Origin of the sequence: Stenotrophomonas sp. AS012628 (assembly GCF_010608305.1) — a bacterium.
GTDB lineage: Bacteria > Pseudomonadota > Gammaproteobacteria > Xanthomonadales > Xanthomonadaceae > Stenotrophomonas > Stenotrophomonas geniculata.
Window position 1 is genome coordinate 57,051 of record NZ_VMBJ01000006.1, and the last position, 57,671, is coordinate 114,721.

Here is a 57,671-nt window from a genome sequence, read left to right on the forward strand (position 1 = left end):
CGTCATCACCCGGGCCCCGGCCTCGGCCAGGGTCCTGACCACCGCAGCCCCCACACCCAACGTGCCGCCGGTTACCACGGCCCGCAGGCCACCGAGTTGAAGATCGAAGCTCATGCAGTGATCTCCAGCGCTGCAATCAGGCCTCGTTGCAGTTCGAAACGGTAGGTCAGCAGGATCGGGCTGCCTGGAAAATTGCCGCTGACAGTGGCGCGGACAACGTGACAGTGTTCCTGCCGCGCGATGGCGCATGGCACGCTGGTAGCACGGTACTTGGCCGATGCCTCGGCCAGGAAGGCCTTGATCGCGTTGACGCCGGTGAGCGTGTGCCCGTCGTCCTTGAGGATCGCCTGGGTGGTGAAGCAACGCCCGAGGGCTTCGGGGTCATGCTCGGCCGCGAAGTACGCGGCAATGGGCTCTGGGAGGGTCAGTGCATTCATTGCTGGGCTCCTGCAGTGGTGAGGCGCTCAGGATGTGCACGCAGGCCAGTTAAGTGAATGCCCTATAATCCGAATGGGTTATGTCGAAAAGTCTACCTAATGCGCGGATCCGAGTTCACTGAACTGAAGGCTTTCGTGGCGGTGGTGGAACGCCAGAGCTTCGCGCGGGCTGCGGAACATCTGGGGGTATCGCCCTCGGCGCTGAGCCAGACCATCCGCCAACTGGAAGGCCGCCTCGGCACCCGCCTGCTCAATCGCACGACCCGAAGCGTCGCGCCATCAGCAAGTGGCGGGCGACTGTACGCGCGCATAGCGCCGCTGTTCGAGGAGTTGGCCGTAGCGGTCGCTGAAACCCGCGAGGCGACCGGGCGGGTGAATGGGACGCTGCGCATCAATACGCTGGGCATCGCCGCGAGAACACTGATTGCCCCGCGGCTTGCCCGCTTCCACCAGGCCTACCCTGATGTCGTTGTCGACATCGTGGTCGACGACGCGCTCAGCGACATCGTCAGTGGGCGGTTTGATGCAGGCATCCGCGTGGGCGGGCAGCTCGAGAAGGACATGGTGGCCATCCGCCTCACTCCCGACCTGAACATGGTCGCCGTGGCGTCACCGGATTACGTCGCACGCCGTGGAACGCCGCGATCTCCAACGGAACTGCAGGACCATGCCTGCATCAACTGGCGGCTGCAGAGTGACGGCAGGCAGTACCGATGGGAGTTCAAGAAGCGAGGCCGCCACCTGGAGGTCGCCGTGGACGGTCCTGTCGTCACCAATCACGCTGACGTCGGGATTGCGGCGGCACTGGCCGGCCTTGGAATCGCCTATCACTTCGAGCAGGATCGCGTGGGGGAACTGCTGGCCCAGGGATTGCTGGTGCGGGTACTGGCGGATTGGTCGGTCTCGCGCCCCGGGCTTTTTCTCTACTACCCGAACAGGCGGCATCGCCCCGCCCTGCTGGGGGCGTTCATTGATTGCCTGCTGGACCAGGGCGTGTTCGGCAATCGGTGACAACATCGAGGAACGTCCGCATCGGCGGCCGTCGGACAACAGGATCCCGGCAGGGCCTCAAAAACGACAAGGGCCCCAGGCAGGCATGCCAGGAGCCCTTGTCGGGATGCACCGAAGGTGCGCTTAGAACGGAATATCGTCGTCAGCGAAGTCGTCCATCGGCGGAGCCTGCTGCGGCTGCGGGCGCTGGTTGCCACCCTGGTTGCCGTAACCGCCGCCCTGGTTGCCGCCCTGGTTGCCATAGCCACCGCCCTGGCCGCCACGCTGGCCACCACCACCGCCGCCGTACTCCTGGCGCGGCGCCTGCTGACGCTGCGGGCGATCGCCGCCGTAGTTGCCACCACCGCCACCGCCGCCGCCTTCACCGCGGCCGCCCAACATCTGCATTTCATCGGCAACGATGTCGGTGGAGTACTTCTCCACGCCGTCCTGGCCGGTGTACTTGTCGTAGCGCAGGCTGCCTTCGACGTAGACCGAGCTGCCCTTGCGCAGGTACTCGCCGGCGATCTCGCCGAGCTTGCCGAAGAACACCACGCGGTGCCATTCGGTGCGCTCCTGCTGATTGCCATCCTTGTCCTTGCGGACGCTGGTGGTGGCCAGGCTGATGCGGGTGATCGCCATGCCGCTCTGGGTGTACTTCACGTCCGGGTCGTTGCCGAGATTGCCGACCAGGATGACTTTGTTGATGCCGCGCGCCATAGATGGATTCTTCCGTTGTCCGGGGCTGGACCAGTGATAGCACACCCGACGGGGTGCCGATACGCTGGACCTCCCACGGTTGCGAATGGGGGATATCGGAACGAGGCATCTTACCATTCCCTTCGCCCCCGGCCCGTCGGGAATCCGGCCGATCCGGGTCGGAACCGACCTCAACGAAGCAGGGGGCGATCCAGCAGCAAGCCGGTGACCCGTGTGACCTCCCCCACCGCCACCACCCTGGGCCCTTCATGGCAGTGGAAGCGCACGCCGGGCCGGATACGCTCCCGGTGCAGCCCCGCCCTGAGCACCTCATTGACCACGGTCAGGCCGGCCAACAGGGGCTCGCCCACCGGCAGCGGCAGCTCGGTCGCCCAGCTGTCGCCCTCGGCGTGCCGGAAGTCGGGCCAGATCATGAACAGCTCTGGCGCCCCGGCGTCAGCGGCGTAGGCGAAGTCCCAGCGGATACCGTTCCGGGCCGGGCTGCGTCGCCCGCCCTCCTCCGGCGCGAGGATACGGATCCGCGCCTCGAAATCATCCGGAACATCCGGGTACAGGCGAAAAGACACCGCTTGGCTCCATCAGGCCGTGGCACTGACCGTCGCATGCCTGCGACCTTGACCACAAGCAGCATCGGGCGGGACTGCCTGCAGCCCCCCCATGGCATCATGCCCAGGCACCTTTTCCCCAGCCCCTTCCGCGCGCCCATGACGATCAAAGGCAAAGCCACCTCCCTGGACATCGCCCACCTGGCCGGGGTCTCCCAGCCGACCGTGTCGCGGGCCCTGCGGGGCAGCCCGATGGTCAATGCCGAGACCCGCGAGCGCATCCTGCGCATCGCCCGCGAGCTGAACTACAAGGTCGACAAGAACGCCTCCAGCCTGCGCCTGCGCAACGCCGGCACCCTGGCCTTGCTGTTCTTCGAGGACCCGACCAACGACGATTCGCTGATCAACCCGTTCTTCCATTCGATGCTGGGCTCGATCACCCGCGCCTGCGCGCTGCACGGGCAGGACCTGCTGGTCTCGTTCCAGCAACTGTCCACCGACTGGCAGGCCGATTACGAGGACAGCAACAAGGCCGACGGCATCATCCTGCTCGGCTACGGCGACTACCACGAATCGCGCGACCGCCTGCAGCGGCTGGTCGAACAGGGCACGCACTTCGTGCGCTGGGGCGCCGCCCTGCCCGGCCAGCCTGGTGTCTCGATCGGCAGCGACAACTTCCAGGGCGGGCACGACATCACCACCCACCTGCTGCAGCAGGGCTGCCGCCGCATCGCCTTCCTCGGCCATGCCTCCAGCCATTACCCCGAATTCCAGGAGCGCTACCGCGGCCATGTCGCGGCCCTGCAGGACCACGGCCTGGCCGCCGAACCGGCGTTGCAGCACGATGCGATCACCACCGAGGCTTCCGGCCAGGAGGCCTGCCAGGCGCTGCTGGCGCGCGGCGAACCGATCGATGCGATCTGCGCCGCCAGCGACCTGATCGCCATCGGTGCGATGCGCGCCCTGCGCGAGGCCGGGCTACGGGTGCCGCAGGACGTGGCGGTGACCGGCTTCGACGACATCCCGCTGGCGGCCTCGGTATCCCCGGCGCTGACCACGGTCCAGCAGGACACCAAGCAGGCCGGCCAGCTGCTGGTGGAGCGCCTGCTGACGCTGATCGGCCGGCAACCGGTGGAGGGCCAGAGCATCCCGGTGAAGCTGGTGGTGCGGGAATCGTCGCTGCGCCGGTAAGCGCCACCAGACCTCCCGCCACGCCTCAACGTGCGACGGCGGAATTCTCCCCCCATGACCAACGGCGGATGCGCACGGAAGCCGATGCGCGGATAACGCGCAGACATCGCCAATGGAAAGGTGTACGTCGCATGCTGAAGATCGATTCGCTGTCCAAGACGTACGCCAACGGCGTGCATGCCCTCAACAACGTCACCCTGGATATCCCGCGCGGCATGTTCGGCCTGCTCGGTCCGAACGGCGCCGGCAAGTCGTCGCTGATGCGCACGCTGTCCACCCTGCAGGAAGCCGACAGCGGCACGGCCACCCTCACCATTCCCGGCGAGGCGCCGATCGACGTACTGCGCGACAAGGACGCGGTGCGCCGCCGGCTGGGCTACCTGCCGCAGGATTTCGGCGTGTACCCGAAAGTCAGCGCGCTGGACCTGCTGGAACATTTCGCGGTGCTCAAGGGCCTGACCCAGCGCGCGCAGCGCCGCGAGGTGGTCGATGGACTGCTGCAACAGGTGAACCTGTGGGACGCGCGCAAGCGCAAGCTCGGCACCTACTCCGGCGGCATGCGCCAGCGCTTCGGCATCGCCCAGGCGCTGCTGGGAGACCCGCGGCTGGTGATCGTCGATGAGCCCACCGCCGGCCTCGACCCGGAGGAACGCAACCGCTTCCTCAACCTGCTGGCGGCCATCGGCGAGAACGTGGCGGTGATCCTGTCCACCCACATCGTCGAAGACGTGACCGATCTGTGCCCGACGATGGCGATCATGAACAAGGGCCAGGTGCTGCTGACCGGCCGCCCCAGCGAAGCGATCGACGCCCTGCAGCACCAGGTCTGGCGCAAGCAGGTCGATCCTTCGGAACTGGCCGACCACGAGGCACGCTACGTGGTGCTGTCCACCCGCCTGGTCGGTGGTCGCCCGGTGATTCACGTACACAGCGCCAATGACCCCGGCGACGGCTTCGCCGCCGTAGCCCCCGACCTCGAGGACGTGTACTTCCAGCGCCTGCGCCTGCAGGCCCGTGCCCGCGCGGCAGCCTGAGCGGAGCACGCCATGATCCTCAACTTCTTCCGCTTCGAGCTGCGCGAGCAGCTGCGCTCCCCGCTGCTGTGGCTGCTGGCCGGGCTGTTCGCCCTGCTTGCCTTCGCCGCCGCGTCCAGCGACGCGGTGCAGATCGGCGGTGGCGCCGGCAACGTGCACAGCAACGCGCCCACCGTGATCGCACAGATGCTGGGCATCTTCACCCTGCTCGGCATGCTGGTCACCGCGCTGTTCGTCAGCAACGCGCTCTTGCGTGACTTCGAACTCGGTACCGCTGAACTGATCTTCGCCAGCCCGGTGAAACGCCGCGACTATCTGGCCGGGCGCATCGCCGCCGCCCTGGCGGCAGGCCTGCTGGTCTACGTGCTGATCGCGTTCGGCCTATGGCTGGCACCATTCATGCCGTGGGTCGATCCCGAACGCATGGGCCCGATCAGCTGGCAGGGCTATGCGTGGACGTTCGCAGTCATCGTCATTCCGAACCTGTTGTTCACCACCGCGCTGCTGTCGCTGCTGGCGGCGCTGACCCGCTCGATCCTGTGGGTCTACATCGGCCTGGTGGCCTACCTGGTGCTGTATGGCGCCAGCGCGGCCCTGCTGCGCGACATCGACAACACGTGGATCGCGGTGCTGAGCGAACCGCTGGGCATGCGCGCACTGGGCCGCACGATCCGCTACTGGTCCACCGCCGAGCGCAACAACGGGATTCCCGAGCTGGCCGGTTACCTGCTGGCCAACCGCGCCCTGTGGTTGGGTGTGGCTGCCGTACTGTTCGCCGCCACCTTCGCGCTGTTCCGCACCGAACGCAGCGGCAGTGGCCGTCGGCGCTGGGGCCGCAGGCCGGCGCAGCCGATTGCCGATGCCGCCGGCATCCGCCCCAGCCGCGCGACACTGCCGCGCGTGGTACCGGCGTTCACTGCCACCACCGCGTGGCAGCAGTTCCTGCGCCAGGTCCGCTTCGATACACGCGGCGTCCTGCGCAGCGTGCCGTTCATCGTGCTGCTGGTACTGGGCCTGGCCAACTTCCTGCCCAGCGCGCTGTTCCGGCAGACCCTGTACGGCACCTCGATCTGGCCGGTCACCTCGCAGATGATCATGGGGCTGCAGGGCGCCTTCAGCTGGCTGCTGGTGATCATCGTGTTGTTCTTCGCCGGTGAGCTGGTCTGGAAGGAACGCAGCGCGCGCATCAATGAAGTGACCGATGCCATGCCGGTGCCGAACTGGGTGCCGCTGCTGGCCAAGTTCTCCGCACTGCTGGCCGTGATCGTCTGTTTCCAGGCCGCCGGCGCGCTGGCGGCGATGGGCGTGCAGCTGGCCAAGGGCTACACGCATCTGGAGCCGCTGCTGTACCTGCGCAGCCTGGCGCTGGATTCGGTGGTCTACATCCTCATGGGGGGCCTGGCGCTGGTGCTGCAGGTGCTCACCAACAACAAGTTCGTCGGTTACGCATTGCTGATCGTGGTGATGATCGGTCAGGGTGTGCTGGGCATGCTCGACTACACGCAGAACCTGTACAACTTCGGCAGCTGGCCCAACGCACCCTATTCGGACATGAACGGCTACGGCCACTTCCTGACCGGGCAGCTGGCATTCCAGGGCTACTGGGCCCTGTTCCTGCTGACCTTGATGTGCCTGGCGTCGGCCTTCTGGGTACGGGGTGTCAGCCAGGGCCTGCGCCAGCGCCTGGCCCTGGCCGGCCGCCGCCTGCGCGGTCCGACCGGTGCCTTTGCGGCGCTGGCAGCAGTGGCGTTCGTCGGCGTGGGCGGCTGGCTGTACTGGAGCACCAACATCCGCAACGAGTTCATCTCGCCCGACCAGCAGCTGGACCTGCAGGCCCGCTACGAGCGCGAGCTGTCGAAGTACCGCAACCTGCCGCAACCCCGCATTGTCGCCGTGGACAACCGCGTGGACCTGTTCCCGGAATCGCAGTCGATGGTGATCGATGCGAACTGGACGGTGCGCAACACCCACGCCACGCCGATCCAGGACGTGCACGTCTCGATGGGTGATGACAAGCAGCTGGTTGCGGTCGATCTGGGCGGACAGACCCTGTCAATGCACGACGCCGATCTCGGCTACCGCATCTACCGCCTGCAGAAACCGCTGCAACCGGGTGAAACCCGCAGCGTGCATTTCCGGGTGGTGCAGAAGCCCAACGGCATCACCGCCGGCCAGGCACCAAGCAACATCGTCGACAACGGCACGTTCTTCAACAGCCGCGTACTGCCGTCGTTCGGCTACAACGAGGGCGCGGAGATCACCGACCGCAACGAGCGGCGCAAGCGCGACCTGGGTGAGCCGCGGCGCATGCCCAAGCTGGAAGACGAAGCCGCGCGTGCCAATACGTACATCTCCAACGACGCCGACTGGCTCGACTTCCGCACCACGATCTGCACGGCACCAGACCAGGTGGCGCTGGCCCCTGGCTATCTGCAGCATGAGAGCACGGTCAATGGCCGGCGCTGCTTCAGCTATGCCATGGACCGGCCGATGCTGAACTTCTACGCCTATCTGTCGGCGCGCTGGGAGGTGCGCAAGGCAAAGTACAAGGACATCCCGATCGAGGTCTACTTCGACCCGGCGCACGGCTACAACGTGGACCGGATGATCGAGGCGGTGCAGAAGTCGCTGGCCTACTACGAAGCGAACTTCACCCCGTACCAGCACCGCCAGGTACGCATCATCGAGTTCCCGGGCTATGCGCGCTTCGCGCAGTCGTTCGCCAACACCATCCCCTACTCCGAGGCCATCGGTTTCATCGCCGACCTGCGTGACCCGGACAAGGTGGACTACGTGTTCTATGTGACCGCGCACGAGATCGCACACCAGTGGTGGGCGCATCAGGTAATCGGTGCCAACGTGCAGGGCGCGACGGTGCTGTCCGAATCGCTGTCGCAGTATTCGGCACTGATGGTGATGGAGCAGGAGTACGGCCGCCAGCACATGCGCCAGTTCCTCAAGCGCGAACTGGACGGCTACCTGTCCGGGCGTGGTGGCGAGGCCATCGAGGAACAGCCGCTGGAACGTGTGGAGAACCAGCAGTACATCCACTACCAGAAGGGTTCGCTGGCGTTCTACCGGCTGCGCGAGGAGATCGGCGAGCAGGCGCTTAACCGGGCATTGAAGCGTTTCCTGCAGGACAAGGGTTACCAGCAACCGCCCTACACCACCTCGCGCGAATTGCTGGCCTACATCCGCGCCGAGACCCCGGCCGACCGCCAGCCGCTGGTTACCGACCTGTTCGAGAAGATCAGTTTCTACGACAACCGGGTGATGGCCGCCAGCGCCCGCCAGCGCGATGACGGCCGCTACGACGTGACCCTGGACCTGCATGCTGCCAAGCAATATGCCAACGGCAAGGGCCAGGAAAGCGACGGGAAGATGGATGACTGGATCGAGATCGGCGTGTTCGCCAACGGGCCTTCAGGCAAGGAACGCGACCAGAGAGTGCTGTACCTGCAGCGTCATCACATCACCAGCGCCGATCCGAAGATCACGGTGACCGTGGATGAAAAGCCGGATGAAGCGGGCTTCGATCCGTATAACAAGTTGATCGACCGGGTGAGCGACGACAACCGGCGCAAGGTGACGATGTGAGGCAACGGGGCGCCGGCCTGTGCGCCGGCGCTCCACGCAACACGTGCGGGCTTGGCTCGGCCTTTCTGTTTGGCTTGGCCCTGCTGTTGTGCCGAGCCATGCTCGGCACATTGTCCACGGCAGCCGCGAAAACTCAGTGCACCGCGGCCTTCGGCCCCAACAATGCCAGCAGCACATAGACCACGATCGAGGCGACGGTGCCGAACGCTGCCGGCAACCCGAACGCCCACGCCGAACGGCCCTGCTGGCGCGCCCACTGGGCCAGATGCCAGGCCGCGCCCAGGTTAATCAGCCAGGCAATGACGAACACCGGCCACAGCACCATGCCTACCGCGCGCAGCAGGGGCATGGACACCAGCGCGGCAACGATCGCTGAGATCAGGAAGATCAGTGCGGAGCGGGAATGGCGTGATCGTGCTGGTGAGCCGGCAGGTAGTTCCCTCAATTCCATGGCAGAGCCTCGATCCTGGTGTCAACCAAAGGGGATCACGTACGGCACCCGAAGGGAAGCGTTCTGTAGGGTCGGGCCGTGCTCGACTGATCCGGCATTGCGCGAACGGCAGCCGAGCATGGGCTCGGCTCTACAGGACAATCAGCCTTGGGCGAAGTCCTTCAGGATCTCGCCGACGCCGCTGGGCGAGATCTCGAAGCCCAGCGGAGTGCCTGGGTTGATCACCACGCCGTAGCCCCCCGGCACGCGGCGCAGAACGTCCAGCATCAACCAGCGGATCTGGTGTTGGGCCTGCTGGCTGTAGATGCCCACCCGCGATGGATCGGTGAACACGGCCACGTGCAGGATGCCCTGCTTGTCGAACAGCAGCGGGTCGAAGCCGCTGCCGTCGGGCGTGACCAGGCTGCCGGTCAGCAGCACTACCTCGGAAGCGACGAAGGCCTCCATGAAGGCGCGGATCGGCACCGCCCCGTCCATCGCCGCCTTCAGCAGGGTTTCGATCGGGGTCTGCGGGGCGAGGTCGGTCATGGCGGTACGGCAGGGCGTGAGGGGGGCCTATTGTAGGGTCGAGCCTGCTCGACTGCTCGAAGAGCGTGCCAACCGAGGTTGGCACCCACCAGAGCGGTAGCGCCGGGCCATGCCCGGCGGCGCCCTCACCGTCCCAGACGCTGGTCCCGAGCCTTCTGGTCGGTCATCGCCTTGTCCAGCTCGGCCTGCAGCGCTGGCTGCTGCACGGCGGCATCCAGCACGTACACCTTCACGCCATGCGCGGGCACTTCGGCCTTCAGGGAGGCATCCACCTGCAACGAACCGCCGTCCAGCGCATCACGCCAGCGGCCAGCCTGGACGTAACGCGCCACGGTGAAGCTCCTGGCCTGGTCGCCCTTGTTCAGCAGCACCAGCGCGGTCTGCGCCACCTCGCCCTGCTGCAGCACACGGAAGAACACCGCCTCATCACCCTGCAGGCGCTCGTTCACCTGCAGGCCGCGCTGCAGCGCCGGGGTGGCTTCACGCAGTCGCGCGATACGCTGCAGCGGCGCGAAGATGGGGCTCTTCGGCGCCGCATCCACACGCGGCTGGCCGAAGTAGGCGCGGTTGCCGGCGTGCTCGGCGCGGCCACGCATGAAACCGGTCTCCGAGCCGTAATAGACCACCGGAATGCCGCGCGCGGTGAACAGCCAGTTGTGCGCATCGATGAAACCGCTGTCGCTGGCCTGCAGGCGCGGCATGTCGTGGTTGTCGTAGAAGCTCATCAGCTCGTACGGGTTGGCGTACGGCCCCCCGCTCAGGTGCAGCGGCTCGGCCAGCGTTTCAAAGCCCTTGCCGGCGGTGCCGAAGGTCTGCTCCAGTGCACCGCGCAGCGGGAAGTCGAGCACGCTGACATTGGCGTTGGCCGGCCAGGTGTGCTCGGCAATGGTCGCCGCGTTGTAGTCGAAGGCTTCGCCAAACATGAACATGCCCGGATGCTCGGCGCGGATGCGCTTGACGAATTCATGCCACCACGGGTGCGGCAGCCAGCCGATGGTGTCGATGCGCAGCGCGTCCACGCCCTGCGCGGTCCATTGCAGGTAGGCACCCACCAGGTAGTCCATTACCGCCGGATTGTCCTGGTTGAAGTCGGACAGCTCGGCCAGATTGCCGTCGAAGATCGAGCCGTCCTTGCTGTCGACCGGACCGATGTTGTTGTAGAACGCGTGCAGCGGGTTGTGCTTCGGGTCCAGCTTCTGCGGCGGCAGGTTCTGGTGGTCGGCGATCAACTTTCCATCCTTGTCGAAGATCTGACCGAACTGCGGTTGCCGTGTCGGCATGGTCCAGGCCGGCGAACCGTGGTTGCCGACGATGTCCAGCACCACCTTCAAGCCGGCACCGTGTAGGCCCTTGGTCAGTCCGGCGAAGTCCAGGTCCCTGCTGGGCAGGTGCTCATCGAGTCTGTAGAAGTTGATGCCCCAGTAGCCGTGGTAGCCGGTCTTGCCACGGTCGGTCAGCGTGCTGGTGCAGCTGATCGGCTTGCTGCCGGTAAAGGCTTCGTCCGGGTTGTCCACGATCGGCGTGATCCACACCGCGCCGAAGCCCAGGTTGCGGATGTACTGCGCGTTGTCCAGCACGCCGCGGAAGTCACCGCCCAGGTAGCCGATGTTGCCATCCACCTTGTCCGGGCACGGCACCGGGATATCGAAGGTGCGGTGCTTGCCGCCCTGGTCGCGGTGATCGTTGGACGGATCGCCGTTGACGAAGCGGTCGGTGACCACGAAATACACCGCATCACTGGCGAACGGTTCGGTGGTACCGACGTAGTCCGGACGCGGCGCGGCCACCGCCTGGCCAGCCAGCACCAGGGAAACAGCAACAGACAGCGCACCACGCATCACACCACCTCCGGACGGGACGGAACCCGCAGCACGCACAGGCCGGCGACGAACAGGCTGCAGCCGCCCAGCACCAGCACATGCATCGGTTGACCACCCAGCCAGGCGCGCAGGGCAAAGCCGAGCGCGCTGGCCGCGACCAGCTGCGGGATCACGATGAAGAAATTGAAGATGCCCATGTACACGCCCATCTTCGACGCCGGCACGCTGTCGGACAGCAGTGCGTAGGGCAGTGAGAGGATCGACGCCCAGGCGAAGCCGACGCCGACCATCGACAGCAGCAGCCAGTGCGGGTCGCGGATGAACATCAGCGAGACCAGACCGGCGCCACCCAACCACAGGTTGAGCAGGTGGCTCCAGCGCAGGCCGATGGCACGCACCATCGGTGGAATCAGTACCGCGGCCAGCGCAGCGAAGCCGTTGTAGGCGCCGAACAGTACGCCCACCCAGTTGGCGCCCTCGTTGTAGGCCGCCGTCTTCGGGTCGTCCGAACCGAAGTGGACACCGGCCACTGCGGCAGTGGTGTAGATCCACATGGCGAACAGCGCGAACCACGAGAAGAACTGCACCCAGGCCAACCGCCGCATCGTGACCGGCATCGCCCGCAGGTCGCCCACGATGGCGGCCAGCATATGCGTGCCAGGCAACGCGCGGGCCACGGCCAGCAGCAGGCCGTAGCCGGCACACAGGCCGGCCAGCACGTACAGCATCCGGTCGCCCTGCCGCCACGCGATCAGCAGCGCCAGCAGCACGCCCAGCCCCAGCCATACGGCCACCTGCGTCCAGGGCGCCGGACCGCTGATCGTCGCCGCCGCGTAATGTGCCGGCGGCTCGGCATCATCGAACCCGGCCAGCTCCGCCGGTGAATATTCGCGGGTGCTGACCACCGTCCAGGTGATCGCCGCCAGCAGCACCACCGCGCCGAAGTAGAACGCATAGCGCACGGTGTCCGGCACTTCACCTGCGGCGGCCGTATTGGCGACGCCGAAGTGGGCCAGGATGAACGGCAGGAAGCTGGCGACGATGGCGCCCACGCCGATGAAGAAGCTCTGCATGGCATAGCCGGTGGGGCGCTGGCGTGGCGCCAGCTGGTCGCCGACGAAGGCGCGGAACGGCTCCATCGATACGTTGATCGAGGCATCCAGCACCCACAGCGTACCGGCGGCGATCCACAGCGTTGGCGAATTCGGCATCACCAGCAGGGCCAGCGTGGTCAGCACCGCACCGATCATGAAGTATGGACGACGGCGCCCCCAGCGGGTCCAGGTGCGGTCGGACAGGTAACCGATCACCGGCTGCACCAGCAGGCCGGTCAGCGGCGCGGCGATCCACAATCCAGGTACCGCGTCGATGTCCGCGCCCAGCGTCTCGAAGATGCGGCTGGCGTTGGCGTTCTGCAGGGCGAATCCGAACTGGATGCCGAGGAAGCCGAAACACATGTTCCAGATCTGCCAGAACGACAGTTGTGGCTTGGCGGGACGATTCATCGTGCGTCCTCTTCCGCCGCCACCTGCGTCACCTTCAACGCCTGCACCTGCGCCTGGTTGAGCACGCCGTCGCGCCCGCCCTTTCCGCCGGTGTAGTGCGCGAAATGCTGCAGCGCGCTCATGTTGAAGCCTTCTTCAAGCGCGACCGTGCACGGCCCCTTGTGCACGGCGAACGTTGCCGAGGTCGAGTCCTGCACGGCCACGCTGTGCGGCATCGCAACCGTATGCCGCTGCAATGGCTGGCCCGGGCACTGCAGTGCCAGCTGCTTGACCGCAGCCGTGACGCCGGTGTTGATCGGCCCGTTCGGGTTGCGGTACTGCAGGCGCAGGCGCACCTGCCCGGCCTTGGCCGAGGTGAACTGCCAGCGATCCTCGCCCTTCAGCACCTGCTGCGGACCGACGCAGAGCATCGGGCTGTGCAGCGATTCCAACGTGCCTTCGCGCCGGGTCAGGCTGAGGCAATGCTGCAGGCCATCGTCGCTGATGCGCGCCACGCCGTTGCTGTCGGTGACCGCCTTGCCGTCCTTCCACAGCACCTGATCGGCTGCCACCGCAACGTTCCAGCCCGCGCCCTTGCGCAGGGCCTGCGGCGCCGCCGGTGTTGCCGGCGCACGCGCGTTGGCATCCGCAGTCGTGGCAGCGAAACCGGTTGCTGCCGGGGCGGCGACCAGCTGCACCGTCGTGGTGCTGCCACGCGTGGTGGTTCTGCCGGCCACCAGCAGGCCATCGCCCACGTTCTGCGGGCGCTCCAGCACATAGCGCTTGCCGTTGGCTTCCAACGTGATACGGGGATGCGTGCCGAACAGTTCTGGCACCAGCACGGCCGGCAGCTTGGGCTGCACGCGGCCATCGTCCTGCACGCCGAACACGCCTTCGGTGACCATGGCCAGATAGCCGGCCACCGACCACAGCTGGCGCTCGGAATTGACCACCGGCCCGCTCAGCGCGCCTTCGTCCACATGCACGGCCTGGCTGACAAGCTCGTAGTTTTCCATGTTGGAACCGGCCAGCGCGGCGCCGCGCATCAGCGAACGGATCTCGGCGGCAATGCGCGGGACATCATCCAGCTGGCGCGCCGCGCGCAGCGAATAGGCGCTGACGAACGGCCAGATGGCGCGGTTGTGATAGATCGGCTGCTGCCCTTCCTGCGGCCAGACCACCGGACTGCCGGCCGGCCCGATCGGGTACGCCGCCAGCGCACGGCGCGCACGCCCGGTCGGCAGCACGTCGGCCAGGATACCCAGCGACAGGCCCAGCAGATCGACCTTGGCGTACGGCACCGGGTGCGCCGCTTCGCCGATGTAGCTCATGTACTGGCCCATGTCCTCCCGCCAGAAGCGCGCATCGACCTGCTGCGCCAACGCATCGGCCCACGCCTTGTACTCGTCCGCGCGGGCATCGCCGCGCTTGCCGGCCAGGCGTTCGGCCAGGCGCAGCGCCTGGTAGTGCAGCACGTTGGTGGACAGCGCGTAGGAATCACCGATGAAGCGCACGTCCTCGCGGGTCCAGTCCGGATAGGTCTGCTCGCGCCAGTCCAGGAACGAGGTCTCGCCGCGGTACAGGCCCACCTGCGCGTCGAACACCATCGCGCGGTCCTGTGCCAGCGTGCCCTGCAGCGCCTGCCAGACCTGATCGGCAAACGCCGGATCATCCAGCAGGTGGCGCGCGGCCAGGAACCACACCACGCGGTCGCTGCTGATCGGCCAGCTGCCGCCGGACCCGGTGTCCTGCGCCACGAACAGGCCGGGCGTGTGCCCGTCGCGCGCCGCCGACAGCTTGAACTGCAGCGACTGCCGGGTGCGCTGCGGGTCCAGCCGCGCCAACGCCAGATCGGCGGCGAAGCTGACATCGCGGGTCCACACATAGGGCCAGCGCGCGCCGGTCTGGAAGCACTCGCACGGCACCGGCCGGCCTTCGTCGAACGCGGGATCGCGAATCGCGTCCACACGGTCCTGGTCCATCTCCTGCTGGGCCAGCGCGAACAACGCGTCGAACATCACGCTGCCGGTCTGGCTGCGCATCGGCATCGGCGCGATACGCACCTCACCTTTCGGCGCATGCAGTACGAAGCTGCCGTTGGCAGCGGCTTCGGCACGCGCATGGCGGCCGTCGAATTGCAGGTCGGCCGCCTGCGCGGTCGATCCCAGCGCTGCCCCCAGGACAGCGGTCAGGCAAATGATCTTCAGCATCGAAGCGGCGGACCGGCTTGCGCCCGTCGGCCTCCCTCCCTCTCTGCACGCGTTGTAGGTCCGCACCGTCGTTGCCGGCGGGCGGGCACGGCCCCTCCCTCAAGGTGCCTTGGCCCCATGGTAGACGCGGGGCTGTCGGCTGCGTCCAGCTGCATACGTATTCATGGCGCCACGCGGTAGCGCGCCTGCTGTGCTGGCTTATGGTCCGGGTCTGCCAACGGCGCCTTGGGAGGGGAACTGCCGATGTCACCCACTGCTGTACGCGCGGCAATCGCGCACCTGCTCGGCCTGGCCCTGCTGGCCTGGGCCACGCTGGCACAGGCCGCGCCACAGGTCGCCAGCGTCGAATCACCCGGCAAGGTGCTGAAGGTCAGCCTGGTGCTGGACGGCGGGACCGCCCGCTACCGCGTCGAGCGTTTCGGCGAGCCCGTGGTGGAGGATTCGAAGCTCGGCTTCGCCCTGCGCGATGGCCGCCTGGACCGCGATTTCGCCCTGCTCGGCCAGCAGCGGCGCAGCGTCGACGACAGTTGGGAGCAGCCGTGGGGCGAGCGCCGGCTCACCCGCAACCACTTCAACGAGCTGACCGTGCAGCTGGCCGAAACCACCGGCAGCAAGCGACGGCTGGATGTGGTGTTCCGCGTCTACGACGACGGCCTCGGCTTCCGCTATGTGTTCCCTGAGCAACCGAACCTGCGCGAGGCGATCATCGATGACGAGCTGACCGAGTTCGCCATCGCGCCCGAATCGACCGCCTGGTGGATTCCCGCCGGCGAACCGATCCATTACGAGTACCTGTACCAGCGTACCCCGCTGCGCGAAGTGCCGCAGGTGCATACGCCGATGACCCTGCGCAGCCGCGATGGCCTGCACGTGGCGATCCACGAGGCTGCGCTGGTGGACTACGCCGGCATGTGGCTGCGCCGCACCGAGGGCCAGCGCCTGCGCGCGCAGCTCTCGCCCTCGGCCGAAGGCTGGAAGGTGCGCCGTGCCCTCCCCTTCGCCACACCCTGGCGCACGCTGCAGGTTGCTGACCGCGCGGGTGGCCTGATCGAATCGGACCTGATCCTCAACCTCAACGAACCCAATGCGCTGGGCGACGTGAGCTGGGTGAAGCCCGCCAAGTACCTCGGGGTGTGGTGGTCGATGCACCTGGACAACGAGAGCTGGGCGACCGGGCCGAAGCATGCGGCCACCACCGCCAAGACGAAGAAGGTGATCGACTTCGCTGCTGCGCACGGCTTCCGCGGCGTGCTGGTGGAAGGCTGGAATCCGGGCTGGGACGGCATGTGGGTGGGTAATGGCTACAACTTTGATTTCACCCGCGCCACGCCCGATTTCGATATCGAAGCGCTGTCGGCGTATGGCCTGAAAAAGGGCGTGCACCTGATCGGCCACCACGAAACCGGCTGTGCCATCGAGCACTACGAGGATCAGTTGGGCGCCGCGCTGGACCTGTACGCACGGCTGGGGGTGGACCAGTTCAAGACCGGCTACGTCTGCGACGATGGCCAGGTCGACCGGCGAAATCCGGCTGGCGGCTCGCTCTGGCGCGAGTGGCACGACGGGCAGTTCATGGCCCGCCATCACCTGAAGGTGGTGCAGGAGGCCGCGCGCCGGCACCTGTCGGTGAACCCGCATGAGCCGATCAAGGACACCGGCCTGCGCCGCACCTACCCCAATTGGATCTCGCGCGAAGGCGCACGCGGCATGGAGTACAACGCCTGGGGCCAGCCGCCGAACCCGCCGGAGCACGAGGTCAACCTGGTGTTCACCCGGATGCTGGCCGGGCCGATGGATTACACCCCCGGCATCCTCAGCCTGAAGGGCCGCCACGGCCAGGCCATTCCCAGCACGCTGGCGCGCCAGCTGGCGCTGTACGTGGTGCTGTACAGCCCGATCCAGATGGCCGCCGACCTGCCCGAGCACTACCTGCAGCATCGCGAGGCGTTCCGCTTCATCGAAGACGTGGCGGTGGACTGGGAGCAGAGCCGCGTGCTCGATGGCGAGGTGGGCGACTACGTGACGATCGTGCGCCGCGACCGCAACAGCCGCGACTGGTTCCTCGGCAGCATCACCGATGAACACGGCCGCGTGCTGCCGGTGTCGCTGGGCTTCCTGGAACCCGGCGTGCGCTATCGCGCCGAGATCTACCGCGATGGCGAGGGCGCTGATTTCCGCAGCAACCCGTTCGCGTTCGCACGCGAAACCCGCGAGGTGACCAGTGCCGATGCAGTGACGCTGGTACTGGCACCGGGCGGTGGGCAGGCCATTCGCTTCACGCCTATCCGTTGAACGTCTTCCTGCCTGCGCGCCGCTGTAGCGCCCGAGACCACGCTCGGGCGGCGGTGCGCAGCACCGGAACGCAGCTGAGCATGGGCTCGGCTCTACAGAACGATGCACCTGAAAGCGATTACACCCCTGCAAACGGCATTGAATACGTATGCAGGGTGATTCCCGCGAAGAACGCGCTGCCTACCATAGCGGCGACGACAGCGGCCACCGCGTCGCACGTCCACGGTCACTCCGGGACGTTCACGAATCGATCTGCAACATTGCCTGGGAGGGGAAAATGTTGAACCACAAGCGCAGCGCGCTGAGCATCGCGCTGGCCGTTGTCCTGGCGCCGACGCTGGCGTCTGCACAGTCCACGCAGAGCACCACCACGCCGGCCGCCACCGCCGCCACCAACCTGGATACGGTGCAGGTCACCGGCATCCGCCGCGGCATCGAAAACGCGATCGCGATCAAGCAGGACGCCACCTCGGTGGTCGAGGCGATTTCCGCCGAAGACATCGGCAAGCTGCCCGACGTCAGCATCGCCGAATCCATCTCGCGCCTTCCCGGCCTGGCCGCCCAGCGCGTTGCCGGCCGTGCGCAGGTGATCAGCGTGCGCGGCCTGTCACCCGACTTCGCCACCACCCTGCTCAATGGCCGTGAAGTGGTCAGCACCGGCGACAACCGCGGCGTCGAGTTCGACCAGTACCCATCCGAGCTGGTCAACGGCGTGACTGTCTACAAGACCCCGGACGCGGCTCTGGTCGGCCAGGGCCTGTCGGGCACCATCGACATGCAGACCGCACGCCCGCTCAGCTTCGGCGAGCGCGTGATCGCGGTCAGCGGCCGCTACCAGAAGAGCTCCCTGGGCCGCGCCGCCAACATCGATCCGTATGGCAACCGCTTCAGTGCCAGCTACATCGACCAGTTCTTCGACAACACCCTGGGCATCGCCATCGGTTACGCGCACAGCGACATGCCGATCCAGGAGAACCAGGTCGGCCTCTACGAGCCCTGGACCACCGAACACACCGACAAGGGCGAGCGTCGCGGAATCGCGCCAGGCACCTACTTCACCGATGGCATCAAGGCGCTGCGCCGTACCGGCAACAACAAGCGCGACGGCGTGATGGCGACGATCCAGTTCCGCCCGAGCAACAGCTGGACCAGCACCTTCGACGCGTTCCACACCGAAGCCGAGCAGATCGACACCGCCAACCAGTTCGAGCTGAGCCTCAGTGGCAATGGCGAGGACAGCAACAATCCCAACGCGATCCTGCCGGTGTTCAGCAATGTCGGCCGCAATGCCGATGGCAGCTTCACCGGTGGCACGATCAGCAATGCGTACCCGCTGGTCCGCGGCATGTACAACAAGCGCAAGGACAAGATCGACGCGTTCGGCTGGAACAACGAGTTCAACGTCGGCGGTGTGAAACTGGTCGCCGACCTGAACTACTCGAAGGCAACCCGCCGCGAGATCAACCTGGAAAACAACCTGCAGCTGGTGCCGCGCCCGCAGTTCGACACGATCGGCCTGGTGGTGAACAACAACAGCTTCTCGCAGATCACGCCGGGGCGCGACTATTCCAATCCGGACAGCCTGTTCCTGACCAATACGATCTATGGTTCCGGCTACGGCAAGGTGCCGGAAGTTGAAGACCGCTTGAAGGGCGCCAAGCTGGCGGCGACGCTGCCGGTTCCCGAGGCCATGTCCAGCTGGTTCTCGGATGTGGACGTGGGCGTGAACTATGCCGACCGCCGCAAGCAGAAGGCCCAGGCCGAAGGCAACATCCTGCTCGGCGCCCAAGGCGAATCCACCATCGCCCCGGACCTGCAGTACCGCCCGGTCAACCTCGGCTTCGCCGGCATCGGCTACATCCCGTCGTGGAACGTGCCGGCAGCGGTGGGTCGCTACATGACCTTCAACCCGGTCGACAATCTGGACTACCTGATTCCCAAGTCGTGGACGGTCGAGGAGAAGATCACCACCGCGTGGGCACGCCTGAACATCAACACCGACATCGGCGTGGTCGGCGTGCGCGGCAACATCGGCGTACAGATGCAGCACACCGACCAGAGCTCGGATTCGCGCTACTGGGACAGCTCACAGCCGGCGGGCAGCAACATCCAGCCCTTCTCTGCCGGCAAGACCTACAAGGATTGGTTGCCGAGCTTGAACCTGGTGTTCATGTTCCCGCACCAGCAGACATTGCGCTTCGCCGCCGCCAAGCAGGTCGCGCGCCCGCGCGTGGACCAGATGCGTGCCGGCCTGGAGTTCGGTGTGGATACCAACAACGGCCGCCCCGGTGGCAGCGGCGGCAATCCGCTGCTGGATCCGTGGCGCGCGACCGCGCTGGACCTGTCCTACGAGAAGTACTTCGGCGAGAAGGCCTACGTGGCTGCGGCGATCTTCTACAAGGATCTGAAGAGCTACGTCTACACGCAGTCGGTGGACAACTATGACTTCAGCGGCCTGCTGGGCAATTACGTGCCGCCGCCGGGCATGACCGCACCGGTGCTGACCACCGGTACCTTCTCCACGCCGCAGAACGGCAAGGGCGGCACGTTGAAGGGGCTGGAGCTGACCGGGTCGTTCCCGCTGGAGATGCTGACCGACAGCCTGCGTGGCTTCGGCGTGCAGGCCAGCGCGACCTTCAACAAGAGCGACATCACCATCCTGGATCCGGAAAGCGCCTCCAGCGTGGGCAGTGGCCCGATCAGCCTGCCGGGCCTGTCCAAGCGCGTGTACAACTTCACCGCCTACTACGAGCGCAGTGGCTTTGAAGCACGCGTGAGCCAACGCCGCCGCTCGGACTTCATTGGTGAGATCGGCAACTTCAACGGCAACCGCACGCTGCGTTACGTGGTAGGCGAGAACGTGACCGATGCACAGGTCAGCTACACCTTCAGCGACAGCAGCAGCCTGCGCGGGCTGACCCTGCTGCTGCAGGGCAGCAACCTGACCAACGAGCCGTACCGCACCTACGCCGGCAGCAAGGATCGCCCGCTGGAGTACATCGAGTGGGGCCGCACCTACATGCTGGGCGTGAACTACAAGTTCTGATCACGACCGGGTAGTGCCGGTCGCTGGCCGGCAACCCATGGGGAGCAGGACCGGAAACCCGCTGCGCAGGCAGCGGGTTTTCTTCTGCGCGGATGCTGGCCGTTGGTCGGCCAGGCCCACCCACAAAAAAGGGACGGGGCGCTTCGGCCCCGTCCCCGCAAGTACCGCCACCGGAGAAAACGGTCAGCTGCGTCGGGCGCAATACACCGCGCGCGGCGGCAGCTCGAGTTCATTGCCCTGCACCGTGCCCGCATCCGGGCCCGGTACCTCCACCTGCTGCCAGTTGCCCGGCGGCAGCGGATGGCTCACCGCCTCGGCCGACAGGTTGAAGGCCAGCAGGAGGGTTTCATCTGCAAGCATACGCTCGAACAGCAGCACTGGCTCGGCGCTTTCGATGAACCGGATGCTGCCATGCAGGAGCGCCGGCTGGCTATGCCGCCAGGCCAGGAACCCCCGGAATGCGGCCAGGACCGAGCCCGGGTCGCGCTCCTGCACCGCCACGGCCGCGGCGCGGTGCTCGGCCGGGATCGGCAGCCACGGCTGGCCCGTGGTGAAACCGGCCAGCGGCGCATCAGTCCACGGCAACGGGGTGCGGCAGCCGTCGCGGCCCTTGAAGTTCGGCCAGAAGGTGATGCCATAGGGGTCCTGCAGCGCCTCGAACGGCACCTCGGCCTCAGCCAGGCCCAGCTCCTCGCCCTGGTACAGGCAGACCGAGCCGCGCAGCGAGCACAGCATCGCCACCAGCATCCGCGCCAGGCGCGGGTCAGCCGGGTGGCCGCCCCAGCGGCTGACCGCCCGCTCCACGTCGTGATTCGAAACCGCCCAGCACGGCCAGCCTTCGGTCATCGCCGCTTCCAGCCGCGAGACCGTGTCGCGGATATAGGCCGCGCTGTAGTCGTCCACCAGCAGCTCGAAGCTGTAGCCCATGTGCAGGCGGCCGTCCCGGGTGTACTCGGCGGTGGTGGCCAGCGAGTCCTCCGAGGAGATCTCGCCCAGGCTCACCGCGCCCGGGTACTCGTCCAGCAGCGCGCGCAGGCGCTCCAGGAAGGGCAGGTTCTCCGGCTGGGTGTTGTTGTAGTAGTGGTACTGGTACGCGTACGGGTTGTCCGGGCTGAAGCCGCGGCCCACGCGCTTGTCGGCGGGCTTTGGCGGGTTGTCGCGCAGCTGCGCGTCGTGGAAGCAGAAATTGATGGCGTCCAGGCGGAAGCCGTCCACGCCGCGGTCCAGCCAGAAGCGCACGTTGTCCAGGGTGGCCTGCTGCACGTCCGGGTGGTGGAAGTTCAGGTCCGGCTGGTCGACCAGGAAGTTGTGCAGGTAGTACTGCTCACGGCGCGGCTCCCACTGCCAGGCGCCGCCGCCGAACAGCGACAGCCAGTTGTTGGGCGGGGTGCCGTCCTCGCGCGGGTCGGCCCACACGTACCAGTCCGCCTTCGGATTGCTGCGGTCCTGGCGGCTCTCGCGGAACCAGGCGTGCTCGATCGAGGTATGGCTCAGCACCTGGTCGATCATCACCTTCAGGCCCAGGCCGTGGGCCTTGGCCAGCAGCCGGTCGAAGTCGTCCAGGCTGCCGAACAGCGGGTCGACGTCGCGGTAGTCGGCGATGTCGTAGCCGAAGTCGGCCATGGGGGACTTGAAGAACGGCGAAATCCAGATCGCGTCCACGCCCAGCGCGGCGATGTGGTCCAGCCGCTCGATGATGCCCGGCAGGTCACCCACCCCGTCGCCGTTGGCATCGAGGTAGCTGCGCGGGTAGATCTGGTAGATGACGGCTCCGCGCCACCATGGATAGTGCGACATCGACAGCCCCCCTCCGGGCATGCAGGGCCCACCGGAAGCGGGCCGAAATCCTGTTCCGGCAAGCTTAGCGGTGGCCTCCGGGGCATGGCGCAGCCTGCATACGTATTCACGCTGGCCGCTGGCGTGACCGCGCCGCAGCGGCGTGCCAGTCCGGTTTGCGCCCGGAGTTCACGGGCAACGCCTATAATCAACGGCGAGCCTGAAAGCCTGATCGCATGACCATCACCGAAGACACCCGTCCCGCCCTGGGCCTGCCCCAGATCCAGTCGCTTGCTGCGGCCGACATGGCCGCCGTCGACGCCCTGATCCGGCGCCGGCTGTCCTCGGACGTCGTGCTGATCAACCAGATCGCCGATCACATCATTTCCGCCGGCGGCAAGCGCCTGCGCCCGATGCTGGTCATGCTGGCCGGCCATGCGGTCGGCCAGGCCGGCCCGGATCACCACCAGCTGGCGGCAATCATCGAGTTCATCCACACCTCCACCCTGCTGCACGACGACGTGGTGGACGAATCCAGCCTGCGCCGTGGCCGCAGCACCGCCAACGCGCTCTGGGGCAATGCACCGAGCGTGCTGGTCGGCGACTTCCTGTACTCGCGCAGCTTCCAGCTGATGGTCGAACTGGAGCGCATGTCGGTGATGCAGATCCTGGCCGATGCCACCAACCGCATCGCTGAGGGTGAGGTGTTGCAGCTGCTGCACGTGCACAACCCCGATACCGACGAAGCCGCGTACCTCCGCGTGATCGAGCGCAAGACCGCGGTGCTGTTCGCCGCCGGCACCCGCCTGGGCGCGCTGGCCAGTGGCGTGGACGAAGCCAAGCAACAGGCCCTGTTCGACTACGGCATGCACCTGGGCTACGCGTTCCAGATCGCCGACGACGTGCTGGACTACTCGGCCAACGCCGACGAACTGGGCAAGAACCTGGGCGATGATCTGGCCGAAGGCAAGGCGACGCTGCCGCTGATCCACGCGATGGCGCACTCCGACGACGCCACCCGTGAGCGCCTGCGCACCATCGTGCAGGACGGCGATGCCTCGGCGATGCCGGAAGTGCTGGCCGCGATCCGCGCCACCGGCGGCCTGGAGTACAGCCGCGCGCGTGCGGAGGAATACGCCGAAGCCGCCGAGCGCGCGCTCGATGGCCTGGGCGACAACGACGCGGTCGCCGCCCTGCGCGGCCTGGCCCGCTACGCGGTGCAGCGCTCGCATTGATCGGTTGAGGTGTGCCGACCAACGGTCGGCACCTACCGTGGCTGTGGGTGGATGCCGACCATTGGTCGGCACTGGAACATCGGTGGGTGCCAACCTTGGTCGGCACGCCTTTGTTTACCGGAACCGCTCCTCGAAGAACTCATCCAGCGCCTTCCACGCGCGCTTGGCCGCCCGTTCGTTGTACTGGCAGCCCGGCGGACTGTTGGCATCGCGCTCGGCAAAGCAGTGCACCGCACCACTGTAGTTGGTGAACTCCCAATCGACCTTGGCCGCGTTCATTTCCTTCTGGAAACCGGCGATATCCTCGGCGGTCACGCTCTTGTCGTCGGCGCCATTGAGCACCAGCACCGACGGATGGCTGCCACCGGCCTGCGCCGGCAACGGCGAGCCCAATCCACCGTGCAGGCTCACCACACCGGCCAGCGGCGCACCGGCCCGGGCCAGCTCCAGCACCGTGGTGCCGCCAAAACAGAAGCCCACCGCGCCGATCCGGCTGGCATCCAGCGGCACCTTGCCGGCCTGCGCCTTGAGCACGTTCACCGCCTCCAGCGCGCGGGCACGCAGCAACGGCCGGTCGTTGCGCAGCTTGGTCGCCACCGGCCCGGCCTCGGCATCGGTCTTCGGCCGCACACCCTTGCCGTAGACATCGGCCACCAGCACCACGTAGTCGTCACCGGCCAGCTGCTTGGCCTTCTCGATGGCCGATTCGTTCACGCCCTTCCAGTTCGGCACCATCACCAGGCCAGGGCGCTTGTCATGCTCGCCGTCGTCATAGACCAGCACGCCACTGAAGGTCGTGCCCTGGTGTTTCCATTCCACCGGCTGCGTCTTCATCGCCGCCCACGCCGGCATCGCCGCCAGCCCCAGGATCATCGCCACACCGCATCGCCAACGATTCATGCGCCTGCTCCGCAAGAAAAAGGGGACGGAGGGGATTAAGCCGTAATCGCCCCTCCCGCGTCGCATTCTGCATTGGCGGCGTGACGCAGGTGTGGTTGGATACGACTTAATCCCCTCCGTCCCCTTTTTTCGCATGAATCTTGTTGATCGCTTTCTGTCTGGCCTGATCCCGCGTTTGCCTGCCGAGGATGCCCCGCAGTGGGCACATGTCCAGGGCGCCAGCGCCGAAGACCTGCAGCGCCTGCGTGTGCAGTGGCCGCAGGTGCCGGGCAGCCTGGTGGAGCTGCTGTCGCGCGTGGATGGCACCCACTACCGGGAGTACCCCGCGGGCAAGGTCTGCGTGCTGATGCTCGGCTCGGATGTCGAGGACGGCGGCTATCCGTACTACCTGCGATCGGTCGCGCAGATCTTCGAGGACCAGCAGCGGTGGGACGACAGCATCCGTTCCATCTACGAAGAGTGGCTGGATGACGAACCGGAGATTCTCGGCGAGGGCATCGATGCGGATCTGCCGATGAGCCGCCGGCTGTGTTTCTCGCACTGCATGAACAACGGTGGCACCTCGATGCTGTATCTGGATTTCGATCCGGCACCGGGCGGCACCGTCGGCCAGGTGGTGCGCTACCTGCACGATCCGGACAGCTACGCGGTGATCGCACCGAGCTTCGATGCGTACCTGCAGCAGCTGATCGATGGCGATTACGCGTTCATCGACGAAGACCAGTAGATCCACGCCATGGGTGGATGAATTCCCCGCTGGGTTGCCGGCCAGCGGCCGGAACTACCCTCAGGCGATGCCCAACCCCGGAATCGCGCTGATGCTGTCCGGGTCGAATCCGGCCAGTTCGGCGAAATGGCGACCACGCGCCACGTAATCGCGGTAGGCACCAAAACTGGGCGCGCCCGGCGACAGCAGCACCACCCCGCCCTGCGCACCCAGCGCCGCGCGTGCAAGCGCCATCGCCTCGGGCAGGTCGCCGGCGGCGTGCAGGCCGAAGCGACCGGCATCGGCCAGCGGCTGCAGCATCGCGTGGATGCGCGGGCCGTTGCTGCCCATGGTCACAATCTCCACCGGCGGCACGTCGTGCGCCATGTGCTGCATGAAATCGGTCCAGTCCAGGCCGCGGTCATGCCCGCCCACCAGCAGCGCGATGCGCTGCCCGGCGAAGCATTCCAGCGCGGCCAGGCTGGCATGCGGCGTGGTGCTGATCGAATCGTTGACGTAGGTCAGGCCATCGGCCACGCCAATCCGCTGCAGGCGGTTCGGCAGCGGGCGGAAATCCTGCACCGCCGGTGCCAGCGCCACCGCGTCCAGGCCCAGCGCTTCCAGTGCAGCCAGCACCGCGCACAGGTTGCCGCGGTTGTGGCGGCCCGGCAGCGGCGTGTTGCGGGTATCGAACACCGCCTGTTCGCCGCGATGCACGATGTCAGCGCGCATGTGCCACCCCTGCGGCTGGTTGAACCAGACCACCTCACTGTCGGGCAACGACAGCGCGGCCAGATGCGGATCGGCGGCATTGAGCACGGCGATGCTCGGCGCAGCTTCAGTCACCAGCCGCAGCTTGTCTTCGATGTAGCGTTGTTCGCTGCCGTGCCAGTCCAGGTGTTCGGGGAACAGGTTCAGTACCACCGCCACCTGCGGATGAGCGCCACTGCGCGCCACTTCACCGGTCTGGTAACTGGACAGTTCCACCGCCCAATACTCGGGTGCCGGCTGCGGATCCAGCACTTCCAGCAGCGGCAGGCCGATGTTGCCGACCAGGCCGGTGCGATGGCCGGCGGCACGCAGCAGGTGCGCGACCAAGGCGGTGGTGGTGCTCTTGCCCTTGGTACCGGTCACGCACACGGTGTCGTGCACGATGCCGTCGTCGGCCGTGTGTTCGGCAAACCACAGCGCGGTGCCGCCGATGAAGGTGGTGCCCTGCTCTGCCGCCGCCAGCGCGATCGGCTGGTAAGGGCTGATGCCGGGCGACTTGATCACCACATCGAACGCGGCCAGCGCTTCGGCCGAGGGTTCGCCAAGCACCTGCAGCGCGCCCTGCGTTTCCGCACGCGCGGCTTCGGCTTCAGCGGCCGGGCAGAACAGGCTCAGGCCAAGCGTTGGCAGGCGCTCACGCAGCACCGCAAACGCGGCGCGGCCCTCACGGCCCCAGCCCCACAGCGCAACGCGCTTTCCCTCAAGCTTCGAAATCTTCACGCACCCGTTCCCACAGCGCAGCCGGAACGCGGTGCTCGCCCTGCAGCTGCAGCAGCGGCGTCAGTTCCAGTTCGGCGGCATCCAGCTGCGGCTGGATCTCGTTGCAGAAGCGCTTCACCAGCACGTCTTCCTTCCACTCCGGGCGCTGCGCCAGCGTCGCCATCGCCGCACGCGATTCGCGGCCTTCACCCACGCACTCGAACGGCTTGTGGTCCTGGAATTCCAGCAGCGCATCGAAGCCACCGGCCTGCTCGGCATCGTCCAGCAGGTTGCGGCCGAAGATGCGCACCAGGCGCGTCTTGGGCATGAACGGGGCCAGCGCCAGGAACACGAAATGGCACTTCGGGCAGACGCCACACCAGCGGTTCACCGGGCGCTCGCCGAGGATGTGGAAATTGCGGTTGCAGCTGGAGAAGTGCGCGTCGTAGAAATCAGTCTTGGCGAACTGGCGGGCCACCGCCAGCTCGGACATCGGTCGCAGCAGCGAGTAGTACTGCAGATCCGCCGCCACGTACTTCCGCACATGGCTGCCGAACGCCTGCTCGCAGGCCCAGCCCTTGGACCACTGGTGGTTCACTTCGCCGGTGCCCGGAATCTGGCTGCCGTAGCTGGCCGAACGCTCGTTGGAGAACACGACCTGGTCCACGCCGTGCAGCAGGGCGGCCAGCACCATGATTGCCGAGTTCACCACCGTCACCGGGATATGGCCGTTCCAGGCGCCCTGGCGGTTGAGCTCGAACAGTTCCGGTGCCAGCGTGCGGCCCAGGTTCAATGTCGGCAGGCCGGTGCGCTCGGCGCACGCACGGATCAGCTGCGAGCCACCGATCCAGGTCACCGTCTCGTCCACGCCGGCACGGCGCAGCGCTTCGATGCTGACCAGCGAATCCTTGCCGCCGCCGATGGCCACCAGCGCGTGCGGCCGCAGGCCCAGCGCCGGCGTCTGCACGGCCTCGCCCTGCACCGGCAACCGGAAGCGGCCGCGCAGGTTCAGGCCGTTGCGGTAGGCGAATTCGCCCAGGCCATTGAGGTAAATGGTCTCCACCAGTGCGGCGGTATCGGCATCGATGCTGTAACTGTCGATGCTGACCGTATCCGGTACGCCGGCCTTGTAGTAGCTGACGCCGGCGATCAGGTGCAGCAGCTGCAGCGCACGCTGCACGGCGGCGGCGCGCGCCTCGTCCAGCACGAACGGGGCGCCGGGCACGGTGATGGTTTCCACCATCTCCGGGCCGTCGTCGAAGGCGTAGACCAGCCGGGCCACGCCGGTATCCGCTGCGAAGTCGCAGCGGACGAAGCGGAAGCGGGAAACCTGGTGTTTGTCGAAAGCAGTCATGGTGTATCCGGTCAGGCACGGGCCCGCGCGAAGGCGCGGGGCGTGTCGGTGGGCGGGTGCAGGGCGCGCGCGGTGGTCATTCGATCACGTCTTCGCGCGGCAGCATCCGCTGGTTGTAGGTGTTGGCCATCACATAGCCGTAGGCACCGGCATCGGCGATCAGCATCACGTCGTCCGGCGCAGTGGACACCGGCAGCTTGCGGCGCTTGCCGAACACATCGCTGGATTCACAGATCGGCCCGACCACATCGAACGCCGCTTCGGCATACCCCCCCTGCCGGCTGAGGTTCTCGATGTCATGCCAGGCGTCGTACAGCGCCGGGCGCATCAGTGCGTTCATGCCGGCGTCCAGGCCGACACGGCGCACGCCGTCCTTTTCCACCACCTGGGTGGCATGGGTCAGCAGCACGCCCGATTCGGCCACCAGGTAGCGGCCCGGCTCGATCGCCAGGCGGAATGCCGGGTGCAGTCCCTTTACCTCGGCCAGGCCCTCGGCCCAGGCGTCCAGGTCGAAGGGTTCGTCTTCGTCGCTGTACGGAATCGGCAGGCCGCCACCGATATCGATGGTCTGTACGCTGCCGATGCGGCGGGCGAAACCGGCCAGCTCATCGCACATCAGGCGCCAGTGCTGCGCGGTTTCCACGCCGCTGCCCAGGTGCGCATGCAGGCCCACCACGCGGCTGCCCAGTTCGGTGGCCGCGCGCACGAACTCGTCGACGCGGGCGATCGGCAGGCCGAACTTGGACTCCTTGCCACCGGTGCGGACCTTGGCGTGGTGGCCCTCGCCCCGGCCCAGATCGACGCGCAGCCACAGCTCGCGGTTACGGAACAGGTCCGGCCAGCGCTGCAGCGCTTCCACGTTGTCGACGGTCACGGTCACGCCCAGCGCAAACGCCGCCTCGTACTCGCTGCGCGGGCAAAAGCTGGGGGTGAACAGCACGCGCTTGGGCGACAGTTCCGGCAGGTGCTGGAACACATGCTTCAGCTCGCCGTGCGACACGCACTCCAGGCCGAAGCCTTCGGCTTCCAGCAGCTGCAGGATGGCCGGGTGGCTGTTGGCCTTGATCGCGTAGTAGCGCTGGTCGATCGGCTTGATTGCGGCCAGTGCACGGGCGCGGGCGCGCACCGTCGGCAGGTGGTAGACGTAGCGCGGCGTACCGGCATCGGCCAGCTGCAGCAGGTGCGCACGCTGGCCGCGCCACCACGGCGTGCCGCGCGGGCGCACGGTGCCGGCAATCTCGCGCCAGCGCGGGCCGAACACTTCGGTCTCTTCCACCGGCATCGCGCCGCTGTCGATCAGCTCTGCGTGCAGGATCGGCAGCAGGCCATCGGCATCGGCCTCGTCGATGACGAAGGTCAAGTTCAGGTCGTTGGACGACTGCGAGATCATGTGCACGCGCTCGCGGCCGAAGGTGGCCCACACGTCCGACAGCTTGTGCAGCAGCGAGCGCATGCCGCGGCCCACCAGGGTGATCGCCGCGCACGGCACGATCACCTTCACCTTGCAGATCTGCGACAGGTCGGCCGACAGCGCGGCCAGCACATCGGTGTTGACCAGGTTCTCGGACGGGTCCAGGGACACGGTGACGTTGGTCTCGGCCGAACCGATCAGGTCCACCGACAGGCCGTGCTTCTTGAACAGGTTGAACACATCGGCCAGGAAGCCGACCTGCTGCCACATGCCGATGCCTTCCATCGACACCAGCACGATGCCGTTGCGGCGGCTGATCGCCTTTACCCCCGGCACCGGCGCGGCGCTGCCGTCGATGCTGGTGCCCGGCAGTTCCGGGCGCTCGGTGTCGAGGATGGCCATCGGCACGCCGGCATCGCGGCACGGCTTGATCGAGCGCGGGTGCAGCACCTTGGCGCCGGTGGTGGCGATTTCCTGCGCCTCGTAGTAGTCCAGGCGGGTCAGCAGGCGCGCGTCCGGCACGTCCTTCGGGTTGGCGCTGAACATGCCCGGCACATCGGTCCAGATCTCCACGCGGCTGGCGCCGAGCAGCGCACCGAAGTACGCCGCCGAGGTATCCGAGCCACCGCGGCCGAGGATGGCGGTGCCGCCATCGGCATGCCGCGAAATGAAGCCCTGGGTGATCAGCAGGCGGGTCGGCTGCGCGCGGAAGCGCTGCATCCACTCGGCATCGGCACGCCACTGGCAGTTCACCGACAGGCGCTGCGACCAGTCGCTCTGGTTCGGCTGCGGCGGCATCGCATCCAGCCACTGGCGGGCATCCATCCAGCCCATGTCCAGGCCCGTGGCGTGCAGGTAGGCTGCGCCCAGGGTGGAGGACAGCAGCTCGCCCTGACCCAGCACTTCAGCCTGCCAGTCCAGCGGACGGGTCGCGGCGCGCGCGTCGTCCAGCAGGCCCTGCAGCGCCGCCAGGCGTTCGGCCAGTACCTCGCGGCCCAGGCCCAGTTCAACCAGGAAGCCCTCGTGGCGTTCGACCAGCGCCGCCACGCGATCACGGCTGTCCGGTGCGCCATCGGCAATCGCGGTCAGTTCGTTGGTGACCCCGGACAACGCCGACACCACCACCAGCACGCGCGAGCCGGTCTCTTCCGCACGTTTTTTCGCCAGCTTCCCGATCGTGTCCCAGCGATGACGACGCGACACCGAGGTGCCGCCGAACTTCAGTACGATCCAACGATCGACAAGGGGGGAAGCTGACATGGATTGGCTATGTAGAATGTGGGGAAGCCGCCCTCGGGGGCGGAACCTTTGATTCTAAGCGCAATATCCCCGTAGATGGCCGTCCTCCGTTACCTGCAGCTCGATGTCTTCGCCCCCCGCCCCGGCACCGGCAACCCACTGGGCGTCATCCTGGACGCCGACGGGCTCTCCAGCCGCCAGATGCAGGCCCTGGCCGCCTGGCTGAATCTGTCCGAGACGGTGTTCTTCCTGCGCCCCAGCGCGCCGGGTGCCGACTACCACATCCGCATCTTCACCCCGACCCGCGAGCTGGCATTTGCTGGCCACCCCAGCGTCGGCGCCGCCTGGGCCGCGGTGAGCTGTGGCTTGGCGCAACCGCGCGACGGCGCCCTGCTGCAGCAATGCGCGGCGGGGTTGCTGCCGGTACGGGTGAGCGGTCCGGCCGAGGCACTGCAGATCCAGCTGGCCAGCCCACCGGCACGGCAACTGGACACGAGGGTGGACGCCGCGCCGGAGACGCTGCTGGCGCTGGCGGCCAACGGGCACGTGCCCGAACTGTGGGACAACGGTGCACGCTGGTGGCTGCTGCCGCTGCGCGACGCCGCCGCCGTGCGCGGACTGGCGCCAGACATGGCGGCCCTGCGCGACTGGAGCCTGGCCACCGACGCTACTGGCCTGGCCGTGTTCGCCGACGAGCCCGGCGACGACCACGCCCGCGTGGTGCGCGCCTTCTGCCCCGCTGACGCGGCCGCCGTACCCGAAGACCCGGTGACCGGCAGCGCCAATGCGCTGATCGGCGCCTGGCTGCGGCAGCGCGATGCCCTGCCCGGCCGCGAAGGCCGCTACGTGGCCAGCCAGGGCCGCGAAGTGGGCCGCGATGGCCGCGTGCAGGTGCAGGTCGACGCGCAGGGCACGGTGTGGATCGGCGGCCAGGTGCAGTGCGTGATCGACGGCAGCATCCATTGGTAGCGTCGGGCCACGCCCGGCGAACGCCGCACACGGACGCCGGGCATGGCCCGGCGCTACCGTACCCCTCTCGTTCTACGGAGTTTGCCCCCTATGACCACCCGCCGTTTCCTGCAGCTGGATGTGTTCTCCCCGCGCGCCGGCGCCGGTAACCCGCTGGCCGTGGTACTCGATGCCGAGGGCCTGGACGATGCCAGCATGCAGGCCATCGCCCGCTGGACGCGACTGCCCGAAACCACCTTCGTGTTTCCACCGCAGGCACCCGGTGCCAGCTACCGGCTGCGCATGTTCAGCCCGCAGAAGGAAGTGCCGTTCGCCGGCCACCCCAGCGTCGGCACGGCGCATGCGGTGCTGCAGGCAGGCCTGGCCACACCGATCGATGGCGTGCTGGTGCAGGACGGCATTGCCGGCGCCCTGCCGCTGCGCGTCAGCGGTGAGGGTACGCAGCAGCGCATCGCCATCCGCACCCCGCGCGCGCAGCTGGCCGAGACTGCCGAGGCGACCGATCCTCGCCTGCAGGCCGCACTGAAGGGCTGGCCGCTGGGCACGCTGCCACCGGCACGCATGCAGGGCGGGCGCAGCTGGTGGGTGGTGCAGGTGGCCGATGAGGCCGCATTGCGCGCGCTGCAGCCGGACTGGGATGCGGTGGCCGCACTGGCCGAGACCACCGACAGCATGGGCGTGTTCGCCTATGCCTTCAGCGATGGCAGCGAGGGCTTCGACCTGGCGGTACGTGCCTTCGTCGGCAATGGACGCCGCTTCGAAGACGCCGCCTCCGGCGCCGCCAACGCCGTGCTGGCCGCATGGCTGGACCTGCGCGATGCGCTGCCGCGCGGCCGCGCACCGTTCGAAGTCAGCCAGGGCCGCGAAGTGGGCCACGATGCGCGCCTGACGCTGCTGGTCGACGAGGACGGCGAGGTCTGGTCGGGCGGCCAGGTGCAGACCGTCATCACCGGCACCATCGATTGGTAAAGGGACACTGTAGAGCCGAGCCCACGCTCGGCTGTTCTTCGGCCAGATCACGGGACCTGCAGAAGCCGAGCCTGGGCTCGGCTCTACAGATGCGCCGGCTCAGCCCAGCTCGGCTTCCAGGCTGATCGGCACGGCGCTCAGTGCCTTGGACACCGGGCAGTTCTGCTTGGCGTCATCGGCAATCGCACGGAACTGCGTGGCGTCGATGCCCGGCACCACCGCCTTCACCTTCAGCCGGATCTGCGACAGCTGCGGGCCGCCTTCCAGCGACAGATCGACCTTGGCTTCGGTATCCAGCGAGGTCGGGGTAAAGCCGGCTTCGCCGAGCTTGGCCGACAGCGCCATGGTGAAACAACCGGCGTGCGCGGCAGCGATCAGCTCTTCCGGATTGGTGCCCTTTTCGTCGCCGAAACGGCTGTTGAAGCCGTAGCGGGTCTTGTCCAGCAGGCCACTCTGCGGCGTGCTCAACTGCCCCTTGCCCGACTTCAGATCGCCTTCCCAGTGCGCGGTGGCGTGTCGCGAGATTCCCATGTGCTGCTCCTGCGTGACGGTGATGAACGGTCACCCTCGCACGGGAGGCGTTAGCCCTGCGTCGCTCCGCCGCACGCTGGAGGTCGTCTTCCGAACCCGGCGCGTGGACACTTCCTCGCCAACCGGAAACGCATTTCCCTCTTGTTTTCAGTGGTTTCGCGCATTCCGACGATGGGCGGGCGCCGGCCATGGCGTGCGCTGCCACACCCCCATCCCCCACTGCCGGCCATGTACTGAATCGGCCTGGATATGAAAAAACATGCACTTTCCGCGCTTCGGGCTATTGGCGGCGCCCGAGAGTTGCCCTACATTGCGCTTGCCGACGGGGTTCGGCGCCGACCAAACAACCAACCGTTCACGGAACAGGAAACCATGGCAAAGACCGCTAAGAAGGCTGCCCCGAAGAAGGCAGTGAAGAAAGTCGCGACGAAGGCAGCCGCCAAGCCGGCCGCTCCGAAGCCGATCAAGGAAGTGCTGACCAAGTCCGGCCTGGTTGCACACATCGCTGAAGCCTCCGGCGTCATCGCCAAGGACGTCCGCGCTGTGCTGGCCTCGCTGGAAAGCGCCGTCGCCTCCTCGGTGCACAAGAAGGGCGCTGGCTCGTTCACCCTGCCGGGCCTGCTGAAGATCACCACCGTCAATGTGCCGGCCAAGCCGAAGCGCAAGGGCATCAACCCGTTCACCAAGGAAGAGCAGTGGTTCGCTGCCAAGCCGGCCACCACCAAGCTGAAGGTGCGTCCGCTGAAGAAGCTGAAGGACGCCGCGCTGTAAGCGCGCGCCCCAACGCGGATTCCGACGGGACGGCTCTGGCCGTCCCGTTTTTTTTGTCCCAACCACAGCCCGCAACACAGCGTTGCCGCATCCCCGGGAATGCGCGTACAGGCCCGTCGCCATTGGCTGGGCGTGGTGCGTTGCGGCCCCGGAACGTACCGGGTGGAACACTGCGTGCAGCCCCGGCCATCGCCGCCGGGCACGGCCTTGCCTAAGGTGGGCACATCCTCCACAGCTACGGCGAGCGTCCCCTCATGGCCAGCCCCTCCACCCGCTACCGGATCTCGGTGACCCCCATCGAAAAGGACGGGTTGCAGTGCACCGGGCGCTGCACCATCGAACTGGAACATCGCGCCAGCCGCGACCTGATGCGCCTGCTGGAAGCGGCGCCGCGCACCGCAGGCATCAGCGGCGACGAGCGCGCGACCCTGGTGATCGCCACCCAGCTGCTGCGCGACATCGTGCAGCGCCACGCCGAAACCGAAGGCCATGCCTTGGCCGCCATCGCCGCGCAGGTGCTGCCGGCGCTGGATGCACTGGAACAGCTGCCCTCCTCCCGCTGATCGCGGCACAGCCGATACACTGCCTCCTTCCGTTCGCCTCGGGGAGGAGGCAGACATGCGCAGGTTCCTGATACTGATCGCACCGCTGGTGCTGCTGGCCTGTTCCCGGCCGCCATCGCAACCTCATCCTGCGGATGCCGCTCCGCCGGCCACGACCGAGGCGGCTGCCCGCGCGAAGCCACAGGCCGTCGCAGAAGGCGATGCAGCGGCCGTGCAGGCCATCGATGTCGATCCCCTGTTTGCCGCCGTCGCGGCCGAGGCCGAGCTGCCGGCGGGAATGCTCAATGCCTATGTCATGGCCCTGCTCAATCGCGATCGCAAGGCCATCGACGCCGCATGGACCTTCCCGCCCAGCGATGCACGACGCGCCGACGATGCCGCATTGCGCCAGCTCACGGACGTGCGCAGCCTGCGCCTGACCAGCGAACTGCCAGTCGCGCGCGACGGTCACCAGCCACCGCAGCTGCTGGAGGTTCCGGTGCAGATCCGCGCGGTGACCGCTGAGGGCACCTTCCGCTTCGGCGGCTGGTACCGCGTGCAGCCCAGCAGCGATGGCCGCGCCTGGCAGATCCAGTCGGCGCAACTGCGGCCATCGCTGGACTGAACCGTTGCAGCGGCATGCACGCGCGATTCAGCCGGCAAGGCTACTCTTTGGTCCATCCATTCCGCATTCACCGGTCACCGCCATGCGCCTGCGTTCCCTGATGACCAGCCTCGCGGCCTCCACCGTGCTGATCGCTGCTGCGATCGGCGCCCAGGCCGCCCCTTCCATTTCCGGCCGCGAACTGTCGGTCGGTGCCAGCGACGTGCAGCAGTACCTCGATGGCAGCTTCCCGCGCACCCAGGACGCCCTGGGGGGCCTGATCGCCCTGACCATGAGCCATCCGCAGCTGAGCCTTCCGGCCGGCGAACGGTTGAACCTGGGCATGGACGTCGCACTGGCCACCGCCGGTAGCAACCCGTCCAAGCTGGGAACGGTGAAGCTCAGCAGCGGCCTGCGCTACGACGCGCAGACCCAGGGCTTCCACCTGCAGCAGCCGAGCGTGGATGACTTCACCCCGGCCAACCAGGGCGGTCGCCTCGATTCGCGCACCCGCGGCCTGCTCAATGCCTGGCTGAGCGACTACGCCCAGCGCGAACCGATCTACAAGCTGGACCCGGCCGTGGCCGGCCTGCTCGGCGCACTGCAGGTGCAGTCGGCACAGGTGAAGAACGGCAAACTGGTGGTCACCTTCAACCAGAACCTGGGCAACTTGGTGCCGGCAGGCGTGCTGGGTAAATGAGGTAGTGCCGGCCGCTGGCCGGCACTACCCGTAGCGCATCAGGCGGCAAGTGCCTTGACCACCGCCTCACTGAAGGCGGGAATGTCGTCCGGCTTGCGGCTGGTGATCAGGTTTCCATCGATCACAACCGCGGTATCGCGCCATTTCGCACCTGCGTTGACCAGATCCTGCTGCAGGGACGGCCAGGACGTCACGTCGCGCCCCTCAGCAAGGCCGCTGTTGATCAGCAACCACGGGCCGTGGCAGATGGCCGCCACAGGCTTGCCGGCTTCATCCACTGCCCGGATGAAGCCGAGTACAACCTCGTCGGTACGCAGCGTGTCCGGATTGATGACGCCTCCGGGCAGGACCAAGGCATCGAAGCGTGCCGGATCCGCTTCATCCAGCGGAATGTCCACCGCGACGGCGTCGCCCCAGTTCTTCTCCTTCCAGCCCTTGATCGTCGCCTCCTTTGCGGGCGACACCACGCTGACGCGCGCGCCCTCGGCTTCCAGCAGCCGCTTGGGTTCGGTCAATTCGGACTGTTCGAAGCCGTGGGTGGCCAGGATGGCAATCTGCTTGCCCTTCAATCGCTCTGCCATGGGTGCACTCCGGTTGGGGGAGCCGACAGAATGGAAGAAAGGCCCTTGCACGGCGGTGACCCTGCCGTGCACGGCAGGTGGAGAGCCTCCGGGTAGTGGCCGCCCGGGGCCGGGCGGGCCCGGGGCCGGCACTACCCGGTAACGATCAGCGCTTGGGCTGCAGCATGGTGCCGGTGCACTTGGGCGAGCCGCAGCGGCACTCCCAGATCTTCTTCAACTTGGCGGTATGGCGTTCGGCCAGGGTGATGCCGTAGTTGTAGGTCAGTTCCTCACCTGGCTTGATGTCACGCAGCGCCTCGATGAACACCTTGTCGCCACGGCTGTCGCCGTCTTCGTCTTCCTCGATCACCGCCTCGCAGTTCGGGTCGCAGCTGTGGTTGATCCAGCGCGCGTCATTGCCCTTGTAGTTGGCATCGATCACCCAGTCGTCATTGAGGGTGAACAGGAAGGTGTGGCCGCTTTCGACGTCGCCGCTGTCATCGGCATCAACATCGCCGTGGCTGCGCAGCAGGCCCTTGTACTGGATCACGCGCTCGCCCTGCTTGATCGGGGCCACGGCGAACACGCCGTTGCCATGGATGGCGGACTTGCGGGCTTGGATCTTCTTGGGCATCGGCAAGGGAAGTCTGCAGCGAAAGGAACGTTGATTCTCGCCCATTCCGGGTGATTGCGAAAATCACCCCGTTGGCGCAGCATTGCGCCCTGGCAACGGCCCCGGTGTGTTCTCCCGGCCCGGCCCCAGCGCCGGCTGAATGCCCGGGTTGGATGGCGGCGAAGAAAAGCGTACAATTTCAGTCCGCTTTAAGAACCACTCGCATCCCCATGTTGCGCGTCACCAAACTCACCGATTACGCCACCGTCGTACTGACCGTGCTCGCCGCCCGTCCGGGCGAGGTGCTCAGTGCCACCGAGCTGGCCGAATTCACCGGTCTGGAGCCGCCCACCGTCAGCAAGGTACTCAAGCCGCTGGCCCAGGCCGGCCTGGTGGAAGGCCTGCGTGGCGTGCGTGGCGGCTACCGGCTGACCCGCCCGGCCATCGAGATCTCGCTGTTCGAAGTGGTCGAAGCGATGGAAGGGCCGCTGGCCCTGACCGAATGCAGCCACGACCACCACCAGTGCGGCATGGCGCCCAAGTGCGGCGCGCGCAGCAGCTGGCGGCTGATCAACGACGTGGTTTCCGAGGCCCTGCGCGATGTCACCCTCGCCCAGATCCTGCCCCCTCTCCCCCTTGCCGATGACGAACAGCGCCGCACCATCGCTGTCGACGTCGTCTCCTGATCCGTAGGCAGCCCCCCATGGCCACCGAAACCATCGAAAACGTCGCCCACGACGACACCCCCAACCGCGAGATCCACGAGCAGCTCGGCCGCAAGTATTCGGCCGGCTTCATCACCGAGATCGAATCGGACTCCCTGCCGCCGGGCCTGGACGAGGACACCATCCGTGCCCTGTCGGCCAAGAAGGATGAGCCGGAGTGGATGACGCAGTGGCGCCTGGACGCCTACCGCCACTTCCTGACCATGCCGATGCCGGACTGGGCCAAGCTGGAGATCGCGCCGATCGATCTGCAGGCGCTCAGCTACTACTCCGCGCCGAAGGGCCCGAAGTACGCCTCGCTGGATGACGTGCCCAAGGAGCTGCTGGACACCTACGACAAGCTGGGCGTGCCGCTGCACGAGCGCGCCAAGCTGGCCGGCGTGGCGGTGGATGCGGTGTTCGACTCGGTGTCGGTCGGTACCACCTTCCGCAAGGAACTGGCCGAGAAGGGCATCATCTTCTGCTCGATGTCCGAGGCCATCAAGGAACACCCGGAGCTGGTGCGCCAGTACCTGGGCACCGTGGTGCCGGTGGGTGACAACTACTTCGCCGCGCTCAACTCGGCGGTGTTCTCCGATGGCAGCTTCGTGTTCATTCCCAAGGGCGTGCGCTGCCCGATGGAGCTGAGCACCTACTTCCGCATCAACGCCGGCCACACCGGCCAGTTCGAGCGTACCCTGATCGTGTGCGAGGACAAGGCCTACGTGTCCTACCTGGAAGGCTGCACCGCGCCGATGCGCGACGAGAACCAGCTGCACGCCGCCGTGGTCGAGCTGGTCGCGCTGGAAGATGCGGAGATCAAGTATTCCACCGTGCAGAACTGGTACCCGGGCGACGAGAACGGCGTCGGCGGCATCTACAACTTCGTCACCAAGCGTGCCGAATGCCGTGGCGCGCGCAGCAAGGTCACCTGGACCCAGGTCGAAACCGGCTCGGCGATCACCTGGAAGTACCCGTCCTGCGTGCTGCTGGGCGACGACTCGGTGGGCGAGTTCCACTCGGTGGCGCTGACCCATCACCGCCAGCAGGCCGACACCGGCACCAAGATGATCCACGTTGGCAAGCGCACCAAGAGCAAGATCGTCAGCAAGGGCATCAGCGCCGGCCGCGGCCAGAACACCTACCGCGGCCTGGTGCGTGTGGACCGCAATGCCGATGGCGCGCGCAACTACACCCAGTGCGATTCGCTGCTGATCGGCAAGCAGTGCGGCGCGCACACCTTCCCCTACATCGAGGTGAAGAACCCGGGCGCCACCGTCGAGCACGAGGCCACCACCTCGAAGATTTCCGACGACCAGCTGTTCTACTGCCGCGCCCGTGGCATCAGCCAGGAAGACGCGGTGTCGATGATCGTCGACGGCTTCTGCAAGCAGGTGTTCCGCGAACTGCCGATGGAGTTCGCGGTGGAAGCCAAGAAGCTGCTGGAAGTCTCGCTGGAAGGTTCGGTGGGCTGACCGCCCGCCCTGCCCTCGCACAACGCATTCTTTTTACCGGCGGGCCCCGGCCCGCACCACGGAAACCCCCACCATGCTGAAGATCGAAAACCTCCACGCCCGCATCGGCGACAAGGAAATCCTCAAGGGCCTGTCGCTGGACGTCCAGCCGGGCCAGGTGCACGCCATCATGGGCCCGAACGGCGCCGGCAAGTCCACCCTGGGCAATGTCCTGGCCGGCCGCGACGGCTACGAAGTGACCGAAGGCAGCGTGCAGTTCGACGGCGTCGACCTGCTCGACCAGGACCCGGAAGCACGCGCCGCCGCCGGCCTGTTCCTGGCGTTCCAGTACCCGGTGGAAATCCCGGGCGTGAACAACACCTACTTCCTGCGCGCGGCACTGAACGCCCAGCGCAAGGCACGCGGCGAGGAAGAACTCGATTCCATGCAGTTCCTCAAGCTGGTGCGCCAGAAGCTGGCCGTGCTGCACCTGAAGGACGAACTGCTGCACCGTGGCGTCAACGAAGGCTTCTCCGGTGGCGAGAAGAAGCGCAACGAGATCTTCCAGCTGGCCGTGCTGGAACCGAAGCTGGCGATCCTGGACGAAACCGACTCGGGCCTGGACATCGATGCACTGAAGAGCGTGGCCGATGGTGTCAACGCACTGCGCGCTGCTGATCGCTCGTTCCTGGTCATCACCCACTACCAGCGCCTGCTGGACTACATCAAGCCGGACGTGGTGCACGTGCTGGCCGATGGCCGCATCGTCAAAAGTGGCGGCCCGGAGCTGGCACTGGAACTGGAAGCGCACGGCTATGATTTCCTGAAGGACCGGGTCGTGCCCGAGGCGGCGGTCTGATGAGCGCCCTGCTTGATTCGATGGCCCAGGCCTTCTGCGGCAGCGATGCGCGCCGCGAAGTGCTGGATGCGGCCCTGCGCGATGGCCTGCCGGCCGCCCGCAACGAGGCCTGGAAGTACACCTCGCTGCGCCAGCTGGAGCGCCGTGCGTTCGCGGCTGCACCGCTGTCCCCGCCGGCCCTGGATGCCGCGCTGCTGGAGGACATCCCGGCACCGCGCCTGGTGTTCGTCAACGGCCGCCTGGACGCCGCGCTGAGCGACGTGCAGGCCTTGCCGGCCGGCGTGCAGCTGCAGCCGCTGTCGGCCGCACTGGCCGCCGGCGAAGACGCCGTGCGTTTCCTTGGCCGCCGCTACGAGCGCAGCGAGGAGATCTTCGCCCGCCTGAATGCCGCGCTGGCCGATGAAGGCGTGGTGCTGCGCGTGGATGAAGGCGTGCAGGTCGACGTGCCGCTGCAGCTGGTGTTCGCCAGCGTCGCCGGTGACACCGACCTGGCCTGGCATCACCGCCACCTGATCGAACTGCGTGCCGGCGCCAGCCTGGGCGTGGTCGAGCACCGCTTCAGCGTGGGTGACTCCGCCCACCTGGACAACACCGTGCTGCATGCCCACGTCGCTCGCGATGCCGTGCTCAAGCACGCCCGCGTCCAGGCCGGCAGCGCGCGCCAGACCAGCTTCCTGCGCACCGACGCCGTGCTGGCCCGCGACGCGCAGTACCACCGCGTGGACCTGGAACTGGGCGCCGCGCTCAGCCGCCATGAACTGAACGTGCGCCTCGAAGGCGACAATGCCCAGCTGACCGCCAACGGCGTGCTGCTTGGCAATGGCCGCCGCCACGTCGAAACCCGCCTGGGCATCGACCACATCGCGCGCGATACCAGCTGCGAACTGCTGTGGCGCGGCGTCGCCGCCAACCGCAGCCGCGTGGTGTTCCATGGTGGCATCCAGATCCGCGAAGGCGCCGATGGCACCGACGCGAACCTGTCCAACAAGAACCTGCTGCTGTCGGCCGATGCCGAGATCGACACCCAGCCGACGCTGGTGATCGACGCCGATGAAGTGAAGGCCGCGCACGGTGCGACTGTCGGCCAGCTCGATGCCAACGCGCTGTTCTACCTGCGCTCGCGCGGCCTGCCGCAGGCACAGGCGCAGGCACTGCTGAGCGCCGCGTTCTGCCACGAGCCGTTGAAGATCCTGCCGGACGCACTGCGTGCGCAGCTGGCACACCGTCTGGACAAGGCGCTGGCCGAGGCAGGTGTGGCATGAACCTGTCCACGCCGCGCCCGATCGAAGAACGCACCGGCGCCCCCGACTGGGACCGCGTCCGCCTCGACTTCCCGCTGCTGATGCGTGAAGTGCATGGCAAGCCGCTGGTCTATTTCGACAATGCCAACACCGGCCAGAAGCCGGTGCAGGTGATCGGCGCGGTGGACGAGTTCTACCGCCGCTACAACGCCAACGTCAGCCGCGCGGTGCATGCACTGGGCAGCGAAGCCACCGACGCCTACGAAGGCGCACGCAACACGCTGGCACGCTTCCTCAACGTGCGCCCCAGCGACCTGGTGCTGTGCAGCGGCACCACCTTCGCCATCAACCTGGTGGCCTACTCGTGGGCGCTGCCGCGGCTGAAGGCCGGTGACGTGATCCTGATCACGCGCATGGAGCACCACGCCAACATTGTGCCGTGGCAGCTGGTCGCGCAGCGTACCGGCGCCACCATCCGCGTGGCCGAGATCACGCCTGACGGCGCACTCGATCTGGATGCGCTGCGCGCGGCGATGACCCCGGAGGTCAAGCTGCTGGCCGTCACCCATGTCTCCAACGTGCTGGGCACGGTCAATCCGGTGCGCGAAATCTGCCGTGAAGCGCGCAAGCGCGGCATCATCACCGTGGTCGATGGCTCGCAGGCCGTGCCGCACCGCAAGGTCGATGTCGCCGCGATCGGCTGCGACTTCTACGCCATTACCGGCCACAAGATGTGCGGCCCGACCGGCACCGGCGCCTTGTGGGCGCGCCGCGAGCATCTGGATGCGATGCCGCCGTTCCTCGGTGGCGGCGAGATGATCAAGGAAGTCAGCTTCGACGGCACCGTGTTCAACGATGCCCCGCACAAGTTCGAAGCCGGCACCCCGAACATCGCCGGTTTCATCGGCCTGGGTGTGGCTGCCGACTACCTGCAGCAGCTTGGCCAGGAGAACGTGGAAGCCCGCGAGGCCGAACTGCTGGCGCACTTCACCGAAGAGCTGCGCCGCGTCGACGGTCTGCGCATCATCGGCGAAGCGCCGGAGAAGGCCGCCGTGGTCTCGTTCCTGATCGATGGCGCACATGCGCACGACCTGGCCACCCTTCTGGATCTGGAAGGCGTGGCCGTGCGCTCTGGCCAGCACTGCGCGCATCCGCTGCTGCAGTACTTCGGCGTCGCGGCTACCTGCCGAGCTTCGCTGGCGTTCTACAACACGCATGCCGAGATCGAGCGGTTCATGACCGCACTAACCAAGGTGCGGAAGCTGCTGGGCTGAGGATTCGCCAGAATCAGGGAACTACGAGAACGCCGCAGGGAACTGCGGCGTTTTTTATTGCGCGCTGGACGCAAGCAAGCAGAGGCGTAACGGGGAAATGCTGAGTGATGCCAGGAACGGGCAATCTCACCCCAATGCCGATCCATCCATCATCAACGGCCTTGAGACACCGTCTTCTACATGCCAACAAGCATGGATACCCCGGAGGCAATCAAGAAGACGTACATCATCACGACGCCCCTCAATACCCACCGTTCCCCCTGATGGAGCCTCCACGCATTGAAACTACAGAAACATGCAGGCATCAATATATTATCTCAGCCCACACCTCCACCCCACTCCTCCATAATTTTCTCGACTGCCAGTATCTGATCTTGCGCATAGGATTTATCCCGGAAACGGATGTCCGCATCATCAAGGTAATGCCATATCAAATGCGGAACATCCATTTCGTAGACACTTAATTGAAGAGTTCGCTTAAGGGCCTCGGCCTTCTTATACCAAGCAGAGACTTGTTCCGCAGTGGTGGGCTCAGATTCCAACAATATCCGCAGACAGGCAACAGCGGACTTCACTTCATCAGCAGCACTCACAGCGGCACCTACTTCTTTATCCACCGAGGATCGAATAGTACAAGATGAGCTGCCTCGCCGCGATTAGCAGGACCATAGTTGATATGAAGAATCGGAGTTCCTTCACTTCTTATCGGATGAAGATCGAGACGAATTCCCCATTGCCCTCCTTTCCAGCGAACTCCTGCCAGTCGTCCATTGGCATGCAAGCCGCCAGGCGAAGGACCGTCAAATGAGAGATTCTTCCACGTGTTAGCCACTCCACGGGCTATGGGACTTGAGGCTGCCGCCAGATAGGGGATGCCAGCGTCAGCAGCAATTGCCGCGCCGCCAACGACGCCTGCCCCCGATATGACCGCACCAGCTGCGTCAACTCGAGCGGGATCCCATGTCATGTCATATGTACCAGTCTTCCATCCAACGGCACTAGGAACAGGAATTCTCCCGTCTGCGGTTGGAGCTCCGGTTGGTCCCGCCCCTGACGGACTTTCGCCGCCGCCTCCATTTCGAGAACCACCACCTCCTAGGGTTCCCATCCTTGAGCCAGGGGCGACTCCTCCCCCTTTGATCGCGCTTCCGACAGTAGCCACACGTGCGCTACGAACCTTTTCCTCCGGGGCACGACCATCCGGATCGGTGAACCTGTATGGGTTACCGTTTGCATAATAGTAGCGACCGAATGCCGCTTCTGTAGCAGAGATGGGATCGACAGAAAGAAACGCGCTCGCCTCTGGATCGTAATACCGCTGCTGCATATAACTCAGCCCGGTCCCCGAGTCCGTCACATGCCCCGTATATCCCGGCCCATCCTTCAACGGCCGATTCACCACCGCCCCATACGGCTCATACACCGTACGCTCGATGACGTTTCCGCTGGCATCGGTGATCGCCACCGGTGAACCCAGTGCATCAGTGTGGATGTAGTCGACGACTTCCTGTGCGGCCGCCGGAGCCACACAGGCCGCCAGCACCACCACCGCGAGTACCGCCCGAATCAACAGCATAGAGTCCATTCATGGCTTAGTCCCAGCTGAGTACGCCGCGGGTGACGGGGAAACCTGCGGACCATGCCGAACAGCCGCCGGCGTTGCAGGCTCTGACAATGTAGAAACTGGCGCAGTAGGTCCCGCCGCTCGACTGCACGTAGATCTTGGGGCCGGTGTACAGGCGCCGTCCAGCTCCGGAAGGCTCAAGCTGATACTCCGTTGCCCCCGGAACCGCGCGCCAGCCGACGCTGCACTGCACCTGATAGGGCGCCTTGCGCGTGCTGAGCCACTCTGCCACGTAGATCTGAGTGGCTGCGGGAGGGAGGACCACGGAGACAGTGGCGATGCCCGAGTAGGGGCTGCACCCCGCGAAATTGCATGCCCTCACCCGTAGGCATAGCTGCCATTGCCACGGCTGTTCCCGCCGCCGTTATGCACTACCGTCCACCCACCACCGTTGGCACGATCCTCGCGCGAATCAGCAGGAAAGGTTCCGGCTCAGCACGCTACGGTTGAAGGCGTGCAAAATCACCAGCGCGGCAGACATCGCAGCTGGATCCGACATGGGCCTGGAACGGAATGCATCTCCCCGCCATCGGCACCGCTCTCCAGTTGGAAACCAGTGACACAACCGTCCCTAACGGTTGATCGACGAACGAGCCCCAACCACCATCATGCGACACTGCCTTCTTCAAAGCGGAAAATGAAATGCGGGCGTCAAGAAACTAATGATGAATCAACAGACACACCATCGTAATCAATAGATGCAAACTCAGAAACCGACATCTTCCCTTGAATGCGCAGCAAGCCAATGTAGGCTGACTTAGCCAGGAGTGACTTAGAATCATTCGAACGGAGCACCGCCCTGAGCCATTCCTCGATTGAAGCTGCATCAAGCCTCCTCCGAAGCACTGCAGAAACAAGCGATTCAATCATAAGCCTCCGATTATCATCAACAGGCTCCTGCCCCACCGTAACAATTCCAATAAAACAACCAAGAATCAACGGATCTGCCCAACGCAACCCGCCGATGAAAATGGCCCTCTCTCGGATCTCCGGATCACAATGGAACAATGACCTCGATACCAATACATAGCTTGAAGAGTCGGGTTCGGCCGTGAGAACCCGCGACATCTTGTAAAGCCGTTCAAGCAGCAGTTCATCTTCCGCCATCAGGAGTCTCCTGCATTTGCAACCACACGAGTCCCCCGAGGGGCGGTTGCGCGCCCACCCGATCAACGCATGCGCTTCAATCGGGAAAAGGGACAAACGCTGCGCACTACTGCAGGCTTATGGACAGTATTCATCCGGGGGCCACCTCACAACCGCTGCAGTCACTTCAAGTCTTCCAGATCCAGCGCCACTTCCTCAATGGCGCCACGTGGCATTGGGCCGGGGACCCGAAGAAATCAGACATCAAGCGGAGCATGGATTCCGCCAAGAAGTAGATCTTCCGTCGACGCATCTGGCCGGTCCAGATCTCGCGTCTGGTCTGCTCACGCTTGCCCAGACCCTCGGCATCATCAAATATCAGCTGCATGGATAGCTTCTCAACGTGTGCCGCCATTGTCTCTCATGCGGCCGACCAGCGGCCGGCACTACCGAAATGGTTGTTCAGAGGATCATTAAAGGGCGGTAAGCACTGGGCGGATTTGCCGCTCCTGCCTAAGACAGCTACGAACTCTTCCCGCGCAGCAAGCCAACGAAAAGTGGTATGTAAGCCACCGTAAACGCCGCCAGAAGTATGAGCGTCCATTCAATGAATGAAATCCCTGTATGCCCGTAAACGAGACGCAGCAACCCATAGCTGGCGATCGTGAAAACGGCAGCCTTTGCGTAATAGACGGCGACGCCCTTCAGGATCAATTTGATCTTCATATCCTACTTCAACTTTTCCTACTTCAACTTATCGTTCACAAGTGGTTCCAGATCGCCTGATGAACTGACCGCCGTACCGACGGCATTGGCCGCTGTTTGGGTGGGATTGGAGTATTTAAACCCAGGAGTGGCTTCCTTTATACCCTGCATCAGATTTCCTGTCGCAGTTCGCTCAGTCTGTGTCATCCCAGCACTCGCACTTCTAGCCGCCACACCAGGCGCAGCAGAAACAGCTGCCCCTAAGCCAGCCGTTCCTCCGCTCAAGGCTGCGCCTTTCGCAACCTCGGATACAGAAGCGGTCTTACCTTCAAGCTGTGCATTTGCTTGAACTGAAACTGCGCCGACGGCTGCATTTCCAACCACGTTTGCGGCAATGGTTCCACCGGTAGTGGCAGCTGTGCTTGCAACGGCACTTACTCCACCACTTAGCGCACCAGCCGCTGTTGCGACAGCGACTTGCCCCCATTTTACTTGGGAGAATCTTTCGCCCATCGACCCTTCAGCCATAGCCATCTGAACACCGATGTTCACAACTGCGCCTATTGGCGCGCCCCACAAGCACTGGGGGCAGCGCCCATCCGGATCTTTGAACTTGTACGGGCTGTTGTAAGCATAGGCGTAGCGGTTTAGATGGCGCATATCGCCCCCTTCAGCCGTTACCGGATCAACGCTCAGGAAAACCCCTAACGCCGGATCCATGTACCGCTGCTGCATGTAACTCAGCCCGGTCCCGGAGTCCGTCACATGCCCCGTATATCCCGGCCCATCCTTCAACGGCCGATTGACCACCGCCCCATACGGCTCATACACCGTACGTTCGATGACGTTTCCGCTGGCATCGGTGATCGCCACCGGTGAACCCAGTGCATCAGTGTGGATGTACTCGACGACTTCCTGGGCGACCGCCGGAGCCACACAGGCCGCCAGCACCACCACCGCGAGCACCGCCCGAATCAACAGCAAAGAGAGTCCATTCATGGCTTAGTCCCAGCTCAATACGCCGCGGGTGACGGGGAAGTCTGCGGACCATGCCGAACAGCCACCGGCGTTGCAGGCCCTGACAATGTAGAGACTGGCGCAGTAGGTCCCGCCGCTCGACTGCACGTAGGTATTGGGGCCGGTGTACAGGCGCCGTCCAGCTCCGGAAGGCTCAAGCTGATACTCCGTTGCCCCCGGAACCGCGCGCCAGCCGACGCTGCATTGCACCTGATAGGGCGCCTTGCGCGTGCTGAGCCACTCGGCCACGTAGATCTGAGTGGCCGCGGGAGGAAGCACCACGGAGACACTGGCGATGCCCGAGTAGGGACTGCACCCCGCGAAATTGCATGCCCTCACGCGATAGGCGTAGCTGCCATTGCCACGGCTGGCACCAAAGCTGTTCCCGCCGCCGTTATGCACCACCGTCCAGCCACCACCGTTGGCACTCTCCTCCAGCACGAAGCTCTCGCTGTTGGCCGGCACCGACCAGCTCAGGCTGTACTGCGGCACGTTCACCAGGCCCGGCGCGCTGATCACCGGCTCGATCGTTGGCGGCCCGATCACCGCTACCGTCGCCGTGGCCGACCACGGTCCGCAGCCTGCGCCATTGCAGGCGGCAACCCGATAGCCATAGCTGCCGACCCCGCGCGCAGCGGTGGCATAGGAACCCGCGTTGCCGTCGAACAGCGTGACCCATCCGCCACCATTGCTGCTTTCCTGCAAGGTGTAACGCGTGGCACCAGCCACCCCGTTCCAGCCAATGCCGATACTGCCCGGCGCAGCGCGTGCCGGCGCAGAGAGACCTGGCGCAGTGGCGGGCGGATACACCACCGTCGCCGCAGCCGTGGCGCTGTATCCCGTGCATCCCACCGGATTGCATGCGCGAACCCGGTAGTTGTAGCTTCCCGCTGCCTTGCCACTGAAGGCCTTGGATTGACTGATGGCGTTGTGCACCTGGGCCCATGCGCCGCCATTGGCGCTTTCCTCCAGCTCATAGCGCTCGGCACCAGAGGCCGCAGACCATGCCACGCTGTAACTGCCATTGAAGGCCGTGGCAGGCACGTTCAAGGTCGGCACGGTGGATGGCGCCAATGCCACGGCCACTGACGCGACATTGCTCCATCCGCCGCACACCGCCCGGCAGCCTCGCACGCGGAACTGATAGGTCCCCGTGACCAGGCCGGTGTTGGTGAACGATTGCGCCGCGCCATCGAAGACCGTGCTCCAGGTGCCCGCAAGGGCTCGCTGCAGCTCATAGCGGTTGGCACCACCGGCCGGGCTCCAGGTCAGGTTCACGCTGCCCTGGGTGATGTAGCCCGGCGCACTCAGCGCGGGAACGCTGGGTGCGGCTTCGCCATGCACCTGGGACACCAGGCTGCCTGACAGGTAGAGATAGTCGGTCTGCTTGCCGGTACGTTCGTTGCGCTGGAATCGCAGCACACCGCCGTTGTCGTAGAACGAATAGATCGCCCCCTTGCCACTGGCGCTGGCCTTCACCCGGCGCCCGTGAGCGTCGTACTCGTAGCTCTCTGCTGTACCCGCCGCACGCAGCCGGTTGCCGTAATCAAACGCGAAAGCCTGGCCATTGCGCACCGATAGATTGCCCTGCACGTCATAGCCAAGACCGGAGACGGTTGCTCCGGTTCCGGTTTCGATCACGTTGACCAACCGATTGGTCGGATCGAAATAGTGCGTACGATCGCGGCTGCCGACCTTGGCACGGCGCAGGTTGTCCAGCGCGTCATACTCATACAATGCGTTGCCGAAGCCCGGCGCAGTGACCGTCCGCAACCGGTCCAGGCCGTCATAGGTCATGTCCCGGTTACCGGGCGCCCCGGGCAGGCCATCGGAAATGGCCATCACATTGCCGCCGGCATCGTAATCGTAGCTGTCATCCAGCACTGCGGCCGCTGCAGTGGCATCGCGGCTGCGGTCAGGCAGTCCGCGGGCATTCTGGGTCAACGTGTGCACGATCCCGTTGCCATAGACAAAGCGGGCCAACGCGCCATTGGCAAAGTAACTGGCCTCCTTTGCATAGCCGCCGACCGTCGTCGCCCGACCCAGTGCATCCGGCGCATAGCTGACGACACGCCCCCCCGGATAGGTATTGCTCGCCAGTGTGCCGTTGGCATCGTAGCCATAGGCCAGGCTCAGGCTTCCCAGATCCGGATGCTGCAGGGTTTCGCCGCTGAGCAGGCGGCGGCGGTTGTACTGGTAGCGGTTGACGACCATCGGCCGGGCCGGATCGTTCTGCGTACTGATCTCGGCAGGCAGACCATCAGGCGCGTAGGACCAGTTCTGATTTCCGCGCCCATCCGGGAAGATCAGGGTCGACAAGCGGTTGGCGGCGTCGTAACTGCGCTTCACCGCACGTCCACTGGCCAGCGCTTCACTGCGGTTGCAGTCGGTGGTGCTGGTCAAACCTGTGCCAGCCGCCGACCACAGCACGTTGCCTGCCGCGTCGTAGTCCTGCACGGTCGCACCGGTTTCCGGCTCGATGGTCTTGCACAGCTGCTGGTAGCCGTCATAGACGTAGCGGCGGGTGAGCGACTGGCTGCCATCTGCATTGCCGCGGGTGATCGCCAACGGCTTGCCCAGCGTGTCGCGCTGGATCTCGGTCACCACGCCTTCCGGGTGCTGCAATGTCAGCGGCATCTCGTAGCTGGGCTGGTCGTAGGCAAGATGGCGTGTCGTCGTCGCCTGGCCTCGCGGGTTGGTCACCTTCACCGACAGGTTGCCCACGTACTCGGTGCGGGTAACCAGTGCCCCCAGCTCGGACGATTGACTGACCACGGTGGGGCGGCCCAACGCGTCGTACTGCGTCGTGGTGCCGGTCAGGGTGGCATTGATATCGGAGAACTGCCGCGTGGGATACGAGGCAAACACGGTCTTGCCGCTGGTGTCGTAGCGGGTCACCACGGCACTGTCGAGCACGTTGTTGGCGTTTTCGGTCACCAGCACCGGGCGGAACATCGCATCCAGGTAGGTGTCCGTGCGCCGTCCGCCCTGCGTGCGGGAGTGCTTCCACGCACCGGCGGGCACCCCCAGCTGCGCGCCACCCAGCCGCTGCAGGTCCATGGTTACGCCATTCCAGTTCACGCTGTCGCCGCCAGGGAACTGCTGGCTGCGCAGCCTGCCCATGCTGTCGTAGCTGAAGCTGGTGGTTGCGCCGGTTTCGTCGGTCAGCGAGGTGATCCAACCGTTGTCGTCGACGGCAACCGTGCGCACCGCGCCATTGGGCGCTTCGGGCGTGGCCGGCATGCGCAGCTGCTGCGGAACGCCACGCTTCCATCCCGACAGATGGCTGGTATTGCCGCGGCCATCGGCCACCGAGGCAACCGTGCCGTCGGCTGCGTAGGTCACCTGCTGCGCCAGGCGTCCGAATGCGTAGGCGCGCAGCGGCAGTGCTTTGGCCGTATCGAATTCGGTGCGCGACTGCTCGATGCCATTGAGCACACTGCGCGCCGCCTGGCCGTTCACCCACAGCGCGGGATTGTCGTAGTAGCTGGTGCTGCTGGTGCGACTCTGGCCGGCGGAATTCGCTTCGACAACGGTGACTTCGCGCGCAAATGCATCAAAGGCCTGCACGGTGCGGGTGAACTGCACGCCATCCTGTTCCACAACGGTGGATTGGACGGGGCGGTTGTAATGGGCCTTGAGATCGTTGGCACCGTACTTGAAGTCCTTGCCGGCCTCCTTCGGGAAGGGCGCCACATCCAGCTGGGCATCCGGATAGTAGTTGTTGCGATCAATGCGCACGACCGAGCCGCCCGATCGCGTTGTCGTGGACAACAACAGGCCATCGTTGTAGGCAACTTCCTTGCCGAACTCATAGACGCGAACGACACCATCGGGCAGCGTTTCGGTGGTGATCTTCGGCTCTGCCTGGCCCACCGGGATTACTGGACCGCCCAGGTCCTGGGCGAAAGCACCGTTGAGATTAGTGTATTGATAAGTCCACTGTGCAGTGGGCATGCCCGGACCGCTGATGGTCTTGGTCACCAGCGACATTGCGTCACGGTAGACCGGCGTGTAGTTCCAGCCATCGGCAAACAGGTGATTGTCGCCAGAGGTCTGGCAATCCAGCTTTACATTCTTGCGCCCGTGGCGGAACGGGCGGAACAGGAACGTTCCCAGCGCACCCGACGGATGCTGGATGCTCAGGGTGATCTCGCTGGGCACGATCTTGTTGACGCGCGAGCATGTGGCCGGGTAGTCCATGTACTCCCAGATGCTCTGCCCGATGTAGTCGGCATACTTGTGGGTGACTGACAGCGGCGGCAGGTTGTAGACCCATTGGGTACCGTCCGGCAGCGTCACTGTCCGCAGGATATCGGCCTCCGTGTACCCATAAGTCCAGGTGCGCCCTGCAGCGGTTGCGGACGCGATCAGTCCTTTCGCGTTGTAGCCCAGGCTGATCTCGCGGCCATCGTTGGCAACCATGCGCAACAGCCGGTCGCCACTCCACTCGTAGCGCACCCAGTTGCCGAAGCGATCCACAACCTGCGATGGGTACAGGAACACACGCTTTCGATTCAGCAGTGCATTGCTTTCTGGCCCGTAGGGTTGCAGCGTTGCACCGTTGTGGGGCTTGGCGACCATCCAGTCGAAGTAGTACTTGGTACCGTCGGGCGCATGACCAAGGAAGCCTTGTCCCGGCTGTCCGCTCTTCAGGGCGGTCAGGCAACTGAACGTCCAGCCACCCTTGGTATTCCAAGGCGCCGGTTCGCCAAACTGTGGCTGCGGCTGGCGCGCATCACCGCTGCCTCCCAGGACCGGCTCACCGCCACCGCCTGGCAGGGAAAGGCGCACGCCATCCCAAAATGCAGTGGGACTGAAATTGACGGTCTGGGTTTGGCGACGGTTCCAGACCTCCAGCGCTGGGGGCGCCGCCACCGTACTGCAGCGCGCAGCAGGCGCCCAGTAGCCGACAGCAGCGGTCTCCGGCAGATCACCATAGACGCCGGACATGGACGGAATATCCAGATCCCAATCCGAGAATGGGCTCTCACTACTGCCATCGCCATCGCGGTAGCTGCGGCCCAAGGTCATCGTCAGGCTGCCATTGCCCGGAATCGAAACATCCGTGGCCTTGAAGCTGATCGAACCGTCATAGAGGTTGACCTGCTCGCCGAAGATCTCGCCCTTCAGCGGTTCGACAAGGTCCCCGTACTTCAGTCGCTTGTCGTACTCCTGCCGCCAGGTGGGAACGATCTGGGCGGAAACGCCGACCGGTGCCAGCACGCACAGGGCAACGACACCGAGAAGAAGACCCTTGGCAGCCATTGCGGCGCGCGGATGAGAAATGAGGCCAGACTGCATGCAGATCCTCCCTGGATCGACGTCCCTGTGTGCCCCACCTGCGCCAAACGGCAGTTGACCTTCGACCAGGCGGCACCCACGCCGGCAGACAGCCACGCGTTGCTTCACGGTGGGCGGGTGCTGGTCACAGATATGAACGAATAATGAAGATGGCATCAAGTCCACGTACTGGCCACACTCGGCAAAGTCACGTCAACCAGCAGCCTCCCGCGCCCTTCCCCGCCCCACATAGAATGTCCCCATGAGCACCCTGACCTTCCGCGCCGCCACGTCGGCCGACATCCCCGCCCTCATTGCCCTCGTCACCTCGGCCTACCGGGGTGATGCCAGCCGCGTCGGCTGGACCACCGAAGCCGACCTGCTGGACGGCGCCCGCATCGACGCCGAAGGCATCCAGGCCGACCTGGACCGCCCGCGCTCCACCATCCTGCTGGCCGAGCGCGGGGTTCAGCTGGTGGCCTGCGCCCACGTCGCCGATGTCGACGGCAAGGGCTACTTCGGCATGTTCTCGGTCGATCCGGCCCAGCAGGGCGGCGGCGTCGGCAAGCAGCTGATGGACGCCGCCGAAGCGCACGCCGCACGCGAATGGAACGTGCCGGTGATGCAGATGACGGTGATCGACGTGCGCGATGAACTGATCGCCTTCTACGAGCGTCGCGGCTACAGCCGCACCGGCATCAAGAAGCCGTTCCCGTATGGCGACGAGCGTTTCGGTATCCCCAAGCGCGACGACCTGCGCTTCGAGATCCTGGAAAAGCCGCTGGCCGGAGCCGTCGCGTGAGCGATACCTGGACCTTCGTCTGTGCCGGCAACGAGCTGTTGCCGGGCGAAATGAAGAGCGTGTTCGACGAGGTGACAGGCACGCCGATCGTGGTGTTCAACCTCGACGGCGAGCTGTACGCACTGGAAGACCAGTGCACGCATGAAGAGTTCGAACTGTCCTCCGGCGAGTTCAACACGACCGAAGGCAGTGTGGAGTGCGTGCTGCACGGCGCGCGCTTCGACGTGCGTGACGGGCGCGCCCTGTGCGCCCCGGCCTACAGCCCTGTGCCCAAGTTTCCGGTGAAGCGCGAGCACGACGCTGTCTGGACCCGCGACGACCGGGATTGAGGCGGCACTCCGCCCTGAGAGGTCATCCACGGGGCGCCCCGGCAGAGAGCATTCACACCCATGGGGTGGATGTACCGAAAGCCCATGAGGGCCTTCCCAGGCCGTTCCGGGGCCGCCCCAGCGGCCCGCCACGCCCAGTACATGCGAATCATTATCGTTGATGTTATTCTACGTAACATCTTCGTAACGACTCCGCCTCCGCGCCATGGCTTCGCCCGCGCCCACCGCCACGCTGTGCCAGCTTGCCCGTCAAGGGTGGCCGCTGCTTGTGGCCGTGCTGCTGACGCTGCTGCTGGGCTGGTCGGCACTGCACGAAGGACGCGACAACGGCCCTGCTGCCCACGGCTGGCAGGCACAGGCTGAAGATCTGCAGCAGGTCATGCCGATGCCGGCCCCGCCGGCGGACGAGTGCCCGCACCATGCCGCGCCAGCACCGGAGCCGCCGCTGGATGGCGAGGGCACCACGCCCTGTACCGGACTGGCTCCCCCGCGCGCCGTCCTGGTCGCGCATGTTCCGCTGTGGCGTTCCAACGCCCTGCGCTGGCAGCTGCACGATCCCGCACTGCGGTTGAACCCCGGCCACGCACCGCCCGCACCGCACGCCAGCTGAGGCGCCCTGCGGCTTTTGCCGTGCGCCTGTTTACGTTTCCTGCCAGCCGAGCGTCGGCTCGGCTCTACAGATATCGCCTTCTACATGCCGTCGCGCTGCCTGCGCTTCGGCCCGTGCCCTTTTCTGATCCAAGCCACCGCCACCCAGACCATGACCCACATCACGTCCCGCAAGCACGCCCCGCGCGTTTCCCTGCTCGCTACCGCCACCCTGGCCGCCGGCTTCGCACCGCTGGCCGCACAGGCCGCCGACAGCGCCGATGCCAGCTCCCGCAACGCCACCGACCTGGACAAGGTGCAGGTGCGCGGCAGCTGGTTCAATCCGTCCTCGCCGAAGTTCACCGCCGAGCTGCTGGACACCCCGAAGTCGGTGTCGATCGTGTCGGAAAAGCTGATCGCCGAAACCGGTGCGACCAACCTGCAGGATGCGCTGCGCATGGTCCCGGGTATCACCTTCGGTGCCGGCGAAGGCGGCAACCCGACCGGTGACCGCCCCTTCATCCGTGGCTTCGATTCGCAGAGCAACGTCTTCGTCGACGGCCTGCGCGACGTCGGCTCGCAGACCCGCGAGATCTTCGACCTGGAGCAGGTGGAAGTGGTCAAGGGACCGAGTTCGGCCTACGGCGGCCGTGACTCCGGTGGTGGCAGCCTGAACCTGGTGAGCAAGACGCCGAAGCTGAAGAACGAGACCAGCGCCAGCATGGGCATCGGCACCGACAGCTACGCGCGCGGCACCGTGGACGCCAACTACGTGCTGGGCGATGGCATCGCCGCCCGCCTGAACCTGATGAAGCACGCGTCGGACATCGCCGGTCGTGATGCGGCCAATGTCAGCCGCTGGGGCATCGCGCCGTCGATCGCGTTCGGCCTGAACGGCCCGGCGCAGCTGATCGCCAGCCACTACCACATGCAGAGCGATGACCTGCCGGACGCGGGTGGTTTCCCGTACAACAACCCGTTCACCAGCGGCCCGAACGTGGCCAAGAACGGCGACGGCCGCCCGATGGTGCCGGACCGCAACAACTACTACGGCCTGGTCGACCGTGATTTCCAGCGTACCCGCGCCGATATCAGCACCCTGGACGCCAGCTACGATTTCGGCGGCCACAAGCTGCGCAACATCGCGCGCCTGGGCAACACCAGCAACGACTACCTGTGGACCCAGCCGGACGACAGCAAGGGCAACCCGAACAATTACGGCACCTTGTGGCGCCGTACCAACAGCCGCGCCGTCGACGTCAAGAGCTTCGCCGACCAGCTGGGCCTGACCGGCGCCTTCCAGACCGGCGCGCTCAAGCACAGCTACAGCGCGGGCGTGGAGTACAGCGACGAGAAGATGACCCGCGGCAGCTACCTGATGTCGCCGGGCACCGCCAATCCCCTTGAAAACAGCGCCAACAGCACTCGCTGCCAGGTGTCCGGCGCGGCCACCGGCTACAACTGCACCGACTTCAACAATCCGAACCCGAACGATCCGTGGGCGGCCGGTCAGATCGTCTATCGCAGCGACAAGGCGCTGGACGTCGAGCAGCGCACCAAGACCACCTCGGCCTACGTGTTCGACACCATCGAGCTCAATGAGCAGTGGATGATCAACCTCGGCCTGCGCTACGACGACTTCCGTACCACCCTGACCACTCCGGTGGCCGGCAAGGCACCGACCCGCGTGCGCAACAACAACGACTTCCTGAACTACCAGGCCGGCGTCGTGTTCAAGCCGGCCACCAACGGCAGCATCTACCTGTCCTGGGGCACCTCCTCGACCCCGCCGGGCATGGACGGTGGTGACGGTTCGGACGGCCTGAGCGCGGCCGTTGCCGACCTCAAGCCGCAGGACACGAAGAACCTCGAACTGGGCACCAAGTGGGACCTGCTGGACAACCGCCTGAACCTGACTGCTGCGATCTTCCACACCGTGATGAACAACGCGCGCGTGACCGTCGACAACGGCACCAGCCAGAACGCCGGCAAGAAAGAGATCAACGGTTTCGAGCTGGGCTTCAACGGCCAGTTGACCGACGCCTGGAGCCTGTACGGCGGCTACACCTACCTCGATTCCGAGCTGAAGGACAATGGCTTTGTCTGTGGCGCACCGGTGGGCCGCACCTGCCCGTCCAACGTCTACGTGCCGTCGCCGAACAACGGCAACGTGTTCCCGAACACCGCCAAGCACAGCGCCAACCTGTGGACCACCTACCGCTTCCCGATCGGCCTGACCATCGGCGCTGGTGCGTTCTACTCGGACAAGCAGTACGGTGATGTGGCCAACACCAAGTGGATTGCCAGCTACACCCGCTTCGACGCGATGGCCAGCTACGCGATCCAGGACAACATCAGCCTGCAGCTCAACGTGCAGAACCTGACCGACAAGACCTACTTCACCAAGGCCTATGCCTCGCACTACGCGAGCATCGCCCCGGGTCGCTCGGCCACCCTGGCACTGAACGTGAAGTTCTGATGTAACTTCGCTCCACCACGGCGGCAGGCTCTCCTGCCGCCGTTTTTGTTTCCGGCGATACTCACCCCATGGCGACCCTTACCCCCATCGACAGCGACGCCCTGGCCGAACTGCTGCAGCACGACCCGGCAGCCGCGTTCGCACGCGTGCGCGACGCTGCGCAGGCCGGCCAGGTCGAGGCACAACTGCTGCTCGCGCAGATGCACATGGAAGGCAAAGGCACCGCGCAGGACGCCTCGGCGGCACTGCTCTGGTACGAAACCGCCGCCAACAACGGCGCGCCGATGGCGATGAACATGCTTGGCCGCTGCCACGAACTGGGCCAGGGCACCACGGCCAATCCGGCACTGGCCGCAGTGTGGTACCGCCGCGCGGCCGACACCGGGCTGGACTGGGGCCTGTACAACCTGGCCAACCTGCTGGCCACCGGCCGCGGCGTGCCGCTGGACCGCGCGCAGGCGCTGGCGCTGTACACGCGCGCCGCGCACCTGGGCCACGCCAAATCGATGAACCTGCTGGCCCGCCACCTCGAAGACGGACTGGAGATCGAGCGCGATCCGCAGGCGGCGCTGGACTGGTACCAGCGCGCGGCCGAGGCCGGTGATTTCCGCGGCCAGGCCAACTACGCCTCGATCCTGCTGCAGGCCGGCCACGTCGAGCAGGCCGTGCACTGGCTGCGGCTTGCACTGGCCCACGGCAGCCCGGCGTTCATGGCGCACCTCGTGCCGGAACTGGCCGCATCGCCGCATCCACAGGTGCGCGCCCTGGTCGCACCGCCGTCCCTCTGAGGAGTCCCGCATGCTGCTGCACATCCCCGACATTCTCAGCGCCGACCAGGTGGCCGACTTCCGCCGCCGGCTGGATGCCGCCGACTGGACCGATGGCCGCGAGACCGTCGGCCATCTGGGCGCACAGGCCAAGCACAACCAGCAGCTGCCCGAGGCCTCACCGCTGCGCCGCGAACTGGGCGAGATCATCCTCGTCGCACTGGCCCGGCACCCGCTGTTCTTCAGCGCCGCGCTGCCACTGAAGTACCTGCCACCGCGCTTCAATCGCTACAGCGGCGGCGGCACCTATGGTTTCCACGTCGACGGCGCGGTGATGAACCTGGCCAACGGCGAACAGCTGCGTTCGGACATCTCCTGCACCCTGTTCCTCTCGGCGCCGGACGAGTACGAGGGCGGCGAACTGATCATCAGCGACACCTACGGCGAGCATGAAGTGAAGCTGCCGGCGGGCGACCTGATCGTGTATCCGTCCAGCAGCCTGCACCAGGTGCGGCCGGTGACCCGAGGTGCGCGCGTGGCCTCGTTCTTCTGGGTGCAGAGCATGGTCCGCGACGATGTGCAGCGCCGCCTGCTGTGGGAAATGGACGGTTCGATCGAGCGCCTGCGGCAGACCGGCGGCGACGCCGAAGCGGTGCTGCAGCTGACCGGCGTGTACCACAATCTGCTGCGGCGCTGGAGCGAAGTCTGAGCCTTGCCGGGCCGGCCTGCGACATTTTGGCAATCATTCTCATTTGCAACAGCTA

The 57,671-nt window shown here is 65.9% G+C and carries 48 protein-coding genes (1 of these 48 only partly in view); 25 read left to right on the forward strand and 23 right to left on the reverse strand.

Annotation, left to right across the window (positions count from 1 at the left end; genetic code table 11):
- On the reverse strand, nt 1-114 hold the beginning of the coding sequence (locus tag G5A07_RS04855; RefSeq protein ID WP_010483490.1) for an SDR family oxidoreductase. The gene continues 669 nt to the left of window position 1, outside the view; 114 of the gene's 783 nt are visible here — the first part of the coding sequence; it begins with the start codon at nt 112-114; its stop codon lies beyond the left edge, outside the window.
- Nucleotides 111-437 (reverse strand): nuclear transport factor 2 family protein, encoded by a 327-nt coding sequence (locus G5A07_RS04860; protein WP_019337070.1) that lies wholly within the window; start codon nt 435-437, stop codon nt 111-113. The genes G5A07_RS04855 and G5A07_RS04860 overlap by 4 nt, the downstream gene beginning before the upstream one ends.
- Nucleotides 438-536: 99 nt before the next feature.
- Between G5A07_RS04860 and G5A07_RS04865 the strand changes: the two genes are divergently transcribed.
- Nucleotides 537-1,448 carry a LysR family transcriptional regulator gene (locus tag G5A07_RS04865; protein WP_010483493.1) on the forward strand — a complete coding sequence of 304 codons (912 nt, stop codon included), beginning with the start codon at nt 537-539 and terminating at the stop codon, nt 1,446-1,448.
- 123 nt (nt 1,449-1,571) lie between these two features.
- Here G5A07_RS04865 and G5A07_RS04870 read toward each other — a convergent pair whose 3' ends face one another.
- Nucleotides 1,572-2,147, reverse strand: a complete 576-nt coding sequence (locus G5A07_RS04870; protein WP_010483495.1) for a single-stranded DNA-binding protein — start codon at nt 2,145-2,147, stop codon at nt 1,572-1,574.
- A 170-nt stretch (nt 2,148-2,317) separates the two neighbouring features.
- Nucleotides 2,318-2,713 (reverse strand): hypothetical protein, encoded by a 396-nt coding sequence (locus G5A07_RS04875; RefSeq protein WP_010483497.1) that lies wholly within the window; start codon nt 2,711-2,713, stop codon nt 2,318-2,320.
- Nucleotides 2,714-2,851: 138 nt separating this feature from the next.
- Between G5A07_RS04875 and G5A07_RS04880 the strand changes: the two genes are divergently transcribed.
- From G5A07_RS04880 to G5A07_RS04890, 3 genes are all read left to right on the forward strand, one after another.
- A complete protein-coding gene (locus tag G5A07_RS04880) occupies nt 2,852-3,883 on the forward strand; it encodes a LacI family DNA-binding transcriptional regulator (protein ID WP_010483499.1) in 1,032 nt (343 codons plus the stop codon).
- A 131-nt stretch (nt 3,884-4,014) separates the two neighbouring features.
- Nucleotides 4,015-4,917: an ABC transporter ATP-binding protein gene (locus G5A07_RS04885; protein WP_057502649.1), complete on the forward strand. Its 903-nt coding sequence runs from the start codon at nt 4,015-4,017 to the stop codon at nt 4,915-4,917.
- Between the two features lie 12 nt (nt 4,918-4,929).
- Entirely contained in the window at nt 4,930-8,514 is a 3,585-nt protein-coding gene (locus tag G5A07_RS04890; RefSeq protein WP_191862942.1) for an ABC transporter permease subunit, read from the forward strand.
- A 133-nt stretch (nt 8,515-8,647) separates the two neighbouring features.
- Here the strand turns inward: G5A07_RS04890 and G5A07_RS04895 are convergent, their stop codons facing one another.
- From G5A07_RS04895 to G5A07_RS04915, 5 genes are all read right to left on the reverse strand, one after another.
- Nucleotides 8,648-8,965, reverse strand: a complete 318-nt coding sequence (locus G5A07_RS04895; protein ID WP_010483505.1) for a hypothetical protein — start codon at nt 8,963-8,965, stop codon at nt 8,648-8,650.
- Between the two features lie 141 nt (nt 8,966-9,106).
- Complete coding sequence (locus G5A07_RS04900; protein ID WP_010483507.1) at nt 9,107-9,493, reverse strand: SseB family protein; 387 nt, start codon at nt 9,491-9,493, stop codon at nt 9,107-9,109.
- Between the two features lie 125 nt (nt 9,494-9,618).
- Nucleotides 9,619-11,331, reverse strand: coding sequence for an alpha-amylase family glycosyl hydrolase (locus G5A07_RS04905; RefSeq protein WP_191862943.1), 1,713 nt, complete (start codon nt 11,329-11,331; stop codon nt 9,619-9,621).
- Complete coding sequence (locus G5A07_RS04910; RefSeq protein WP_049455570.1) at nt 11,331-12,818, reverse strand: MFS transporter; 1,488 nt, start codon at nt 12,816-12,818, stop codon at nt 11,331-11,333. The genes G5A07_RS04905 and G5A07_RS04910 overlap by 1 nt, the downstream gene beginning before the upstream one ends.
- Nucleotides 12,815-15,007: a Six-hairpin glycosidase-like protein gene (locus G5A07_RS04915; RefSeq protein ID WP_191862944.1), complete on the reverse strand. Its 2,193-nt coding sequence runs from the start codon at nt 15,005-15,007 to the stop codon at nt 12,815-12,817. Before G5A07_RS04915 ends, G5A07_RS04910 begins: the two co-directional genes overlap by 4 nt.
- A gap of 237 nt (nt 15,008-15,244) precedes the next feature.
- On the opposite strand from G5A07_RS04915, the gene G5A07_RS04920 reads away from it, so the two are divergent.
- Complete coding sequence (locus tag G5A07_RS04920) at nt 15,245-17,299, forward strand: glycoside hydrolase family 97 protein (protein ID WP_191862963.1); 2,055 nt, start codon at nt 15,245-15,247, stop codon at nt 17,297-17,299.
- 277 nt (nt 17,300-17,576) lie between these two features.
- Nucleotides 17,577-20,345, forward strand: coding sequence for a TonB-dependent receptor (locus tag G5A07_RS04925; protein ID WP_053443794.1), 2,769 nt, complete (start codon nt 17,577-17,579; stop codon nt 20,343-20,345).
- Between the two features lie 183 nt (nt 20,346-20,528).
- Here the strand turns inward: G5A07_RS04925 and G5A07_RS04930 are convergent, their stop codons facing one another.
- A complete protein-coding gene (locus tag G5A07_RS04930; protein ID WP_191862945.1) occupies nt 20,529-22,142 on the reverse strand; it encodes an alpha-glucosidase family protein in 1,614 nt (537 codons plus the stop codon).
- 215 nt (nt 22,143-22,357) lie between these two features.
- On the opposite strand from G5A07_RS04930, the gene G5A07_RS04935 reads away from it, so the two are divergent.
- Complete coding sequence (locus G5A07_RS04935; RefSeq protein WP_010483521.1) at nt 22,358-23,356, forward strand: polyprenyl synthetase family protein; 999 nt, start codon at nt 22,358-22,360, stop codon at nt 23,354-23,356.
- A 114-nt stretch (nt 23,357-23,470) separates the two neighbouring features.
- Here G5A07_RS04935 and G5A07_RS04940 read toward each other — a convergent pair whose 3' ends face one another.
- Nucleotides 23,471-24,256, reverse strand: coding sequence for a dienelactone hydrolase family protein (locus G5A07_RS04940; protein ID WP_019337088.1), 786 nt, complete (start codon nt 24,254-24,256; stop codon nt 23,471-23,473).
- A 133-nt stretch (nt 24,257-24,389) separates the two neighbouring features.
- Between G5A07_RS04940 and G5A07_RS04945 the strand changes: the two genes are divergently transcribed.
- The gene (locus G5A07_RS04945) at nt 24,390-24,983 is read left to right on the forward strand and encodes an SMI1/KNR4 family protein (RefSeq protein WP_019337089.1); all 594 of its coding nucleotides are present in this window, start codon (nt 24,390-24,392) and stop codon (nt 24,981-24,983) included.
- 60 nt (nt 24,984-25,043) lie between these two features.
- Here G5A07_RS04945 and murD read toward each other — a convergent pair whose 3' ends face one another.
- The 3 genes from murD to G5A07_RS04960 form a co-directional block, all read right to left on the reverse strand.
- On the reverse strand, nt 25,044-26,453 hold the full coding sequence (gene murD / locus G5A07_RS04950) for a UDP-N-acetylmuramoyl-L-alanine--D-glutamate ligase (RefSeq protein WP_191862946.1): 1,410 nt from the start codon (nt 26,451-26,453) through the stop codon (nt 25,044-25,046).
- Nucleotides 26,434-27,786, reverse strand: a complete 1,353-nt coding sequence (murL, locus tag G5A07_RS04955; protein WP_191862947.1) for a UDP-N-acetyl-alpha-D-muramoyl-L-alanyl-L-glutamate epimerase — start codon at nt 27,784-27,786, stop codon at nt 26,434-26,436. The genes murD and murL overlap by 20 nt, the downstream gene beginning before the upstream one ends.
- 76 nt (nt 27,787-27,862) lie before the next feature.
- Entirely contained in the window at nt 27,863-30,457 is a 2,595-nt protein-coding gene (locus G5A07_RS04960) for a bifunctional aspartate kinase/diaminopimelate decarboxylase (RefSeq protein ID WP_191862948.1), read from the reverse strand.
- Between the two features lie 75 nt (nt 30,458-30,532).
- On the opposite strand from G5A07_RS04960, the gene G5A07_RS04965 reads away from it, so the two are divergent.
- Together G5A07_RS04965 and G5A07_RS04970 are read left to right on the forward strand one after the other, a co-directional pair.
- The gene (locus G5A07_RS04965) at nt 30,533-31,405 is read left to right on the forward strand and encodes a PhzF family phenazine biosynthesis protein (RefSeq protein ID WP_043396944.1); all 873 of its coding nucleotides are present in this window, start codon (nt 30,533-30,535) and stop codon (nt 31,403-31,405) included.
- A gap of 90 nt (nt 31,406-31,495) precedes the next feature.
- Nucleotides 31,496-32,374: a PhzF family phenazine biosynthesis protein gene (locus G5A07_RS04970; protein WP_191862949.1), complete on the forward strand. Its 879-nt coding sequence runs from the start codon at nt 31,496-31,498 to the stop codon at nt 32,372-32,374.
- Nucleotides 32,375-32,473: 99 nt separating this feature from the next.
- On the opposite strand, the gene G5A07_RS04975 is transcribed toward G5A07_RS04970, so the two are convergent.
- Nucleotides 32,474-32,905, reverse strand: coding sequence for an OsmC family protein (locus G5A07_RS04975; RefSeq protein WP_005408443.1), 432 nt, complete (start codon nt 32,903-32,905; stop codon nt 32,474-32,476).
- A 372-nt stretch (nt 32,906-33,277) separates the two neighbouring features.
- On the opposite strand from G5A07_RS04975, the gene G5A07_RS04980 reads away from it, so the two are divergent.
- The 4 genes from G5A07_RS04980 (at nt 33,278) to G5A07_RS04995 (ending at nt 35,522) form a co-directional block, all read left to right on the forward strand.
- Nucleotides 33,278-33,676 carry an HU family DNA-binding protein gene (locus G5A07_RS04980; RefSeq protein WP_010483539.1) on the forward strand — a complete coding sequence of 133 codons (399 nt, stop codon included), beginning with the start codon at nt 33,278-33,280 and terminating at the stop codon, nt 33,674-33,676.
- A gap of 254 nt (nt 33,677-33,930) precedes the next feature.
- A complete protein-coding gene (locus G5A07_RS04985) occupies nt 33,931-34,239 on the forward strand; it encodes a DUF3861 family protein (protein WP_010483541.1) in 309 nt (102 codons plus the stop codon).
- A gap of 55 nt (nt 34,240-34,294) precedes the next feature.
- Complete coding sequence (locus G5A07_RS04990) at nt 34,295-34,843, forward strand: hypothetical protein (protein ID WP_191862950.1); 549 nt, start codon at nt 34,295-34,297, stop codon at nt 34,841-34,843.
- A gap of 82 nt (nt 34,844-34,925) precedes the next feature.
- Nucleotides 34,926-35,522, forward strand: a complete 597-nt coding sequence (locus G5A07_RS04995; RefSeq protein ID WP_191862951.1) for a DUF1439 domain-containing protein — start codon at nt 34,926-34,928, stop codon at nt 35,520-35,522.
- A 38-nt stretch (nt 35,523-35,560) separates the two neighbouring features.
- On the opposite strand, the gene G5A07_RS05000 is transcribed toward G5A07_RS04995, so the two are convergent.
- Nucleotides 35,561-36,103, reverse strand: a complete 543-nt coding sequence (locus tag G5A07_RS05000; protein WP_010483547.1) for a type 1 glutamine amidotransferase domain-containing protein — start codon at nt 36,101-36,103, stop codon at nt 35,561-35,563.
- 145 nt (nt 36,104-36,248) lie between these two features.
- Nucleotides 36,249-36,716 (reverse strand): SET domain-containing protein-lysine N-methyltransferase, encoded by a 468-nt coding sequence (locus G5A07_RS05005; RefSeq protein WP_191862952.1) that lies wholly within the window; start codon nt 36,714-36,716, stop codon nt 36,249-36,251.
- A gap of 209 nt (nt 36,717-36,925) precedes the next feature.
- Between G5A07_RS05005 and G5A07_RS05010 the strand changes: the two genes are divergently transcribed.
- The 5 genes from G5A07_RS05010 (at nt 36,926) to G5A07_RS05030 (ending at nt 42,227) form a co-directional block, all read left to right on the forward strand.
- Entirely contained in the window at nt 36,926-37,381 is a 456-nt protein-coding gene (locus G5A07_RS05010; protein ID WP_005408436.1) for an SUF system Fe-S cluster assembly regulator, read from the forward strand.
- Between the two features lie 17 nt (nt 37,382-37,398).
- Nucleotides 37,399-38,874, forward strand: a complete 1,476-nt coding sequence (gene sufB, locus G5A07_RS05015) for a Fe-S cluster assembly protein SufB (RefSeq protein ID WP_005408435.1) — start codon at nt 37,399-37,401, stop codon at nt 38,872-38,874.
- A gap of 73 nt (nt 38,875-38,947) precedes the next feature.
- Nucleotides 38,948-39,712 carry a Fe-S cluster assembly ATPase SufC gene (sufC, locus tag G5A07_RS05020; RefSeq protein ID WP_019659403.1) on the forward strand — a complete coding sequence of 255 codons (765 nt, stop codon included), beginning with the start codon at nt 38,948-38,950 and terminating at the stop codon, nt 39,710-39,712.
- Nucleotides 39,712-40,974, forward strand: coding sequence for a Fe-S cluster assembly protein SufD (gene sufD / locus G5A07_RS05025; protein WP_043396957.1), 1,263 nt, complete (start codon nt 39,712-39,714; stop codon nt 40,972-40,974). Before sufC ends, sufD begins: the two co-directional genes overlap by 1 nt.
- The gene (locus G5A07_RS05030) at nt 40,971-42,227 is read left to right on the forward strand and encodes a cysteine desulfurase (RefSeq protein ID WP_010483557.1); all 1,257 of its coding nucleotides are present in this window, start codon (nt 40,971-40,973) and stop codon (nt 42,225-42,227) included. The genes sufD and G5A07_RS05030 overlap by 4 nt, the downstream gene beginning before the upstream one ends.
- A gap of 317 nt (nt 42,228-42,544) precedes the next feature.
- On the opposite strand, the gene G5A07_RS05035 is transcribed toward G5A07_RS05030, so the two are convergent.
- The 6 genes from G5A07_RS05035 to G5A07_RS05065 all read right to left on the reverse strand — a co-directional run bounded on the left by G5A07_RS05035 (nt 42,545) and on the right by G5A07_RS05065 (nt 51,963).
- Entirely contained in the window at nt 42,545-42,844 is a 300-nt protein-coding gene (locus tag G5A07_RS05035; RefSeq protein WP_191862953.1) for a hypothetical protein, read from the reverse strand.
- Nucleotides 42,829-43,812, reverse strand: a complete 984-nt coding sequence (locus G5A07_RS22575; protein ID WP_191862954.1) for an RHS repeat-associated core domain-containing protein — start codon at nt 43,810-43,812, stop codon at nt 42,829-42,831. The genes G5A07_RS05035 and G5A07_RS22575 overlap by 16 nt, the downstream gene beginning before the upstream one ends.
- A 690-nt stretch (nt 43,813-44,502) precedes the next feature.
- Nucleotides 44,503-44,958 carry a hypothetical protein gene (locus G5A07_RS05045; protein WP_146256796.1) on the reverse strand — a complete coding sequence of 152 codons (456 nt, stop codon included), beginning with the start codon at nt 44,956-44,958 and terminating at the stop codon, nt 44,503-44,505.
- A 501-nt stretch (nt 44,959-45,459) separates the two neighbouring features.
- Complete coding sequence (locus G5A07_RS05055) at nt 45,460-45,663, reverse strand: hypothetical protein (RefSeq protein ID WP_010485953.1); 204 nt, start codon at nt 45,661-45,663, stop codon at nt 45,460-45,462.
- A gap of 18 nt (nt 45,664-45,681) precedes the next feature.
- Nucleotides 45,682-46,641 carry an RHS repeat-associated core domain-containing protein gene (locus tag G5A07_RS05060; RefSeq protein ID WP_191862955.1) on the reverse strand — a complete coding sequence of 320 codons (960 nt, stop codon included), beginning with the start codon at nt 46,639-46,641 and terminating at the stop codon, nt 45,682-45,684.
- A gap of 3 nt (nt 46,642-46,644) precedes the next feature.
- Nucleotides 46,645-51,963 (reverse strand): RHS repeat domain-containing protein, encoded by a 5,319-nt coding sequence (locus G5A07_RS05065; protein WP_191862956.1) that lies wholly within the window; start codon nt 51,961-51,963, stop codon nt 46,645-46,647.
- 241 nt (nt 51,964-52,204) lie between these two features.
- Here G5A07_RS05065 and G5A07_RS05070 point away from each other — a divergent pair, with 241 nt between their 5' ends.
- From G5A07_RS05070 to G5A07_RS05095, 6 genes are all read left to right on the forward strand, one after another.
- Nucleotides 52,205-52,744, forward strand: coding sequence for a GNAT family N-acetyltransferase (locus G5A07_RS05070; RefSeq protein ID WP_049455558.1), 540 nt, complete (start codon nt 52,205-52,207; stop codon nt 52,742-52,744).
- The gene (locus G5A07_RS05075; protein ID WP_049455557.1) at nt 52,741-53,073 is read left to right on the forward strand and encodes a non-heme iron oxygenase ferredoxin subunit; all 333 of its coding nucleotides are present in this window, start codon (nt 52,741-52,743) and stop codon (nt 53,071-53,073) included. Before G5A07_RS05070 ends, G5A07_RS05075 begins: the two co-directional genes overlap by 4 nt.
- Before the next feature lie 205 nt (nt 53,074-53,278).
- The gene (locus G5A07_RS05080) at nt 53,279-53,683 is read left to right on the forward strand and encodes a hypothetical protein (RefSeq protein ID WP_004147497.1); all 405 of its coding nucleotides are present in this window, start codon (nt 53,279-53,281) and stop codon (nt 53,681-53,683) included.
- Between the two features lie 150 nt (nt 53,684-53,833).
- Nucleotides 53,834-56,140: a TonB-dependent receptor gene (locus tag G5A07_RS05085; RefSeq protein ID WP_191862957.1), complete on the forward strand. Its 2,307-nt coding sequence runs from the start codon at nt 53,834-53,836 to the stop codon at nt 56,138-56,140.
- Between the two features lie 68 nt (nt 56,141-56,208).
- A complete protein-coding gene (locus G5A07_RS05090; protein WP_019336500.1) occupies nt 56,209-56,928 on the forward strand; it encodes a tetratricopeptide repeat protein in 720 nt (239 codons plus the stop codon).
- A gap of 10 nt (nt 56,929-56,938) precedes the next feature.
- Nucleotides 56,939-57,616, forward strand: coding sequence for a Fe2+-dependent dioxygenase (locus G5A07_RS05095; RefSeq protein WP_019336499.1), 678 nt, complete (start codon nt 56,939-56,941; stop codon nt 57,614-57,616).
- Nucleotides 57,617-57,671 lie beyond the last annotated feature (55 nt).

Excerpts from the sequence above, each read along its gene's own strand:
- G5A07_RS04860 (WP_019337070.1), bottom strand. The coding sequence starts at position 437 with ATGAATGCACTGACCCTCCCAGAGCCCATTGCCGCGTACTTCGCGGCC.
- G5A07_RS04865 (WP_010483493.1), top strand. The coding sequence starts at position 537 with ATGCGCGGATCCGAGTTCACTGAACTGAAGGCTTTCGTGGCGGTGGTG.
- G5A07_RS04870 (WP_010483495.1), bottom strand. The coding sequence starts at position 2,147 with ATGGCGCGCGGCATCAACAAAGTCATCCTGGTCGGCAATCTCGGCAAC.
- G5A07_RS04880 (WP_010483499.1), top strand. The coding sequence starts at position 2,852 with ATGACGATCAAAGGCAAAGCCACCTCCCTGGACATCGCCCACCTGGCC.
- G5A07_RS04885 (WP_057502649.1), top strand. The coding sequence starts at position 4,015 with ATGCTGAAGATCGATTCGCTGTCCAAGACGTACGCCAACGGCGTGCAT.
- G5A07_RS04890 (WP_191862942.1), top strand. The coding sequence starts at position 4,930 with ATGATCCTCAACTTCTTCCGCTTCGAGCTGCGCGAGCAGCTGCGCTCC.
- G5A07_RS04895 (WP_010483505.1), bottom strand. The coding sequence starts at position 8,965 with ATGGAATTGAGGGAACTACCTGCCGGCTCACCAGCACGATCACGCCAT.
- G5A07_RS04900 (WP_010483507.1), bottom strand. The coding sequence starts at position 9,493 with ATGACCGACCTCGCCCCGCAGACCCCGATCGAAACCCTGCTGAAGGCG.
- G5A07_RS04905 (WP_191862943.1), bottom strand. The coding sequence starts at position 11,331 with ATGCGTGGTGCGCTGTCTGTTGCTGTTTCCCTGGTGCTGGCTGGCCAG.
- G5A07_RS04910 (WP_049455570.1), bottom strand. The coding sequence starts at position 12,818 with ATGAATCGTCCCGCCAAGCCACAACTGTCGTTCTGGCAGATCTGGAAC.
- G5A07_RS04915 (WP_191862944.1), bottom strand. The coding sequence starts at position 15,007 with ATGCTGAAGATCATTTGCCTGACCGCTGTCCTGGGGGCAGCGCTGGGA.
- G5A07_RS04925 (WP_053443794.1), top strand. The coding sequence starts at position 17,577 with ATGTTGAACCACAAGCGCAGCGCGCTGAGCATCGCGCTGGCCGTTGTC.
- G5A07_RS04930 (WP_191862945.1), bottom strand. The coding sequence starts at position 22,142 with ATGTCGCACTATCCATGGTGGCGCGGAGCCGTCATCTACCAGATCTAC.
- G5A07_RS04935 (WP_010483521.1), top strand. The coding sequence starts at position 22,358 with ATGACCATCACCGAAGACACCCGTCCCGCCCTGGGCCTGCCCCAGATC.
- G5A07_RS04940 (WP_019337088.1), bottom strand. The coding sequence starts at position 24,256 with ATGAATCGTTGGCGATGCGGTGTGGCGATGATCCTGGGGCTGGCGGCG.
- G5A07_RS04945 (WP_019337089.1), top strand. The coding sequence starts at position 24,390 with ATGAATCTTGTTGATCGCTTTCTGTCTGGCCTGATCCCGCGTTTGCCT.
- murL (WP_191862947.1), bottom strand. The coding sequence starts at position 27,786 with ATGACTGCTTTCGACAAACACCAGGTTTCCCGCTTCCGCTTCGTCCGC.
- G5A07_RS04960 (WP_191862948.1), bottom strand. The coding sequence starts at position 30,457 with ATGTCAGCTTCCCCCCTTGTCGATCGTTGGATCGTACTGAAGTTCGGC.
- G5A07_RS04965 (WP_043396944.1), top strand. The coding sequence starts at position 30,533 with ATGGCCGTCCTCCGTTACCTGCAGCTCGATGTCTTCGCCCCCCGCCCC.
- G5A07_RS04970 (WP_191862949.1), top strand. The coding sequence starts at position 31,496 with ATGACCACCCGCCGTTTCCTGCAGCTGGATGTGTTCTCCCCGCGCGCC.
- G5A07_RS04975 (WP_005408443.1), bottom strand. The coding sequence starts at position 32,905 with ATGGGAATCTCGCGACACGCCACCGCGCACTGGGAAGGCGATCTGAAG.
- G5A07_RS04980 (WP_010483539.1), top strand. The coding sequence starts at position 33,278 with ATGGCAAAGACCGCTAAGAAGGCTGCCCCGAAGAAGGCAGTGAAGAAA.
- G5A07_RS04985 (WP_010483541.1), top strand. The coding sequence starts at position 33,931 with ATGGCCAGCCCCTCCACCCGCTACCGGATCTCGGTGACCCCCATCGAA.
- G5A07_RS04990 (WP_191862950.1), top strand. The coding sequence starts at position 34,295 with ATGCGCAGGTTCCTGATACTGATCGCACCGCTGGTGCTGCTGGCCTGT.
- G5A07_RS04995 (WP_191862951.1), top strand. The coding sequence starts at position 34,926 with ATGCGCCTGCGTTCCCTGATGACCAGCCTCGCGGCCTCCACCGTGCTG.
- G5A07_RS05000 (WP_010483547.1), bottom strand. The coding sequence starts at position 36,103 with ATGGCAGAGCGATTGAAGGGCAAGCAGATTGCCATCCTGGCCACCCAC.
- G5A07_RS05005 (WP_191862952.1), bottom strand. The coding sequence starts at position 36,716 with ATGCCCAAGAAGATCCAAGCCCGCAAGTCCGCCATCCATGGCAACGGC.
- G5A07_RS05010 (WP_005408436.1), top strand. The coding sequence starts at position 36,926 with ATGTTGCGCGTCACCAAACTCACCGATTACGCCACCGTCGTACTGACC.
- sufB (WP_005408435.1), top strand. The coding sequence starts at position 37,399 with ATGGCCACCGAAACCATCGAAAACGTCGCCCACGACGACACCCCCAAC.
- sufC (WP_019659403.1), top strand. The coding sequence starts at position 38,948 with ATGCTGAAGATCGAAAACCTCCACGCCCGCATCGGCGACAAGGAAATC.
- sufD (WP_043396957.1), top strand. The coding sequence starts at position 39,712 with ATGAGCGCCCTGCTTGATTCGATGGCCCAGGCCTTCTGCGGCAGCGAT.
- G5A07_RS05030 (WP_010483557.1), top strand. The coding sequence starts at position 40,971 with ATGAACCTGTCCACGCCGCGCCCGATCGAAGAACGCACCGGCGCCCCC.
- G5A07_RS22575 (WP_191862954.1), bottom strand. The coding sequence starts at position 43,812 with ATGGACTCTATGCTGTTGATTCGGGCGGTACTCGCGGTGGTGGTGCTG.
- G5A07_RS05045 (WP_146256796.1), bottom strand. The coding sequence starts at position 44,958 with ATGGCGGAAGATGAACTGCTGCTTGAACGGCTTTACAAGATGTCGCGG.
- G5A07_RS05055 (WP_010485953.1), bottom strand. The coding sequence starts at position 45,663 with ATGAAGATCAAATTGATCCTGAAGGGCGTCGCCGTCTATTACGCAAAG.
- G5A07_RS05060 (WP_191862955.1), bottom strand. The coding sequence starts at position 46,641 with ATGAATGGACTCTCTTTGCTGTTGATTCGGGCGGTGCTCGCGGTGGTG.
- G5A07_RS05065 (WP_191862956.1), bottom strand. The coding sequence starts at position 51,963 with ATGCAGTCTGGCCTCATTTCTCATCCGCGCGCCGCAATGGCTGCCAAG.
- G5A07_RS05070 (WP_049455558.1), top strand. The coding sequence starts at position 52,205 with ATGAGCACCCTGACCTTCCGCGCCGCCACGTCGGCCGACATCCCCGCC.
- G5A07_RS05080 (WP_004147497.1), top strand. The coding sequence starts at position 53,279 with ATGGCTTCGCCCGCGCCCACCGCCACGCTGTGCCAGCTTGCCCGTCAA.
- G5A07_RS05085 (WP_191862957.1), top strand. The coding sequence starts at position 53,834 with ATGACCCACATCACGTCCCGCAAGCACGCCCCGCGCGTTTCCCTGCTC.
- G5A07_RS05090 (WP_019336500.1), top strand. The coding sequence starts at position 56,209 with ATGGCGACCCTTACCCCCATCGACAGCGACGCCCTGGCCGAACTGCTG.
- G5A07_RS05095 (WP_019336499.1), top strand. The coding sequence starts at position 56,939 with ATGCTGCTGCACATCCCCGACATTCTCAGCGCCGACCAGGTGGCCGAC.